This is a genomic window from Serratia sp. GW822-FHT06D09, from assembly GCF_058799515.1.
On sequence record NZ_JBXALO010000002.1, the window covers coordinates 1 to 57,005 of the forward strand.

General features: G+C 57.0%; 52 protein-coding genes, 1 tRNA gene, 1 other RNA gene and 1 riboswitch. Of the genes, 29 read left to right on the forward strand and 25 right to left on the reverse strand.

Annotated elements, in window-relative coordinates:
* Position 1: 1 nt before the first annotated feature.
* From AC1RKG_RS03745 to pnuC, 4 genes are all read left to right on the forward strand, one after another.
* Positions 2-77 (forward strand) — tRNA-Lys (locus AC1RKG_RS03745).
* Positions 78-120: 43 nt separating this feature from the next.
* Positions 121-248, forward strand: a non-coding RNA gene (locus AC1RKG_RS03750) — RtT sRNA.
* A 347-nt stretch (positions 249-595) separates the two neighbouring features.
* A complete protein-coding gene (gene nadA / locus AC1RKG_RS03755) occupies positions 596-1,657 on the forward strand; it encodes a quinolinate synthase NadA (RefSeq protein WP_493182085.1) in 1,062 nt (353 codons plus the stop codon).
* A 21-nt stretch (positions 1,658-1,678) separates the two neighbouring features.
* Positions 1,679-2,404 (forward strand): nicotinamide riboside transporter PnuC, encoded by a 726-nt coding sequence (gene pnuC, locus AC1RKG_RS03760; protein ID WP_261156742.1) that lies wholly within the window; start codon positions 1,679-1,681, stop codon positions 2,402-2,404.
* Positions 2,405-2,442: 38 nt separating this feature from the next.
* Here the strand turns inward: pnuC and zitB are convergent, their stop codons facing one another.
* Genes zitB through AC1RKG_RS03775 form a run of 3 tightly spaced genes read right to left on the reverse strand, consistent with a single transcriptional unit; the run spans position 2,443 to position 7,222 of the window.
* Positions 2,443-3,405, reverse strand: a complete 963-nt coding sequence (zitB, locus tag AC1RKG_RS03765; protein ID WP_046374259.1) for a CDF family zinc transporter ZitB — start codon at positions 3,403-3,405, stop codon at positions 2,443-2,445.
* Entirely contained in the window at positions 3,405-6,620 is a 3,216-nt protein-coding gene (locus AC1RKG_RS03770) for an ATP-binding protein (RefSeq protein WP_493182087.1), read from the reverse strand. Before AC1RKG_RS03770 ends, zitB begins: the two co-directional genes overlap by 1 nt.
* Positions 6,617-7,222 (reverse strand): response regulator, encoded by a 606-nt coding sequence (locus AC1RKG_RS03775; protein ID WP_142815729.1) that lies wholly within the window; start codon positions 7,220-7,222, stop codon positions 6,617-6,619. The genes AC1RKG_RS03770 and AC1RKG_RS03775 overlap by 4 nt, the downstream gene beginning before the upstream one ends.
* A 206-nt stretch (positions 7,223-7,428) precedes the next feature.
* Between AC1RKG_RS03775 and aroG the strand changes: the two genes are divergently transcribed.
* Entirely contained in the window at positions 7,429-8,481 is a 1,053-nt protein-coding gene (gene aroG, locus AC1RKG_RS03780; protein WP_020825692.1) for a 3-deoxy-7-phosphoheptulonate synthase AroG, read from the forward strand.
* Positions 8,482-8,551: 70 nt separating this feature from the next.
* Here aroG and gpmA read toward each other — a convergent pair whose 3' ends face one another.
* From gpmA to modE, 9 genes are all read right to left on the reverse strand, one after another.
* Positions 8,552-9,304, reverse strand: coding sequence for a 2,3-diphosphoglycerate-dependent phosphoglycerate mutase (gene gpmA / locus AC1RKG_RS03785; protein ID WP_004941818.1), 753 nt, complete (start codon positions 9,302-9,304; stop codon positions 8,552-8,554).
* Positions 9,305-9,517: 213 nt separating this feature from the next.
* Positions 9,518-9,856: a PsiF family protein gene (locus AC1RKG_RS03790; RefSeq protein ID WP_020825694.1), complete on the reverse strand. Its 339-nt coding sequence runs from the start codon at positions 9,854-9,856 to the stop codon at positions 9,518-9,520.
* Between the two features lie 196 nt (positions 9,857-10,052).
* The gene (galM, locus tag AC1RKG_RS03795) at positions 10,053-11,096 is read right to left on the reverse strand and encodes a galactose-1-epimerase (protein ID WP_020825695.1); all 1,044 of its coding nucleotides are present in this window, start codon (positions 11,094-11,096) and stop codon (positions 10,053-10,055) included.
* Positions 11,090-12,241: a galactokinase gene (gene galK / locus AC1RKG_RS03800; RefSeq protein ID WP_493182090.1), complete on the reverse strand. Its 1,152-nt coding sequence runs from the start codon at positions 12,239-12,241 to the stop codon at positions 11,090-11,092. The genes galM and galK overlap by 7 nt, the downstream gene beginning before the upstream one ends.
* The gene (galT, locus tag AC1RKG_RS03805; protein WP_020825697.1) at positions 12,238-13,290 is read right to left on the reverse strand and encodes a galactose-1-phosphate uridylyltransferase; all 1,053 of its coding nucleotides are present in this window, start codon (positions 13,288-13,290) and stop codon (positions 12,238-12,240) included. Before galT ends, galK begins: the two co-directional genes overlap by 4 nt.
* Positions 13,291-13,576: 286 nt before the next feature.
* Positions 13,577-14,398, reverse strand: a complete 822-nt coding sequence (locus tag AC1RKG_RS03810; RefSeq protein WP_020825698.1) for a CPBP family intramembrane glutamic endopeptidase — start codon at positions 14,396-14,398, stop codon at positions 13,577-13,579.
* 153 nt (positions 14,399-14,551) lie between these two features.
* Positions 14,552-15,124, reverse strand: a complete 573-nt coding sequence (locus AC1RKG_RS03815) for a cysteine hydrolase family protein (protein WP_020825699.1) — start codon at positions 15,122-15,124, stop codon at positions 14,552-14,554.
* A 131-nt stretch (positions 15,125-15,255) separates the two neighbouring features.
* Complete coding sequence (gene modF, locus AC1RKG_RS03820; RefSeq protein ID WP_493182092.1) at positions 15,256-16,728, reverse strand: molybdate ABC transporter ATP-binding protein ModF; 1,473 nt, start codon at positions 16,726-16,728, stop codon at positions 15,256-15,258.
* 90 nt (positions 16,729-16,818) lie between these two features.
* Complete coding sequence (gene modE / locus AC1RKG_RS03825) at positions 16,819-17,610, reverse strand: molybdenum-dependent transcriptional regulator (RefSeq protein WP_046374251.1); 792 nt, start codon at positions 17,608-17,610, stop codon at positions 16,819-16,821.
* 195 nt (positions 17,611-17,805) lie between these two features.
* Here modE and AC1RKG_RS03830 point away from each other — a divergent pair, with 195 nt between their 5' ends.
* The 9 genes from AC1RKG_RS03830 to modC all read left to right on the forward strand — a co-directional run bounded on the left by AC1RKG_RS03830 (position 17,806) and on the right by modC (position 26,686).
* On the forward strand, positions 17,806-19,971 hold the full coding sequence (locus AC1RKG_RS03830) for a TonB-dependent receptor (protein WP_493182094.1): 2,166 nt from the start codon (positions 17,806-17,808) through the stop codon (positions 19,969-19,971).
* 7 nt (positions 19,972-19,978) lie between these two features.
* A complete protein-coding gene (locus AC1RKG_RS03835; RefSeq protein ID WP_493182096.1) occupies positions 19,979-20,974 on the forward strand; it encodes an ABC transporter substrate-binding protein in 996 nt (331 codons plus the stop codon).
* Position 20,975: 1 nt separating this feature from the next.
* Positions 20,976-21,731, forward strand: coding sequence for a class I SAM-dependent methyltransferase (locus AC1RKG_RS03840; RefSeq protein WP_046374248.1), 756 nt, complete (start codon positions 20,976-20,978; stop codon positions 21,729-21,731).
* 1 nt (position 21,732) lies between these two features.
* Positions 21,733-22,767: a FecCD family ABC transporter permease gene (locus AC1RKG_RS03845; RefSeq protein WP_261103584.1), complete on the forward strand. Its 1,035-nt coding sequence runs from the start codon at positions 21,733-21,735 to the stop codon at positions 22,765-22,767.
* Positions 22,764-23,549 carry an ABC transporter ATP-binding protein gene (locus AC1RKG_RS03850; protein ID WP_116690990.1) on the forward strand — a complete coding sequence of 262 codons (786 nt, stop codon included), beginning with the start codon at positions 22,764-22,766 and terminating at the stop codon, positions 23,547-23,549. The genes AC1RKG_RS03845 and AC1RKG_RS03850 overlap by 4 nt, the downstream gene beginning before the upstream one ends.
* 169 nt (positions 23,550-23,718) lie before the next feature.
* Complete coding sequence (locus tag AC1RKG_RS03855) at positions 23,719-23,868, forward strand: AcrZ family multidrug efflux pump-associated protein (protein WP_020825707.1); 150 nt, start codon at positions 23,719-23,721, stop codon at positions 23,866-23,868.
* A gap of 290 nt (positions 23,869-24,158) precedes the next feature.
* A complete protein-coding gene (gene modA / locus AC1RKG_RS03860; RefSeq protein WP_020825708.1) occupies positions 24,159-24,932 on the forward strand; it encodes a molybdate ABC transporter substrate-binding protein in 774 nt (257 codons plus the stop codon).
* On the forward strand, positions 24,929-25,618 hold the full coding sequence (gene modB, locus AC1RKG_RS03865) for a molybdate ABC transporter permease subunit (RefSeq protein ID WP_259216588.1): 690 nt from the start codon (positions 24,929-24,931) through the stop codon (positions 25,616-25,618). Before modA ends, modB begins: the two co-directional genes overlap by 4 nt.
* Positions 25,619-26,686, forward strand: coding sequence for a molybdenum ABC transporter ATP-binding protein ModC (gene modC / locus AC1RKG_RS03870; protein ID WP_493182100.1), 1,068 nt, complete (start codon positions 25,619-25,621; stop codon positions 26,684-26,686).
* 34 nt (positions 26,687-26,720) lie between these two features.
* On the opposite strand, the gene AC1RKG_RS03875 is transcribed toward modC, so the two are convergent.
* The gene (locus AC1RKG_RS03875) at positions 26,721-27,545 is read right to left on the reverse strand and encodes a pyridoxal phosphatase (protein ID WP_493182102.1); all 825 of its coding nucleotides are present in this window, start codon (positions 27,543-27,545) and stop codon (positions 26,721-26,723) included.
* A 178-nt stretch (positions 27,546-27,723) separates the two neighbouring features.
* Between AC1RKG_RS03875 and pgl the strand changes: the two genes are divergently transcribed.
* Complete coding sequence (pgl, locus tag AC1RKG_RS03880; RefSeq protein ID WP_020825712.1) at positions 27,724-28,719, forward strand: 6-phosphogluconolactonase; 996 nt, start codon at positions 27,724-27,726, stop codon at positions 28,717-28,719.
* A 94-nt stretch (positions 28,720-28,813) separates the two neighbouring features.
* On the opposite strand, the gene AC1RKG_RS03885 is transcribed toward pgl, so the two are convergent.
* Positions 28,814-29,296 (reverse strand): kinase inhibitor, encoded by a 483-nt coding sequence (locus AC1RKG_RS03885; RefSeq protein WP_020825713.1) that lies wholly within the window; start codon positions 29,294-29,296, stop codon positions 28,814-28,816.
* A 165-nt stretch (positions 29,297-29,461) separates the two neighbouring features.
* Between AC1RKG_RS03885 and AC1RKG_RS03890 the strand changes: the two genes are divergently transcribed.
* On the forward strand, positions 29,462-29,863 hold the full coding sequence (locus tag AC1RKG_RS03890) for a YkvA family protein (RefSeq protein ID WP_048761208.1): 402 nt from the start codon (positions 29,462-29,464) through the stop codon (positions 29,861-29,863).
* 4 nt (positions 29,864-29,867) lie between these two features.
* On the opposite strand, the gene bioA is transcribed toward AC1RKG_RS03890, so the two are convergent.
* On the reverse strand, positions 29,868-31,142 hold the full coding sequence (bioA, locus tag AC1RKG_RS03895; RefSeq protein WP_493182104.1) for an adenosylmethionine--8-amino-7-oxononanoate transaminase: 1,275 nt from the start codon (positions 31,140-31,142) through the stop codon (positions 29,868-29,870).
* Between the two features lie 90 nt (positions 31,143-31,232).
* Here bioA and bioB point away from each other — a divergent pair, with 90 nt between their 5' ends.
* The 4 genes from bioB to bioD are packed head-to-tail and all read left to right on the forward strand — an operon-like array spanning position 31,233 to position 34,845.
* A complete protein-coding gene (gene bioB, locus AC1RKG_RS03900) occupies positions 31,233-32,270 on the forward strand; it encodes a biotin synthase BioB (RefSeq protein WP_020825716.1) in 1,038 nt (345 codons plus the stop codon).
* Positions 32,270-33,421 (forward strand): 8-amino-7-oxononanoate synthase, encoded by a 1,152-nt coding sequence (gene bioF / locus AC1RKG_RS03905; protein WP_122077639.1) that lies wholly within the window; start codon positions 32,270-32,272, stop codon positions 33,419-33,421. Before bioB ends, bioF begins: the two co-directional genes overlap by 1 nt.
* On the forward strand, positions 33,405-34,172 hold the full coding sequence (gene bioC / locus AC1RKG_RS03910; protein WP_128863935.1) for a malonyl-ACP O-methyltransferase BioC: 768 nt from the start codon (positions 33,405-33,407) through the stop codon (positions 34,170-34,172). Before bioF ends, bioC begins: the two co-directional genes overlap by 17 nt.
* On the forward strand, positions 34,165-34,845 hold the full coding sequence (bioD, locus tag AC1RKG_RS03915; RefSeq protein WP_493182106.1) for a dethiobiotin synthase: 681 nt from the start codon (positions 34,165-34,167) through the stop codon (positions 34,843-34,845). Before bioC ends, bioD begins: the two co-directional genes overlap by 8 nt.
* A 57-nt stretch (positions 34,846-34,902) precedes the next feature.
* Here bioD and AC1RKG_RS03920 read toward each other — a convergent pair whose 3' ends face one another.
* Positions 34,903-36,579: a hypothetical protein gene (locus AC1RKG_RS03920; protein WP_493182108.1), complete on the reverse strand. Its 1,677-nt coding sequence runs from the start codon at positions 36,577-36,579 to the stop codon at positions 34,903-34,905.
* 169 nt (positions 36,580-36,748) lie between these two features.
* On the reverse strand, positions 36,749-37,459 hold the full coding sequence (locus tag AC1RKG_RS03925) for an ATP-binding cassette domain-containing protein (protein WP_041414306.1): 711 nt from the start codon (positions 37,457-37,459) through the stop codon (positions 36,749-36,751).
* Between the two features lie 1,269 nt (positions 37,460-38,728).
* Here AC1RKG_RS03925 and uvrB point away from each other — a divergent pair.
* On the forward strand, positions 38,729-40,741 hold the full coding sequence (uvrB, locus tag AC1RKG_RS03930) for an excinuclease ABC subunit UvrB (protein ID WP_493182110.1): 2,013 nt from the start codon (positions 38,729-38,731) through the stop codon (positions 40,739-40,741).
* A 108-nt stretch (positions 40,742-40,849) separates the two neighbouring features.
* A complete protein-coding gene (locus AC1RKG_RS03935) occupies positions 40,850-41,107 on the forward strand; it encodes a VF530 family protein (RefSeq protein WP_020825722.1) in 258 nt (85 codons plus the stop codon).
* Positions 41,108-41,111: 4 nt separating this feature from the next.
* On the opposite strand, the gene AC1RKG_RS03940 is transcribed toward AC1RKG_RS03935, so the two are convergent.
* Complete coding sequence (locus tag AC1RKG_RS03940) at positions 41,112-42,029, reverse strand: gluconeogenesis factor YvcK family protein (protein ID WP_020825723.1); 918 nt, start codon at positions 42,027-42,029, stop codon at positions 41,112-41,114.
* A 260-nt stretch (positions 42,030-42,289) separates the two neighbouring features.
* A riboswitch (molybdenum cofactor riboswitch) is annotated at positions 42,290-42,432 on the forward strand.
* Here AC1RKG_RS03940 and moaA point away from each other — a divergent pair.
* The 6 genes from moaA (at position 42,419) to AC1RKG_RS03970 (ending at position 46,630) form a co-directional block, all read left to right on the forward strand.
* Positions 42,419-43,405, forward strand: a complete 987-nt coding sequence (moaA, locus tag AC1RKG_RS03945) for a GTP 3',8-cyclase MoaA (RefSeq protein WP_020825724.1) — start codon at positions 42,419-42,421, stop codon at positions 43,403-43,405. It overlaps the preceding riboswitch by 14 nt.
* Before the next feature lie 149 nt (positions 43,406-43,554).
* Positions 43,555-44,067: a molybdenum cofactor biosynthesis protein B gene (gene moaB / locus AC1RKG_RS03950; RefSeq protein WP_493182112.1), complete on the forward strand. Its 513-nt coding sequence runs from the start codon at positions 43,555-43,557 to the stop codon at positions 44,065-44,067.
* A gap of 5 nt (positions 44,068-44,072) precedes the next feature.
* On the forward strand, positions 44,073-44,552 hold the full coding sequence (gene moaC / locus AC1RKG_RS03955; protein WP_493182114.1) for a cyclic pyranopterin monophosphate synthase MoaC: 480 nt from the start codon (positions 44,073-44,075) through the stop codon (positions 44,550-44,552).
* Entirely contained in the window at positions 44,549-44,794 is a 246-nt protein-coding gene (moaD, locus tag AC1RKG_RS03960) for a molybdopterin synthase sulfur carrier subunit (protein ID WP_012005757.1), read from the forward strand. The genes moaC and moaD overlap by 4 nt, the downstream gene beginning before the upstream one ends.
* A 2-nt stretch (positions 44,795-44,796) precedes the next feature.
* On the forward strand, positions 44,797-45,267 hold the full coding sequence (gene moaE, locus AC1RKG_RS03965; RefSeq protein ID WP_128863937.1) for a molybdopterin synthase catalytic subunit MoaE: 471 nt from the start codon (positions 44,797-44,799) through the stop codon (positions 45,265-45,267).
* A 652-nt stretch (positions 45,268-45,919) separates the two neighbouring features.
* Positions 45,920-46,630, forward strand: a complete 711-nt coding sequence (locus AC1RKG_RS03970; protein ID WP_020825728.1) for a Bax inhibitor-1/YccA family protein — start codon at positions 45,920-45,922, stop codon at positions 46,628-46,630.
* 168 nt (positions 46,631-46,798) lie between these two features.
* Here the strand turns inward: AC1RKG_RS03970 and AC1RKG_RS03975 are convergent, their stop codons facing one another.
* From AC1RKG_RS03975 to AC1RKG_RS03995, 5 genes are read right to left on the reverse strand one after another with little or no spacing between them, the layout of a single operon-like run.
* Positions 46,799-47,905: an ABC transporter permease gene (locus AC1RKG_RS03975; RefSeq protein ID WP_020825729.1), complete on the reverse strand. Its 1,107-nt coding sequence runs from the start codon at positions 47,903-47,905 to the stop codon at positions 46,799-46,801.
* 11 nt (positions 47,906-47,916) lie between these two features.
* Positions 47,917-49,071, reverse strand: coding sequence for an ABC transporter permease (locus tag AC1RKG_RS03980; RefSeq protein ID WP_048761234.1), 1,155 nt, complete (start codon positions 49,069-49,071; stop codon positions 47,917-47,919).
* Entirely contained in the window at positions 49,068-50,798 is a 1,731-nt protein-coding gene (locus AC1RKG_RS03985; RefSeq protein WP_122077653.1) for an ATP-binding cassette domain-containing protein, read from the reverse strand. The genes AC1RKG_RS03980 and AC1RKG_RS03985 overlap by 4 nt, the downstream gene beginning before the upstream one ends.
* 10 nt (positions 50,799-50,808) lie before the next feature.
* Complete coding sequence (gene hlyD, locus AC1RKG_RS03990; RefSeq protein ID WP_048761240.1) at positions 50,809-51,795, reverse strand: secretion protein HlyD; 987 nt, start codon at positions 51,793-51,795, stop codon at positions 50,809-50,811.
* Positions 51,796-51,813: 18 nt separating this feature from the next.
* Positions 51,814-52,503 (reverse strand): transcriptional regulator, encoded by a 690-nt coding sequence (locus AC1RKG_RS03995; RefSeq protein WP_020825733.1) that lies wholly within the window; start codon positions 52,501-52,503, stop codon positions 51,814-51,816.
* Positions 52,504-52,805: 302 nt separating this feature from the next.
* Between AC1RKG_RS03995 and rhlE the strand changes: the two genes are divergently transcribed.
* Positions 52,806-54,167, forward strand: a complete 1,362-nt coding sequence (gene rhlE, locus AC1RKG_RS04000) for an ATP-dependent RNA helicase RhlE (protein ID WP_020825734.1) — start codon at positions 52,806-52,808, stop codon at positions 54,165-54,167.
* A 93-nt stretch (positions 54,168-54,260) separates the two neighbouring features.
* Here rhlE and AC1RKG_RS04005 read toward each other — a convergent pair whose 3' ends face one another.
* Positions 54,261-55,289, reverse strand: coding sequence for an HlyD family secretion protein (locus tag AC1RKG_RS04005; protein WP_493182116.1), 1,029 nt, complete (start codon positions 55,287-55,289; stop codon positions 54,261-54,263).
* Between the two features lie 2 nt (positions 55,290-55,291).
* Positions 55,292-56,896 carry an MFS transporter gene (locus tag AC1RKG_RS04010; protein ID WP_434678853.1) on the reverse strand — a complete coding sequence of 535 codons (1,605 nt, stop codon included), beginning with the start codon at positions 56,894-56,896 and terminating at the stop codon, positions 55,292-55,294.
* Positions 56,897-57,005: the final 109 nt, after the last annotated feature.

Here is a 57,005-nt window from a genome sequence, read left to right on the forward strand (position 1 = left end):
TGGGTCGTTAGCTCAGTTGGTAGAGCAGTTGACTTTTAATCAATTGGTCGCAGGTTCGAATCCTGCACGACCCACCATTCTTAAAGAAATACCCCCCCTTATTAAAAACTCTGAATTGGCATATAGCACGAATCGTGCAGGTGAGAAGCTGCGTTCAGGTTCGACAAAATTGCCTGTCAATTTTGAACAGCGCTTGCGCTGGCCCGCAGGGTGAGGCCAAAGGCCGAATAATCCTGCACGACCCACCATTCTTAAAGAAATACCCCCCTTATTAAAAACTCTGAATTGGCATATAGCACGAATCGTGCAGGTGAGAAGCTGCGTTCAGATTCGTGAAAATCTCCGGTACATCCACCTTCCGCCATTTTTGTTGGCATGCGCACTCCATTCTCTCTATCACGAAAGCACTTTCCCCCTGCAGATCTCTCTCTTTGATCAAAAATTCAATCCATTAAACTTCATCGGCGTGATATTGAAAATATCAGCGGACTTTTCGCTCAATTTTAGGTATTTTGTTTAGTATATAAAACGAAGGGGGGTTGCGATGGGTAATACCCGGGCAGCAGACACCCAGCCTAGCACAGAGATTGCAGCGATGAGTGAAATGTTTGATGTTAATGCGGCGGTGTACCCGTTCCCGCCCAAACCCGTGCCGTTAGACGTCGCGCAGAAGGCGTTTTATCGTGAGAAGATTAAAACCCTGCTCAAGCAGCGCAATGCGGTGATGGTGGCCCATTACTATACCGATCCTGAGATCCAGGCGCTGGCGGAGGAAACCGGCGGCTGTGTGGCGGACTCGCTGGAAATGGCGCGCTTTGGCAGTAATCACCCGGCTTCGACCTTATTGGTCGCCGGCGTGCGCTTTATGGGCGAAACCGCCAAAATCCTCAGCCCGGAAAAACAGGTGCTAATGCCGACGCTGCACGCAGAGTGCTCGCTGGATCTTGGCTGTCCGGAAGAAGAATTCCATGCATTTTGCGACAGCCACCCCGATCGCACCGTGGTGGTCTACGCTAATACCTCGGCGGCGGTAAAAGCTCGCGCGGACTGGGTAGTTACCTCCAGTATCGCCGTTGAACTGATTGAGCACCTCGACAGCCTGGGCGAGAAAATCATCTGGGCCCCGGACCGTCACCTGGGCAACTACGTGCAAAAGCAGACGGGCGCCGACGTATTGTGTTGGCAGGGGGCCTGTATCGTCCATGACGAGTTTAAAACCCAGGCACTGATGCGCATGAAGGCCTTATACCCTGACGCGGCGATACTGGTGCACCCTGAGTCGCCACAGGCGGTGGTTGGCCTGGCCGATGCGGTAGGCTCAACCAGCCAATTGATACAGGCGGCGAAAACTTTGCCTAATCCGCAGCTGATTGTCGCCACCGATCGCGGTATTTTTTATAAGATGCAACAGGCCTGCCCGGACAAGGAGCTTTTTGAAGCGCCGACCGCCGGTGAAGGCGCCACCTGTCGCAGCTGTGCGCACTGCCCATGGATGGCGATGAACGGCCTGAAGGCGATTGCCGACGGGCTGGAGCAGGGCGGTGCACTGCATGAGATCCACGTGGATGCGGCGTTACGTCAAAAGGCGTTAATCCCGCTGAACCGGATGTTGGATTTTGCTGCCCAATTAAAAATGCAGGTAAAAGGGAACGCTTAACCGTTTAATAAGGGTAATAAAATGAGCTTTTTCAGTACCAGCAATATCTTGGTGCATATCCCGCTGGGCGCAGGGGGTTATGATCTGTCATGGATTGAGGCGATCGGCACCCTGTTCGGTTTGTTGTGTATCTGGTATGCCAGCAAAGAGAAAATCATCAATTACCTGTTCGGCCTGATTAACGTCACGCTGTTCGCGGTGATTTTCTTCCAAATCCAGCTTTACGCCAGCCTGCTGCTGCAGCTGTTCTTCTTTGTTGCCAATATCTACGGCTGGTACGCCTGGAGTCGCCAGACGCAGGATAATCAGGCCGAGCTGAAGATTCGTTGGTTACCGCTGCCGAAGGCATTGGGCTGGGCGGCGGTATGCGTGATCGGTATTGCACTGATGACCTTTAATATCGACCGCGTTTTCGCCTGGTTGACGCAGGTTGCGGTGACGGTAATGCAGGGCTTGGGCCTCAGTGTGCAAATGCCTGAGCTGCAACCGGACGCCTTCCCGTTCTGGGATTCGGCGATGATGGTGCTGTCGATCGTCGCGATGATTCTGATGACGCGCAAGTACGTGGAAAACTGGTTGCTGTGGGTGGTGATTGACGTGATTAGCGTGGCGATTTTTGCCTATCAGGGCGTTTACGCCATGGCGCTGGAATACGTGATCCTGACGCTGATTGCGCTGAACGGTTCCTGGCTGTGGGTCAAAAGCGCCGGCAACAACCAATCGCGGCCTTTGTCTTCCGCACCCTAAAATATCGCCGGGGCGCCCTATAAGGCGCCCCGTTTGTTTTAATGATGATGCCCCAGATGGGAATGCGAGCCGGAATGTGAGTGGTCACTCGGCTCGGGAGCCCGATTAATTCCGCAGTCGGGCGTATCACAATGCTGGTATTCCATTTGAATGGTCACGTGGCCAATCCGGTAGTGTTCCAACAGATAGCCCTGAATGCGGCGCAGCAAGCCATCATGGTCATTCGGCGGTATCACCTGCGCATGCAGCGTCATCAGCTTCTGTTCACCAATCTGCCAGACGTGGACGTGGTGGATATTGCGTACTTCCGGAATATTCAGGCACAGGTCTTTTTGCAGTTTGGCGATATCCACTTCCTGTGGCGTACCTTCCAGCAGTTCGTGGAAGCTCTCCTTCAGCAGCCGCCAGGCACTGCGTATCACCAGGCAGGATACCAGTACCGACAATATCGGGTCGATCGGCGTCCAGCCGGTGGTCAAGATCACAATCGCCGCGGCAATGGCACCCACCGACCCCAGTAAATCCCCCAATACGTGCAATGCCGCGGCCCGCACGTTGATGTTCTTCTCTTCGCTGCCGCGGTGCAACAGCCAGAAGGCGAACAGGTTAGCCAGCAACCCCGCTATGGCGATAATCAGCATTGGGGTACCCATCACCGGCTGTGGTTCGAAGAAACGCCGTATCGCCTCCCACAGTATGAATACCACGATCACCAACAGCGCGGCGGCGTTGAGGAAAGCCGCCAGCGTCGTCAAGCGCAGATAACCGAAGGTATGGCGTGCATTGGGCTTACGCTGCGAGAAGTGCACCGCCATCAATGCCACCAGCAGCGCCGCCGCATCGGTGAGCATATGGCCGGCATCGGCCAGCAGCGCCAGGGACCCTGAAATTAACCCACCGATCACTTCGGCGATCATGAATACCGCAGTGACTAAAAAAGCGGTCAGTAGGCGTTTACTATTACTGTCTTTCGGTAGGTGTACGTGCGGGCTATCCGACATTATTCATCCTTATGATGCATAGCAATATACGACTCGTTAGCGCTGACCAGATCATCCAGTTCTATCAGTATCTGTTCCACTAACGTACTTAGTTCAGTATAGGCGTCCTGAAGCAATGTTCCTTCACGACCGCTTTCCACCAATTGTTGGCACAGGCTGGCCGCTGCCGGCAGTTGCAACATCAACAGGCTACCCTTAATGCGATGCGCGGCTTGCCCAAGCTGTAGCCAGTCCTCGCTTTGTGCTGCTAGCGCGAGCCGTTGTCGGTCTTGCTGCAGGGTTGTCAGCAGTGTTGTCGCCAAACGCTGGATCATCGGTCGGTCATTATCGGCCATATCGGCCAGGGACTGCTGAATGTCAGTAAGGACTAACTGCTGCTCCAGCGCCTGGGGTTGCTGTGGCAACGCTTGAGCGAGTGCGTCCAGCGAGATGGGCTTGGTTAAAAAGCGATCTATGGCCACCAGCTCCGGCGGGATACGGGTAAATTCCTGCACGTCCGCCGAGCAGAGGATAATTTGGCAAGCCGGGCGTCGATGGCGCTGCTCGTCGCGGCGTATCAGCCTCGCCAGCGTCAGGCCATCCGGGCGCGGCATATTGTAATCAATGAACAGCAGATCAAACGGCTGCCGACGATGGGCTTTCAGCAGCGGATAACCCTGCTCGAACAGCGTCGGCTGCAGACCGAAGTGGCGCAACTGTCGTTCCATCAGCAGGAGATTGGTGGGGTGATCGTCAATCAGCGCCACGCGCAAACTCGGCGGCGGCAGGTTGAGCGGCTTATCGGTTTGCTGTGTCGCCGAGTCAAGAGCAACCTCGGTGACCGGTACCGACAGGGAAACCTCAGTGCCGACGCCGAGACGCGAGTGCAACTCAATCCGTCCGCCCATTTGTTCGATAATTTCCTTGCAAATAGACAGCCCTAATCCGGTTCCCTGCACGGATACTCGCTGCGCACCGCGCGCGCGGTAAAACGGCTGAAACAGTTTGCCAATCTCATCGGCGGCGATGCCACACCCACTGTCGGTCACCGTCAGCGACAGTTCTCCCTGCTGTGCAGACTGCTCACGCCAGCCGATGCTGACCTGAATACTGCCGCGCGGTGTGAACTTAATCGCATTATTTATCAGATTGTTAGCGACCTGAAGTAAACGCTCACCATCAATAAGAACGGCTGCGGGCAGGTTGTCGGCCGCACTCACGTTTAGCGTCACCGGGCGTTCGCCAATCAGCGGTCGGTACAGGGCGCTAATGTGGGCCACCCAAGGGTGCAGGGCTACGGCCTTGGGCGCTAAGGTTAACGAGCCGGTGGCCAGTCGGGCATGATCTTGCAAGTCATTGAGCAGGTTGAGCAACGATGATGCCGAGCTGTAGATCACCGGCAGCCCCTCGGGCGTTGGCTGACGTTTCAGCTCCAGCTCCAACAGACCAAGAATGGCGTGCATCGGAGTACGCAATTCATGGCTGACGGTAGCCAGGAATTTACTCTTCATTCGGTTTTCGGCTTCCGCATGCCGACGAGCCTGTTCAAGCACTTCCCGTTCGCGCTTATCCCGTCTCTGCAGGATAAACCGGCGCAGGGTCAGCCCCAACAGCAACAGGATCGCCGCAGCCAGCAGCGCCAGCAGCCAGGTGGTTTGCGGCTGCATACGGTTTTCATTCACGGCGTCAATCAGGTTGCTACGATCGACAATCCACTCATCGCGCAGTGATTGCAGCGTTTCCGACGGGATCTGCATCAGGTTTTTATCGAGGATAGCCAACAGTAATGGCTGATCCTGCCGCACGCCGAACGCTACCGGGTAGGCAATATTATTGGCGGCGAACGCCAACTTTATCGCCCCGGAGTAACGAGACAAAGCGACAAAGTTTGCCGAAATCACGTTATCCACCAGCGCATCCAACTGGCCGTTAGCCAGAGCGTCATACATGGCCTTACTGTCGGCAAAACGGATCTGTTCTTCGTTGGCGGGCACCAGGCCTTGTGCCAGATCGCCCTGCAGTACGCCAATGCGTTTACCGGCCAGATCGCTCCAGGTGGAAATCCCGTTGTCGTGTTGGCCAACATACACCCCCCACAGCGAACGGTGGATGGGCATACTTGCGCTGTAGCGCGCTTTAACTCCACGCGCCAATGGTAACGCGGTGCGAAAGCTGGCCTGGCCGGATTGCACCAGTTGATCGGCCTGTTCGGCATTGCGCGCCCACAGCGGAACAAAGCGCAATCCGGTGTTTTGCGCAATGATATTCAAAATGTCGATGGCATAACCGCGCGCTTGCCCACCGGAACCGCGGTAAGCGAAGGGGAAGTTATTCTCGATGGCGGCGTAATAGACGGTGGGGTGAGTCTTCACCCAGCTTTTCTCCATCTGCGTCAGATCGGCGTTGCCGGTATCGAGATAGCTGGGGATCTTTTTACTCCAGCGGCTTTGGATGGCATTCATCAACTCCATCGGGGTGTCGGCGATGGCCACGTTGAGGGTCTCGATCAGCGCCGGGTTGGCGGCGGCAAATACGAACGACAGGTTACCAAGGTTGAGGGTACTTTCGATCTGATAAAGCTGGCCAAGCTGCAGCTGGTCGATAATAAAGCTGGCGCTGGCTTCATCGGCAATAAAGTAGTCGCTGCTGCCATTGAGCAGGGCATACACCGCCTGAAGGTTGTTGTCATAGCGTTGTACGTGGGACGACACCGTCTTTAGCGCATTGCCGGCCTGCATATCGGTCAGGGTGCTGATCGCCACCCGGGCATTGGCGGAATTGAGCATCACTTTGCGATCATTGCTGCGATCGCGCAGTACGCGCAGGTTACTGACGTAATAAGGCTGAGAAATTTTCAGGCCGTGTAGCGCTTCGTTTTGTGGAATGCCGTACACCAGATCGACAGTCCCGTCATGCAACGCTTGCTCAAGTTTCGCCAGATCGGAGAAGCCGTAGATCTGAAAGTGGATGCCGGTGACCTGTTGAACATAGCCCAGGTAGTCGGCATTCAGACCGTACAGGTCGTCATCCACAATAATGTTATAAGGGCTGGTATTTTCACTGATGATACCGATGCGCAGCGTCGCGTCGCGCCAGGGATTTTTCTCGCTGGCGATCAGCAGGTCGGGCGGGATATTCAGGTTGCTGACCAATTGATAACGTACCGGCTGCGCCGCGTGCGCCAGACTGCCGACGCACAGCAACATCGTTACCAGCAGCAAAAGCGCACGCATCATGGCGCCAGCTCTTTAAACACCGCCACCAGCTCCAACAGATTACTGGCGCCGGTCTTACGCAGAATATTCTTCTTGTGGGTACTGACGGTTTTGTTGCTGATGTTCAGCATCTCGGCGATTTGCAGATTGGACAAGCCTTTGCTGAGCAGCCCGAGCACCTGCAGTTCTTTTGGCGTCAGCAGTGTACCTTCTGCCGGTAGCGCCTCCTCGGTCATGGCGGTGGCGGGAAAGCTCAAGCTTCCATCCAGTACGGTTTCAATCGCCAGCACCAGCTCTTCGAGACGGCTGCCCTTGTGCACAAATCCGTTGGCGCCGGCCGAATAGGCCATACGGGCGTAGATATCTTCTTCCTGTGCGGTATAGATCAGGATCGGTTGCTGCGGATAGTGGCGGCGGATTTTTTTCAATAATTGCAAACCGTCCACCTGCGGCAGACCGATATCGAGGATCACCAGCGCAAAGTCGGCCGTGGCCAATTGGGCCATTGCCTGAACATCGTCTTGCACCGCCTGCAGGTGATAGAGGCGGGATGACTTGATTAGCGCCGCTTCCAGTGCGACATGAACCACCGGGTGGTCATCAACTAATAACAAAGAGGGCATGGCTTGGCTCGAGTAACAGTATCCTGGCCGTTAGCATAACGAAAAAGGAGCCACTGCGCTCCCCTGATGAAACAGCACAATCCACTGTTAATTTAGAGGTTCATTCGGCAGGTGGCAAAGGTGATTTACAGCGTTATCCGCACAGGCTAAATTGGTTGGATCTATGCTCTGCGAAATACCGCCTCTCGATACCGAATGGAAAAGTTATGAATTACCAAAACGACGATTTACGCATTAAAGAAATTAAGGAACTCCTGCCACCGGTGGCCCTGTTAGAGAAGTTTCCGGCTACTGAACGTGCAGCAGAGACGGTGTCAAAGGCACGCAGTGCCATTCATCAGATCCTTCGCGGTAGTGACGATCGCCTGCTGGTGGTGATTGGCCCTTGTTCAATCCACGATACCAAAGCGGCGAAAGAGTATGCCGGTCGCCTGCTGTCGCTGCGTCAGGAACTGAGCGGCGAGCTGGAAGTGGTGATGCGGGTTTATTTTGAAAAGCCGCGTACCACCGTGGGCTGGAAAGGATTGATCAACGATCCGCAAATGGATAACAGCTTCCAGATCAACGACGGTCTGCGTCTGGCCCGTAAGCTGCTGCTGGATATTAACGATACCGGTTTGCCGGCGGCGGGCGAATTCCTCGACATGATCACCCCGCAGTATCTGGCAGATCTGATGAGCTGGGGCGCGATCGGCGCACGTACCACTGAATCTCAGGTGCATCGCGAGCTCTCTTCCGGCCTGTCTTGCCCGGTTGGCTTCAAGAACGGTACCGACGGCACCATCAAGGTTGCTATTGACGCCATCAATGCTGCCAGCGCACCGCACTGTTTCCTGTCGGTGACCAAATGGGGCCATTCAGCCATTGTGAACACCAGCGGTAACGGCGATTGCCACATTATTCTGCGCGGCGGCAAAGAGCCGAACTACAGCGCGGCGCATGTGAAAGAAGTCAAAGAAGGCCTGGTCAAAGCGGGTCTGCCGGCGCAGGTGATGATCGATTTCAGCCATGCCAACAGCAGCAAGCAATTCAAAAAGCAGCTGGAAGTGAATGCTGACGTTTGCAAGCAGATTGCCGGCGGCGAAAAGGCGATTATGGGCGTGATGATTGAAAGCCATCTGGTGGAGGGCAACCAAAACCTGGAAAGCGGCGATCCGCTGGTTTATGGCAAGAGCGTCACCGATGCCTGCATCGGTTGGGAAGACACCGAAACCGTGCTGCGCGAGTTGGCAACAGCGGTGAAAGCGCGCCGCGGCTGATAAACCTGCCTGGTTCCAATAAAAAAGCCCCCGGCCAAAACCGGGGGCTTTTTAGATCATGCGGCGAAAATTACTTCGCTTTACCCTGGTTTGCCACGGCGGCCGCTTTAGCAGCGATCTCGTCGGCATTACCCAGGTAGTAACGTTTGATTGGCTTGAAGTTCTCGTCAAATTCATACACCAACGGCACGCCGGTTGGGATGTTCAGCTCGAGGATCTCGTCTTCGCTCAGGTTATCCAGGTATTTCACCAGCGCACGCAGGGAGTTGCCGTGTGCAGCAACGATAACGCGCTCGCCGCTTTTGATGCGTGGCAGAATTTCTTCGTCCCAGTAAGGGATCACGCGATCGATGGTCAGCGCCAGACTCTCGGTCAGCGGCAGCTCTTTCTCGGTCAGCGCGGAATAACGCGGATCGTGGCCCGGGTAACGTTCGTCATCTTTGGTCAGCTCTGGTGGAGTAACGGCGAAGCCGCGACGCCATTGCTTAACCTGCTCGTCACCGTATTTTTCTGCGGTTTCAGCCTTGTTCAGACCCTGCAGCGCGCCGTAGTGGCGTTCGTTCAGTTTCCAGGATTTCTCAGTCGGCAGCCAGGCCTGATCCAGTTCGTCCAGAATGTTCCACAGGGTGTGGATAGCGCGCTTCAGTACGGAGGTGTAAGCAAAGTCAAAAGAGAAACCTTCGTCTTTCAACAGTTTGCCTGCTGCTTTCGCTTCGGTGCGGCCTTTGTCGGACAAATCAACATCATACCAACCGGTGAAGCGGTTTTCGTTGTTCCACTGGCTTTCGCCGTGACGCACCAGAACCAGCTTAGTTACAGCCATAGCTTAACTCCTTAATAATCTGACATTTCAATGATAACGAAAATCATTATATTGCCGCGGCCGGGGGCTCGGCAATCGATAGTGTTTAACCATAGCCAATTTCTTGCCGCAAAGTAAGTGCTGTTCTGAGGAAAAGCTGAATCGATCAGGCTGGTGCAGACAGGGAGTGCGGCACGGCGAAAGGGGATTCAGCCGTGCCGTGGGGAAGGGCAATCAGGCTGCTTTTTTCAGGCAATTGCTCATAAAGGTTTTACGCTCGTCACCCTTCAGGCTTTTGGTCTTGGCGTCGGCGTTACAGGTTTTCATTTTCTGCTGCTGCGGAGTCAGCGTTTTGGTCGCAGCGGTGCCTTCGGATTTCAGGCAGGTGCTCATGAAGGTAGAGCGATCCGCGCCTTTCAGCGTTTTGCTGGTGGCCTGTTGATTACAATCGGTCATGCGTTTCTGCTGCGCGGCCTGTGCCGGTGATGGCGTTTTTGCTGCGGTCTCGGCAGCCATCAGATTGGTGCTCAGCAGTAAACCCGCCAGTAATGGAAGTGCAGTAATCAGACGCATAGGTGTTCCTTCAGCTATTGGCCGGCCGGGGTGGCCGAAAATTGTGACGTTGCACAAGGTGTTGTGCTTATCACCGTAGCCTGATTCTAGTGCGCGCTTTGGAATAAGGAAAGGCAGCCCTCGGCGCGGCAGCGGGGTAAAAAGGTAAGCATTTATAACAAACGGCCCCTCGCCGCGTGGCAAGGGGCGTAGCGGGTCAGATAGGATAAAACTGATAATGGGTGGCGCTCAGGTATTGTTGCCCCGGCTGCAGCCAACAGTTGGGCTGCGGCCATTCCGGGTGGTTCGGGCTGTCTGGCAAAAACTCGCTTTCCAGCGCCACGCCGGCGTAATTGGCATAGCTGCCGCCTTCGCGTGCCGGGGTTCCGCCCAGATAGTTGCCGCTGTAGAGCTGCAACGCCGGCGCACTGGTGAAGACGCTCATTTGTACCTGGCCATCAGCCGACCAAAGATGGGCCGCCGGGCAGTCCAATGCGCCACAGGTACGATGCAGCAAAAAGGCATGATCGTAGCCTTTTACCCGCTGTTGACAGCGATCGCTCAAAAAATCCTGCAGCAGCGTTTTTGGTTGGCGGAAGTCCATGCCGCTGTCTGCCACCGGGGTTAGATCGGCACAGGGGATGCCTTCGCTGTCGACCGGCAGATAGCGGTCGGCAAACAGCTGTAGCCGCTGATGGCGGGCGTCGGTTCCGGCCCCGTCGAGGTTGAAGTAGGCGTGGTTGGTTAAATTGACCGGGCAGGCGCTGTCGGTCCGCGCCTGATAGCTGATTTCCAGTCTATTGTCGGCAGTGAGTCGATAGTTGACCTGAACGTCGAGATTGCCGGGAAAACCCTGGTCACCGTCTGGCGAATGCAAGGCGTAGCTCACCTGCTGCTGATCCTGTTGGGTAATGCGCCAGCGGCGGGCATTAAATCCCTCTGGCCCACCGTGCAGCTGGTGTTCTCCCTGATTGGCGACCAGCGGATGCGGTTTGCCATCAATCTGCAGGCTGGCGTGCGCGATGCGGTTGGCGTAGCGCCCGACGGTAGCGCCCAGGTAGGCCGCTTGATTCAGGTAGTCCGCTGGGGTACGACACCCCAGCAGCAACTCGCGCGTTTTGCCCGATTTCAGCGGCAATACTGCGGAGAGCCAAGTGGCGCCCCAATCCATCAGCGTTACCGTCATTCCGCCAGCGTTTTTCAACTGGGTCAATTGGTAGGGCTGGCCGTCAGGGGCCAACGTTTGACTGTCGCTCAGCATCTGCCGGCCCCCTCTGACGCCTTACAGACGTAAAAGGTTTCTTTCAGCCCATGGGTCTGCTGCGGGTATTCGCGTGCTACTGCCTCGCGGACCGGCTCGACCAGCGCCTGTGGCATCAGCGCCACGATGCAGCCGCCAAAACCGCCGCCGGTCATGCGCACGCCGCCGCTGTCGCCGATAACGGCTTTGACGATCTCCACCAGCCGGTCGATCGGCGGCACGGTAATTTCAAAATCATCGCGCATCGAGGCGTGCGACTCCGCCATCAGTTTGCCCATCAGCTTCATATCACCAGCGGCCAGCGCATCGGCAGCAGCCAGTGTACGATCGTTTTCGCTGATCACATGACGCGCTCGTTTGGCGACGATCGGATCCAGCTCATGCTGGATCGGGAAAAACAGATCCGGGCTGACATCGCGCAGCGCTTTGACACCGAAGAAGCGCGCGGCTTCCTCACACTGCTTGCGGCGGGTGTTGTATTCGCTGTCTACCAGACCGCGTTTCACATTGGAATTGATGATCACCACCGCGATATCTTCCGGCACCGATACTGCGCGGGTTTCCAGCGTTCGGCAGTCGATCAGCAAAGCATGATCCCGTTCGCCGAGCGCGGAAATCAGTTGATCCATAATCCCGCAGTTACAGCCGACAAACTGATTCTCTGCTTCTTGCCCATTGAGGGCCAGCGCTACGCCATCCAGCGGCAGAGCATACAGTGCCTGCATGGCCTGACCAACGGCGACTTCCAAAGAGGCGGAAGAACTGAGGCCGGCACCTTGCGGCACATTACCGGAAATCACCAGGTCCGCACCGCCAAAATCGCTGTTGCGTTGCTGCAGGTGTTTGATCACGCCGCGTACGTAATCGGACCAGCGTTGGGTTGGATGGCTGACGATCGGTTCATCGAGCGAAAACAGATCCTGCTCGGCGTCGTAATCGGCGGCGATCACCCGGATCTGACGGTCGTCGCGTTTGGCGCAGGCGATCACCGTCTGGTAATCGATGGCGCACGGCAGCACAAAACCGTCGTTATAGTCGGTATGCTCGCCGATCAAGTTCACCCGGCCCGGGGCCTGGATAGTCAGTGCGGGCGCGTAGCCAAAACGTTCGGTAAAAAGGGTGTGGGTAAGCTTCTTTAAACTCATTGTTGGGCTCCGGCTTCACGGTAATGAACATCGCTAACGGCACGCAGACGTTCTGCGGCCTGTTCTGCAGTCAAATCGCGCTGGGTTTCTGCCAGCATCTCGTAACCCACCATAAATTTACGCACCGTGGCAGAACGCAGCAGCGGCGGATAGAAGTGGGCGTGTAGTTGCCAATGGCGGTTATCTGCGTCGTTAAACGGGGCGCCGTGCCAGCCCATGGAGTAGGGGAAGGAGCACTGGAACAGGTTGTCGTAACGGCTGGTCAGTTTTTTCAGCGCCACGGCCAGGTCACGGCTCTGTTCGGCGCTGAGATCGGTAATGCGCTGCACGGAACTCTTCGGCAACAGCAGCGTTTCAAACGGCCAGGCCGCCCAGTAGGGCACCACGGCCAGCCAGTGTTCGGTTTCCACCACCGTACGGCTGCCGTCAGCCTGTTCGCGCTGGACGTAATCCGTCAACATCGCGGAGTGGTGCCGTTGGAAATACTCGCGTTGCAGCCGGTCCTCATGCTCGACTTCGTTCGGCAAGAAGCTGTTGGCCCAAACCTGTCCATGCGGATGCGGATTAGAGCAGCCCATCGCGGCGCCTTTGTTTTCAAAAACCTGCACCCACGGATAGCTGCGTCCCAGATCGGCGGTCTGTTCCTGCCAGGTGGCAATCACTCGTTCCAGCGCTTGCAGCGGCAATTCCGGCAGGGTCTTGCTGTGATCGGGCGAGAAACAAATCACCCGGCTGGTGCCACGGGCGCTCTGGCAGCGCATCAGCGGATCCTGACTTTCCGGTGCCAGCGGGGTATCCGTCATCAGCGCGGCAAAGTCGTTGGTGAATACGTAGGTGTCCTGATAGTTCGGGTTTTTATCGCCGGTAACACGGGTGTTGCCCGGGCAGAGGAAACAGTCGGGATCGTGCTGCGGCAACGTTTCCTGCTGTGTGGACTCCTGTTGGCCTTGCCACGGCCGTTTGGCACGGTGTGGCGAGACCAATACCCATTGGCCGGTCAGCGGGTTGTAGCGGCGATGGGGATGATCTACGGGGTTAAAATCCGTCATGGTGGTTCCTTTTTCTCGGGCGATGCGGCGCGGTGTAATCGCTTTCATCTGCCGCTAACCTACCCTTGACTCATACAAATGGATAACTATGAGCAAAAAGATAGCACGTCCCACGGGGGAAAAAGGTGATCCAGAGCGAAAAATGGAATCGTTTACACTGCGTGATGCAAGTGAGAAAACCGCTGGCAGTGTAGGAGGGGGAAAGCTGAAAAAGTTGGTGTCGGGCTGGGAGTGATAGCGTTTTCACACTGGTAACCGGCAGGCGTTCACCTGCCGGTTATGGCGATCAGGAATGCTGGTACAGCGGGTAAGTGAACAGCAGCAGATGGGTCAGATTAAGTCCGAAGTGGAATAAAATCGGCACCCACAAGCGGCCACTCCACATCCATGCCAGGCCGTAAATCAACCCGGCAAGCGTGGCGAAAATGACCATCAGCATGCCACCGGCCAGATGCGCGGCGCCAAAAATCAGCGCGGCAATGATCAATGCCGGCCAAGCCCCCAACCATTGGCTCAGCCGTTGCTGCAGATAACCGCGGAACAGCGCTTCTTCAGCCATGCAGACAAAGAACAGGTTGGCCATGATAAACGGCAGGATCCAGGCTGGGGTATGCAGCTCAATCTTCAGGCCGCCAAGCGCCACCGCCAGCAACAGCAAGGCCGGAACGCTGATAATCAGCGCCGTCCAGGCCGATGTACCTACGCTTTTTTCAGGTTTATCGCGTTTAAACAACGTTGGCAGACAGGCGAACAACAGGAAGGGCACTATCGCCTTGTCAAAGTTGTAATACATGGTGAAGGGTGCGCTTAACGGGCCTGCTTTATCGCCGTCGATCATCAATTGGTTATTGATCCCCGGCACCAGGTGCAGGAATAGCGCCACACAGCTTAAAACCACTAACACTTCAAGTGGGACAGCCAGATTACGCCGTGTCCGAAAATGGTGTCGCAGCCCTGCGAGGGCGGCAATGCCTAATAAGCAAGTCAGGCTGAGCGGGGTGAGTACCGCGTGGTACATGCCCATCCCCGCCGATGCGGCCAGAATCAACCAGGCAATAAGCCGGTTAAATGGCAAAAAGAATAACGAAGAAGCCAGTACGCCCCACATAACTATGTCCCTTTAAAATATGCACACGGTACCCATTACCGAAGGCAATCATTGCTTTATCGGTGTGCGAATGATCGGTGAGTTGGGCACTATGCCGGATAGTAGCACAGCGAAATGACGATAAAGGTCGGTGCAGTGGGTGAAATAGTGCTGTTAACCCTTCATCCAGGCTTGCGAACGGGTGATTTCCGCCAGGTTCTGCAGGATATCCAGACTCTGCTGGTGGATTTCCTGCGTCGGTGCGGCGCATAAGTCCTGCAAGACGGTCACCTGAAAACCGGCGTCGTGCGCCTGTCTTGCGGTGCTTTCGATCGCCAGTGGGGTACTGACCCCGCCTAGCAGCAAATGATGGCAGCGATGCTGCTGCAGCCAGGCTAACAAATTGTTACCGGCAAAGGCGCCAACGCCGTGCTTTTCGAACTGAATATCCGTTGGCAGCACCTGCAAATCCTTATCCCATTGGCAGCCGGGGCTGCTCAGACGCAGTGCGCCAATCTGTTTCAGGTGGCTGAACAGCGGAGAGTGAGCGGGAATGTCGTGATAATCGTCGGCAAAACCGACGCGCACCCAAATCACAGGAATTTTACGTACCCGGGCGTAAGCCGCGGCGGCGTTGGTGTTGGCAATCAGGTTTAGTGCCAACACCTGCTCACGGCAATGATTCGCACGCCCTTTGGGGCCAATCAGATCGTCGATAAGATCGATAATAATCAGTGCGGCGGACATGGTGTCTCCAGAAGCGGATCCTTTACTCCTTATGATAAAAGGCCAAATGTGATGTGTTGCAGAGGAAGTGTTGCCGGATATGTCATCGGATGAGTAGCGGGGCTACCCATCCGCGCGGATTATCGAGGATTTCAGATCAGCGTATCCAACTGATAACGGTAGCCGTCTCCATCAGGGACAAAGCTCAGGCGGTGGGTAATACTTTGCGGCGCGTCTTCCGCATGGTGGGAGACAAACAGCAGTTGGGTCGATCCCTGGCCGATCAATACGTCGACAAAGCGACGGACCAACTGGCGATTGAGCGGATCCAGCCCCTGCAGCGGTTCGTCGAGGATCAACAGCGCCGGGTGTTTGACCAGTGCGCGGGCGATCAGCGCTAACCGTTGCTGGCCCCAGGAAAGGCTGTGGAAGGGGGCCTCGCCGTTTGCACCGCCCAGCCCCAGCAACGCCAGCCATTGGTCAGCCAATTGCCGTTGGCGATCGGATACCGCCTGGTAAATGCCGATCGAATCGAAAAAACCGGACAGGATCACGTTGCGCACGCTGGCGCTGACGCGGTAATCCAGATGCAGACTGCTGCTGACGTAGCCGATATGGCGTTTGATATCCCAGATGGTTTCCCCGCTGCCGCGCCGCCGGCCGAACAGGGTAAGATCGTTACTGTACCCCTGAGGGTGATCGCCGGTGATCAGGCTGAGCAGCGTCGATTTACCGGCACCGTTCGGGCCGACGATCTGCCAGTGTTCGCCGGGATTAACCTGCCAGTCGAGGTGATTGAGAATAGGTCGATCGTTGTAACTGACCCTCCCGTCGCGCAGGATAATTAACGGTTGATCCGCCGGCAGCGTGGTTTTCTGCGCCGGATCTTCGGTTTCCGGCAGCGCCAGGCCATCCAGATTCTCGCTGTGCGCCAGTTGCGCTACCAGCGCTTCCGCCATCACCTGCCGGCGCGTCCCCTGGCTTGCCAGGGTGCAATCGGCCAGCACGCCCACGTTACGGATAAAGTCCGGCACTTCGTCAAAGCGATTGAGCACCAGCACCAGGGTATAGCCATGCCCGGAGAGGTCATTCAACAGCGCAGCCAACTGAGCGCGTGAATTCACGTCCAGCCCGTCGAAGGGTTCATCCAGGATCAGTAAATCGGGTTGTGGCATCAGCGCCCGGCACAGCAGGGTTTTGCGCGTTTCGCCGGTAGAAAGGTATTTAAAGCGACGTGACAACAGCGGGGTAATGCCGAACTGCTCCGCCAGCTGCGCGCAGCGCGTGGGGTCTTTGACCTCTTCCTGAATGATTTCCGCTGCGGTGCGTCCGGTATCTTCCTCGCCTGGGCTAAGCAGGTCGGTATTGTTACGTTGCCATTCGTCGCTGACCAGCTTTTGCAACTGTTCGAAGGAGATGCGTACCGCATGCTTGAAATCGCTGCGGCGCTCGCCGTTGAGCAACACCAGTTCATCGGCCAGCGCGCGTGCCAGGGCGGATTTGCCGCTGCCGTTGGCGCCGACAAAGGCCCAGCTGTCGCCGGCCTGAATCTCCAGCGCTTCCAGCGTCAGGGTACGGGTATCGCTTAAGCGAAATGAACCTTGCGAAATGTGCAACGACGACATCACCTGTTCCTTTTTATGCAATTATTTTGTTTAGAAATAGGCGCATTGCGGAGCGATGTCAATCGGCAAAAATGCAACGTTACGTTGCGTTTAGCACAACGTGGCGACAATCACCCGATCGGCGTTAAACAAGGCGTGAACCTGGCTGCCGGTGCGCAGTTTAAGCTGCTGTAGCTCTGGGTTGGCCACGGTGGCGCACAGGGTTTCACCGCCCGTCAGCGTGACCAGCACCTCGCTGTGATCGGCACCCGGTTGAATGCTGGCGACCACGCCCGCTAATGCGTTGTCCGCTGCCCCGACCAGGGCCGGATCGGTATTCAGTTTCACCCAGGGGGCTTTAATCAGCGCCAGCACTTCCTTGCCGGGGGAGAGCTGCAGCCGATCGGCGCTCTGTTGGGTGATGGCCGCGCTGAGACGGGTTTTGCCGTCGTTAAGCAGAATATCCAGATGCTGCTGCACCTGCTGGTGATCGCGTTCGATCACGGTGCCAAAGAACTGGTTGCGGGCACTGGTTTGCAGCGAGAAACGCGAGATTGCCGCTAACAGGCTATCGAGCGGCAACTCGTCCTGTTGCAGCACGTCGAAGGCTTTTTGTTGGATCTGCCCCAGCAGATCGTAAAGCTGGATCAACCTCTCACCATAGCGAGTCACCTGCGCACCGCCACCGCCTTTGCCGCCGGTGGCACGTTCCACCACCGTCTGCTCCGCCAACTGGTTCATTTCGTTAATCGCGTCCCAGGCACTTTTATAGCTGATGCCCGCCAGTTTGGCGCCCTGGCTGATGGAACCGGTGTGCCGGACCTGTTTAAGCAGCGCGATGCGGCGCGGGTCGGCGAACAGCTTCTGCTGAAGTTTTAGGGTAAGAAGAATTTCGGCCTGCATAACGCGTCCTGTCGGCTGCAAAAGCCTTATTGTCGCCGATTTAGCCGCAAAGCGCCAAAGGATGCGTCGGCTACAGTCAGGGCTCGGTAACAATAAAAACTGGCCTTCAATAATTGAAATGTTATAACATAACAAAAAATATAATGATTGATGCCGGCCACGGCGGGTTTTTATTTCACCAAAGGGATGCTGTAAATGAGTGCTGCACGTCTGGGTTTCGTCACGCCCAAAAAACCACCTTATTACCTGATTACCGCTTTGCTGTTAAGCCTGCCGAACGCCGCGCTGGCCGTCGGCGCTTGCGACAAAACCGAAAAGTCATCACGTTGCGAAGACAGCTTAACCGTGCAGGCATCCAGCCAGCCCCAGAGCACCTATGGCTCGTTGGAGGTCGTCACCCAGTCGGCTTCGCGCCTGGGGCTGACCAATCTGGAAACCCCACGCAGTATTGATGTTATCAGCGCACAGGCTATCCAGCAGCGGGGTGATAAATCGCTCGCCGCCGTTGTCGAGCGAGCTCCCGGCATGTCCGGCGTGGCTTCCCCCACGCTCAGCAATAACTTTTCACTTCGCGGTTTCAGGCCGGTGTCCTGGCTGTATAACGGCGTCGAAACGCCGGGCAGCACCCTTCAGCTAGCGGATCCTTCCCATTACGGCAGTGTAGAAGTGTTGCGCGGCCCCGGATCGGTGCTCAATGGCCTGAGCGCCGCCGGCGGCAGCGTCAATCTGCTTTCGCGCCAGCCGACCTTCAGCCGCCAGCCCATCGAGTTCGACTATGGCCTGTCGAGTTATAACAGCCAGCGCCTGCACCTGGGAGCGGGAGGGACGTTAGTCGACGACGTGGCAGCTTATCGTCTGGACGTCAGCGGCAGCGACAGCGGCACCAATGTGCAATATGAGCGTGACAAACAGAAACGGGTATCCGGCACGCTGCTGTTTAAACTGTCTGATAATGCCCTGCTGACGTTAAGCCTGGATCGCATGCTCAATCGCACCAACAACCCTTACTACGGCACGCCGCTGGTGGAAGGGAACATCGCCCGCGAACTGCGCGATATCAACTACAACAACCTGACCGACAGCCGTATCCAGAGCAACGCCACGTCGTTTCAGGCCAGCCTGGATTGGTTCACCACGCCTGAAATTGAGCTGCATAACCAGTTCTACTATTACAGCGGCTTTCGCGAATGGCGCAATGTGGAACGCTTTCGCATCTCGGCGGCCACCCAGCCCGGCTATGTCAATCGCGATTCGTTCGGGGCGCTGGCCCACGATGACGACCTGATCGGCAACCGCAGTTCACTGGTGTTCGACCGGCCGTTGGGCGGCTTCGATAACCGGTTTATTGTCGGCCTTGATCTGAGTAAACGTCGCTTTCAGTACTACTCCAACGGCTTCCCCGGTTCCGAAGAGGTTCCGCTGCAGGCACCGATCAGAGAAAGTTTTTCACAGGGCACCGCTAGCCAACGTTCTCCGGTTCGCCACGTTACGCAAAACCAGTACGCTGCCTTTCTGGAAGACCGCTTCAGCCTGACTGAACGTTTAACCCTGCTGGGGCAGTTGCGCTACAACCATATGGATATGGATTGGCATTTTCAGGGCCCGCAAGAAGAGCGCTCCGCGCAAACCTACGCCTTCAGCGTCTGGAGCCTTGGCCCCAGCTATGCCTTGACCGATAACATCAATATTTACGCCAACTACACTACCGGCAAGGAGCCGGGCAACGACCTGTTCTTTTTAAGTCCGGCGCAAACCGGTCTGCCGCTCACCCGGGTACGCCAATGGGAAGTCGGCGCCAAGGGGCAGTTTTGGGATAACAAGGGAGAGGCCACGCTGGCGTTGTACGAACTGCGCAAGGACAACCTGTTTGTGCCCAATGCGCAGCAGCCGGATACGCTAAATGCCGTTGGCCGGCAGACCTCGCGCGGCGTGGAATTAAGCCTGATGTTGCGCCCCAGCGATCGCTGGGAGCTGGCCGCCAATGCGGCCTACACCCACGCCCGTTATGATGAGTACCGCGGCGGCAGCCCGTTACGTAGCTATAACGGTAATCGTCCGGCCTACATCCCTGACTGGACCGCCAACCTTACGGCACGTTATATGCCGACGGAACAGTGGGGGCTCACCTCATCGCTGCGCTACGTGGGCAGCAGTTATAACGACGACGCCAACCAGCGTAAAATGCCGTCCTACACCACGCTCGATCTGGCGACGGACTATCAGATCACCCGGACCGTGGGGGTGGGCGTGCGTATCAGAAACGTCACCAACCAGCTGTATGCCTATCAACGTACTTACCCGGATCAGGTGCTGATCGCGCCATCACGCACCTATGAAAGCTTTATTTCGGTGAGGTTCTGATCCTGTTATGCAGCCGATAATCTGCCTGCTGGTGGCGCTGGGCCTGTCGTTTCATGCGCTGGCACAGGCCGGTGCTGTCACCCTCAATAACTGTGACCAGGCGTACCGCTACCCCACGGCGCCTGAGCGGGTGCTGGTTTACGCCAACCCCGCGTTGGAAAACCTGCTGGCGCTGGGACTGGCGCAGCGCATCGTCGGCATTATCGGTTATGACTATGCACGGGATACGGCTCCGTCTCCGACGACGCGGGGCAAAGCCCTGAGCCAGCTGTCGGCCGCCGCACCGCCGGCGGCGGAACCTTTGCTGTTGCTCAATCCGGATTTGGTCTATTCGGCCAGTTACTACTGGTTTAACAGCCCGGAAACGCCCAGCCGCGATCGGCTGACGGAGTGGGGAATCGCTACCTATCTCTCGCCTGACGTCTGCAGTGGCCAACAAAGTACCGTAAGCCGCTCGGCGAGCTTCGAGGGTATTTTTGCCGAACTGCGTGAAATTGCCCGAATTTTTCACGTCACCGGCGTGGCTGAGCGCTTAATTAAAAAGCAGCAGTCACAACTGCGGGAACTGGAGCGTCAGGCGGTGTCCTTGCCCCAACAGCGGCTACTTTGGTGGTATGCCGGTACGCAAACCCCTTATGTGGCGGGGTGCTGCGGCGCACCTGCACTGTTGACCCGTCAGATTGGCAGTCAAAATCTGTTTGGGGATATGTCCGAGCTTTGGCCCACCGTATCCTGGGAAACCATTGCCGCCCGCGATCCCGACGTGATTGTGCTGGGCGATTTACCCCGTGGCGGCCTCGGCGACAGTGCCAAAGATAAGATCCATTTTCTGGAGCATCACCCCCTGACCTCAACCCTGCGCGCCGTGCGCCAAAAACGCTATGTCATTTTGCCCGGCTACGACCTGGATCCCTCGGTACGTACCCTGGCAGCCTTGCAACGTTTAATTCAGGGCCTGCATCAACAGGGCCTAGGATCATCCATTCTTAAAAAGGAACCCTGATATGTCTTCTCTTTCATTCTCCTCACTGTTGACCTCGTGGGATCAGCAACAAGGGGCTTACATCGCCGAGCGAGAAGCGCGTTTTAATGCTCAACTCGAGGTGTTAGCGCTTTCGGTCGGCGAGGATTTTCACGTACTAGATCTGGCTTGTGGGCCGGGTTCGCTAAGCCTGCGCATCCTTCAGCGTTTCCCGCAGGCCAAAGTGACGGCGATGGATCTCGATCCGTTACTGTTGGCTATCGCCCGCGGTGCCCTGGCGGAATATGGCGACAGGATCCGCATTCTTCAGGCCGATCTCGCCGATCCTGAGTGTTTCTCATCGCTCGAGGGGGCAACGCCTGACGCGGTGGTTTCCAGCACGGCGCTGCACTGGTTAATGCCGGAACAGCTGACGGTGCTGTATCGCAACATCGCCGAACGGCTGCCCACGGGGGGCGTATTTTTGAATGCTGACCACCAGCGCTATGACCATCGGCAGCCACGCGTTAAAACGTTGGCTGAACTGCACGATAACCAGACGCAGCAACAGGCCTGGCGCAACGGTGTCGAAGACTGGGAGCAGTGGTTTGACAAGGTGCAGCAGCTGCCGGAGCTGGCGCAATATCGGCAACAGCGGGAAAAGCTGTTCGCCGGGCGTCCTGTCCCTCCGGCGACGGCATTAGATTTCCAACTGGCCAGCCTGACGCAGGCGGGGTTTACCGAAGTAGGGCCGGTCTGGCAGTTGTTGGATGACTACGTGATTGCAGGCTGGAAATAGTATGGACGGATCGGTACGTCGGGGGCCCAGGCGTTCAGGCGGTTGGTTGTGCATGCTGGCGCTGGCGTTGCCGCTATTTTTGCTCGCTGCCTCGTTGTACGGACCGGCGCCAATATCGCTGCATGACGCGTGGCGTATTTTGTCTGCCCCTGGCGCCGCTAACGCCGAGGACGGTAGCGAGATTTATCAACGGATAATCTGGTCATTGAGAATGCCGAGGGCGCTGTTGGCCGCGGTGGCGGGGGCCGGTCTGGCCCTGGCCGGCACCGTCCTGCAGTCGCTGACACGCAACCCGTTGGCCGATCCCTGGGTGCTGGGGATCTCTTCCGGGGCAGGCGTGGGTGCTGTTCTGGTGCTGGTGTTGGGGCTCGGCGGCGGCCTGTTGTCGGTGTCTGGCGGAGCATTTATCGGTGCGGCCGGGGCCTTTGCTCTGGTTTTACTGCTCGCCGGGCGTTCCTTGAACGCCGAGTCATCGCTGTTTATTTTGGCGGGGGTCGCGGTCACGCAACTGCTTTCGGCACTGACCTCGCTGATTACCCTGTGGCAAGCGGACGCTAACGCCACGCGTGGCGTGATGTTCTGGCTATTGGGATCCTTCAGTGACGCCCGCTGGTCGCAGGTGGGGCTTTGCGCTCTGCTGCTGGCGGCGGCACTGGCGGTTTGCTGGATGAAAGCGGGCGAGCTGGACGCACTGGCATTCGGCGGCCTGACCGCGGCGTCGTTGGGAGTGGCGGTGGCGCCGCTGAAGCTGCTGCTGTACGGCATTACCATGGCGCTGACGGCCGTTATCGTCGCATTCAGCGGCGCGGTGGGGTTTATTGGGCTGACGGTGCCGCACGTCGCCAGACTGCTGGTCGGGCCGCGTCACCGGTTGCTGTTGCCGGCCAGCGCGCTGTGCGGCGCGTTGTTTGCCGTCGCGGCGGACACCCTGGCCAGAACCTTGTTTGAACCGCGTGAACTGCCGGTGGGTGTCTTGACCGCGTTGTTGGGTGTCCCGGTATTTCTCGCCCTGCTGTATCGGAAAATAAACGCATGAACATTGAAAGCCGGTTATCGGGGCTGCGTGCCGAAGGGTTGGGGTGGTCAACGGCAGAAAGAGTGGTGCTGAATAACCTCAGTTTTCACGCCCGGCCCGGTGAAATTACCGGCGTGCTCGGCGTCAACGGCAGCGGAAAATCTACGCTGCTCAAGTTACTGGCGGGATTGATTCCCCCCAGCCGTGGCCGGGTGTATTTGCAGCAAACCGATATCGCCTCAATGAAAGGGCGCGAACGAGCCAAATGCATGACTTTCCTCGAACAGTCCGGGCCCGGCGCCTTTGCCATTGCGGTGAAAGACGTGGTGTTGCTCGGGCGTCTGGTTTACGCCAGCCGCTGGGCAGGATTCAGCGCGGTAGATTATCGCATTGCCGGCCAGGCGATGGAGCAGGTCGGCATTTCGCACCTGGCCGAGCGTGAATGGCATCAGCTGTCCGGCGGGGAACAGCAACGCGTTCATCTGGCACGCGCGCTGGCGCAACAAACGCCATGGCTGTTATTGGATGAGCCTGCCAACCATCTTGATATTGCCCATCAGCAGCAGTTTATGGCGTTATTGCGGCGGCTGGGCATCAGCGTAGTGGTTTCGCTGCACGATCTGAATTTGGCGGCCTGCTACTGTGACCGGCTGATGTTGTTAAAGCAGGGCGGTTTACACGCGTTCGGCCCCCCGCAGCAGGTGCTGACATCGGAGACGATAGACAGGGTTTATGGGGTAGAGGCCAGGCTGGCGGCGGTTAGCGATTATGCCGCGCCGCTGATCTATTACCCTGTTCAATAGCGTTCGCCGCAGGTCGATAGACGCCACCGGAGCACAAATGGCACGTTTGGCCGGTTACAAATTCCGCCCAGTCTTTAAAATAACCCCGTTTTAGTCGGTTTTTTGGTTTAAACTAGAATTTACGTGGCGGTGTTCATTACCGCTCAATGGGCAGTTAAGTGAGGCTACCATGTTGGATTTATTGAAAAGTTTGCTGTTCGCTGTGGTCATGGTTCCGGTTGTGATGGCCATCATCCTCGGCCTGATCTACGGTTTGGCGGAAGTGTTCAACATTTTCTCCAAAGTGGGCCGTTCGAAAGAAAATCGTACCCAGCACTGATCGTTACCCATCCCCATTTCAAAGCCTGCCGGCGTCGTTCGGCAGGTAGATATATGCCCTAAATAATTCGAGTGACTTGTAGGCGGCAACGCAGTGAATCCCCAGGAGCTTACTCTGGTAAGTGACCGGGGTGAACGAGGAGAGCCAACACCCAAGCAGCTTGAAGTATGACGGGTATATCAAGATATCTCACACCCTGCCGATAAACCGCATGACAAGCTTCTGCGCGACGTTATATTATTTTTTATATAACGAAGAGTGATAATGCACGTTAACTTGCGGAGAAAACAATGAAACAGCAATGGACTAAGTGGGTCGGCGGTATCGTATTGGCATCCGGTATGGTTATGCAGGCATCGGCAGCGGATAAAATTACCGTTTTTGCGGCCGCCTCGCTGACTAACGCACTGCAGGATATCGCGACCCAATACCAGAAAGGCAAGGATGTGCAGGTGGTTTCCTCATTCGCCTCCTCTTCCACGCTGGCGCGCCAGATTGAGCAGGGCGCCCCGGCCGATCTGTTTATCTCTGCCGATCAGCAGTGGATGGATTACGCCATCGACAAACAGCAAATGGTCAAAGACACCCGTTATACCCTGTTGGGCAACGAACTGGTGCTGATCGCGGCAAAAGACGCCAAACCGGCTAAAATCACGCTCGACAAGCAAACCGACTGGGCAAAACTGCTCAATGGCGGCCGCCTGTCGGTGGGTGATCCGGATCACGTGCCTGCCGGCATTTATGCCAAGGAAGCGCTGCAGAATCTCGGAGCCTGGACCGCGCTGGAACCTAAGTTGGCCCGGGCCAACAACGTACGCAGCGCCATGGCACTGGTAGAACGTGGCGAAGCGCCATTGGGCATTGTTTATGGTTCAGACGCGGTAGCCAGTGATAAAGTCAGCGTGGTGGCCATCTTCCCGGAAGACAGCCACAAACCGGTGGAATACCCGATGGCGATTGTGAAAGGTCATCAAACCCCGGCCGTCAGCGCGTTCTACAGCTACCTGAAGAGCCCGGAAGCGGCTGCTATTTTCAAACATTATGGATTCTCCCCGCGTAAATGATCCTGAGTGATTACGAGTGGCAGGCCGTTGAACTGAGCCTGAAAGTGTCCGCCCTGGCGGTGGTGTGCAGTTTACCCTTTGGCATTCTGATGGCCTGGGTACTGGTACGCTGCCGCTTCCCGGGTAAATCGCTGCTGGACAGTATTATTCACCTGCCGCTGGTACTACCACCGGTGGTGGTCGGCTATTTATTGCTGATCGCCATGGGGCGGCGCGGCGTGATTGGCGAATGGCTGTATGACTGGTTTGGCTTCAGTTTCAGCTTTAGCTGGCGCGGTGCGGCGCTGGCTTCTGCCGTGGTGGCGTTCCCGCTGATGGTGCGCGCCATCCGGTTGGCGCTGGAGGCGGTGGATACCCGGCTGGAGCAGGCTGCCCGCACCCTGGGGGCCAACCCGTGGCGGGTGTTTTTCACCATCACGCTGCCGCTGTCGCTGCCCGGCGTGATTGTCGGTGTGGTATTGGCCTTTGCCCGTTCTCTGGGCGAGTTCGGCGCCACCATTACCTTTGTTTCCAACATTCCCGGCGAGACGCGCACCATACCGCTGGCGATGTATACCCTGATTGAAACGCCGGGGGCTGAAGCCGCCGCCGCGCGCCTGTGCGTGATTGCCATAGTGCTGTCACTGCTTTCACTGATGGTTTCCGAGTGGCTGGCCCGCTGGGGTCGTAAACGGATGGGCGTGTAAATGCTGGAGCTGGATTTCTCCCAACGCCTTGGGGATTTAAACCTTAACGTGCGCGCCGATCTGCCCGCGCAGGGCATCACCGCGATTTTTGGCCTGTCGGGTGCGGGTAAAACTTCCTTAATCAATGCCATTGGCGGCCTGACGCGCCTGCAGCAAGGCCGCATTGTGCTCAATGGCCGTACGCTGGTGGATACCGCCAGCGGCCTGTGCCTGCCACCGGAGAAGCGGCGGATTGGCTACGTGTTTCAGGACGCGCGCCTGTTCCCGCATTATCGGGTACGTGGCAACTTGCAATACGGTATGGCGACCAGTATGCGTGCTCAGTTCGACAACATTGTTGAATTGCTGGGTATCGGACCCTTGCTCAACCGCCTGCCGTTGACGCTGTCCGGCGGTGAAAAACAGCGGGTGGCGATTGGTCGCGCTTTATTGACCGCGCCGGAGTTGCTGCTGATGGATGAACCTCTGGCGTCGCTGGACCTGCCGCGCAAGCGCGAACTGCTGCCGTATCTGGAGCGGTTGGCTCAGGACGTCAATACGCCGATCCTTTATGTCAGCCACAGCATGGATGAAATTCTGCGTTTGGCCGAGCAGGTGATGGTGCTGGATAACGGTCAGGTAAGGGCATTCGGCGGGCTGGAAGAAGTGTGGGCCAGCAGCGCACTGCGGCCATGGTTGCAGCGTGAAGATCAAAGCAGCGTGCTGCGCGTTAGCGTAATTGAACATCATGCGCGCTACGCCATGACGGCCCTGGCGTTGGGCGACCAACGCCTGTGGGTCAGCGGAGTCGATGCCGCGTTGGGCGCTCAACTGCGCATCCGAATTAACGCCGCCGACGTTTCATTGGTGCTGCAGCCGCCGGTCAACAGCAGTATCCGCAACGTACTGCCGGCCAAGGTGAGCGCGTGCCTGGACGTGGATGGGCAGGTGGAGGTGAAACTGGCGGTGGGAGAGAGCGTGCTGTGGGCGCGTATTACGCCGTGGGCGCGTGATGAGTTGGCGATCCGACCGGGTCAATGGTTGTATGCGCAGGTGAAAAGCGTGTCGATCAGCCGCGAGGCGCGTTAAATAGCGCCCTCCCCGCGGGGAGGGCAATCACGAATTACTGACCCAGCACGCGCGTGCGGATCACCTCGGCGATGCCGGGCTGCAGGTGATCGGCGATCACCAAATCGGCGCGTTGCTTGATAGCGTCGTCGGCATTGCCCATCGCCACGCCCAGGCCTACCGCTTCCAGCATGCTGAGGTCATTGTAGTTATCCCCGAACGCCACCACCTGATCCATGCTCAGGCCCTGCGACTCGACCCACTGCTGCAGGCGTTTCCCTTTGCTGTTACCGCCTTTGGCGATATCGACCTGATCGTGCCACGACCATTCGCAGGCCAGCCCCAGCTCTTTTTCCACCGTTTCGGCAAACTGGCGCAGAGCGGGAATATCGGCGTGCGAAGTGGCGAATTTCCAGATGGATTGTGCTTCATCGGCCGCCTGTACCAGGCTGTTGACCTGCAACAGCGTTGGGCGCTGCTCCGGCGGCAGGGTTTCCGCCCAGGCAAGTGAACGGGTGACGTGGCCGCTGGGTTCCTGATACAGCATGGCGTCGTCCACGTACATCAGGCCGTGAATGCCGCTTTGTTTCAGCATTTGCAGCACCAGTTTGGCCTGATCTTTGGCCAGCGGATCGGCGGCCAGCACTTTTTGCTGCTGGAAGTCATACAGATAGGTGCCGTTGCAGCAGATTGCCGGGGTGTCTATCTCCAGCGCCTGATAAAACGGGTGGATCGCCACGTGATGGCGGCCGGTGACGACAATCACTTTGATACCGGCAGCGCGCGCTTGCGCCAGGGCAGCCAGCGACTGCGGTAAAATGCGTTTTTGGTTGTCCAGCAGGGTGCCATCCAGATCGAGGGCAATGACGCGGTAGCTCATAGGGATCTCATTATCGTTAGCAACAAAATTAAACCGATGGTACACCGGATAAGCGATGGATAAAACAGCACAGATTTCCTCAGCAACACAGGGTTGTTATGTCACGGATGTGAGGTAAGCTAGGGGAAACCGAAAAACCTGAAACCGGTTTCTCTCTTACCCTATTCAAGGAGAACACATGAAGCAAATCGTTTATGTCGCCAGCCCGGAAAGCCAACAAATTCACGTCTGGCAGTTAGGCGATGCAGGGGCCCTGGCGCTGCTGCAAACCGTCGAAGTCCCGGGTCAGGTGCAACCGATGGCGATCCACCCGGACCGAACGCACCTGTACGTCGGCGTGCGCCCGGCGTTCGGCATTGTCAGCTACCGCATCGAGGCGGACGGCACGCTGCAACAGGCGGGCATGGCACCGCTGCCGGGCAGCCCGACCCATATCTCCACCGATTTGCAGGGGCGTTATCTGTTCTCCGCCTCCTACAGCGGTAACTGCGCCAGCGTCAGTCCGATCGGCCATGACGGCGTAGTGGGCGCACCTCTTCAGCAGATTGACGGGTTAACTGCGCCGCACTCGGCCAATATCGATCCGACCAATCAGCTGCTGCTGGTGCCTTGCCTGAAAGAAGATCGCATTCGTCTGTTCAATTTGGATCAACAGGGTGAACTGACGCCGCATGCTCAGGAAGCGGTTGCAACCGCCGCCGGTGCTGGCCCGCGCCACATGGCATTCCACCCTAACGACAAATTTGCCTACTGCGTCAACGAACTGGACGGCACGGTAGACGTGCTGGCCATCAGTGAAAACGGCGCTAAATACACCCTGGCGCAAACGCTGGATATCATGCCTGCCGATTTCAACGGCACCCGTTGGGCGGCGGATATTCACCTCACGCCGAATGGCCGCTTCCTCTACACCAGCGACCGCACCGCCAGCATTTTGACCATTTTCAGCGTCTCCGAAGATGGCAGCACCCTGTCGGTCGTTGGCTACCACCCGACTGAAGAGCAGCCACGCGGCTTCAACATCGACCACAGCGGCCGCTTTGTGATCTCGTCCGGCCAGAAGTCCGATCATATCGGGGTATATGAAATCGATCAGGCCAGCGGCAAGCTGACCACTCTGGCACGTTACCCGGTGGGTAAAGGCCCGATGTGGGTAAGCGTATTAGCGAAGTAAATGATACCCGGTTGCCGTAAGGGTGAATGAATAATGAGGGCGCAGCTTGCTGCGCCCCTACAGTCTCTCGGGTTGGGGTTGTTTTTCCCGAAAATCAGCTGTATTTCACCGTCAGCGTGGCGCTGCCAAGGCTATGGAAGTGCACGTTGAAACCGACCAGCGCGCCGCTGGAACCTTCATCCACCTCAATACTTTCTACGTCCAGTGCGTGGACGGTGAAGTGATAGCGGTGGCTTTCTCCCTGCGGTGGCGCCGCGCCGCCATAGCCGGCGGAACCAAAATCGGTGCGGGTCTGCACGGCGCCGGCCGGTAAGCCGCCCTTGCCGGAACCTGCGCCCTGCGGCAGTTCACGCGTGGCAGCCGGGATATTGGCTACCACCCAGTGCCACCAGCCGGAGCCGGTCGGGGCATCGGGATCGTATACCGAAATCACGAAACTCTTGGTGCCTTCCGGCACACCGTCCCAGGCCAGATGCGGCGACAGATTATCGCCATGATAGCCCATGCCGTTGAATACCTGGCGCTCCGGCATTTTCGCGCCGTCCTGCAAATCGTTGCTGTACAAACGAAAGCTCATAATGACTCCATTGGTCGGTAAAAGCTGAATGCCTAAGCTAGACCTTTTTGACGTAATAACACAAGCCTCATTGCGCCTCGCCAGCGGCCTGCTCTATGAGTTATCCTCGTTAACGCCGAAGCTACATACGCGACATCAATAATTCACAGATCGATACAAGCAATCATGATTTCATTAAAAAAACGCACGCCGTGGTTTGGTTGGCTGCGCCGCTGGGCCAAGGGCATCAAGCGCGACATTTATGCTCTTTGGCTGGCCGCCCGTGACCGGCGCACGCCCTGGTATGCCAAATTGATCGCCCTGCTGGTGGCGGGTTATGCGGTATCGCCTATCGATCTGATCCCGGACTTTATTCCGGTGCTGGGCTATCTGGACGACGTGATTATTGTGCCGCTGGGCATAATGCTGGCGGTGCGGTTGATCCCCAAGCCGCTGATGGTGGAGTTCCGCGAGAAGGCGCAAAGGCGTATCGACAATCCTACCGGGCGGATGGCGGCGGTAATGATCATTTTGCTGTGGGTGTTGTGTCTGGTATTGCTGGCCCGTTATCTGGACCAGCATTGGTAATCTGTTATTGGACCGCGGCGGTGACTGCGGCGGTCAATTTGCTGAGCTGTTCAGGCTCGATGATGTAAGGCGGCATTAAATAAATCAGTTTGCCGAACGGGCGGATCCACACGCCGCGCTCGACGAATCCGCGCTGTAGCTGCGCCATATCCACCGGCTCGCGCATTTCCACTACGCCAATCGCCCCCAATACCCGCACGTCCGCTACTTTTGGCTGCATTTTCAGCGGCAATAGCTGCTGTTTCAACTGGGTCTCGATGGCGGCCACCTGCTGTTGCCAGCGATTTTCCGCCAGCAGCGACAGGCTGGCATTCGCCACCGCGCAGGCCAAAGGATTGCCCATAAAGGTAGGACCGTGCATAAAGCAGCCCGCAGCGCCGTTGCTGATGGTTTCCGCCACGTGGCGGGTGGTCAGGGTGGCGGAAAGCGTCATATAGCCGCCGGTCAACGCCTTGCCCAGACACAGAATATCCGGTACTACCTCGGCATGTTCACAGGCGAACAGCTTGCCGGTGCGCCCGAAACCGGTAGCGATCTCGTCGGCAATCAGCAGCACCTGATAGCGGTCACAGAGTTCGCGTACCCGTTTAAGGTAAGTCGGGTGATAGATGCGCATGCCGCCTGCCCCCTGGACTACCGGTTCCAGGATCACCGCCGCCACTTCACCGGCGTGTTGTTCCAGCAGCGCGGCGAACGGGGCGATATCATTTTCATCCCAGGCCTGATTGAAACCGCACTGCGGCGCGGTAGCGAACAGGTGCGGCGCGAGATAGCCCTGATACAGGCTGTGCATCGAGTTGTCCGGATCGCATACCGACATCGCGCCGAAGGTATCGCCGTGATAGCCGTGACGCAGGGTCAGAATGCGCTGCCGCCGTTCCCCGCGCGCTTGCCAGTATTGCAACGCCATCTTCAGCGACACTTCCACCGCCACCGATCCGGAATCCGCCAGGAACACGCATTGCAGCGCTTCCGGCGTCATAGCGACCAACTTGCGACACAGTTCAATCGCAGCGGGGTGGGTAATGCCGCCGAACATCACGTGCGACATCTTTTCCAACTGCTGCGTGGCGGCCAGGTTCAATTGCGGGTGGTTATACCCGTGAATGGCCGCCCACCAGGACGACATACCGTCAATCAGGCGTCGGCCATCGGCCAACTGTAGTTCAACGCCGCTGGCGGCCTCTACCGGATAACAGGGCAGTGGGTGGCTCATCGAGGTGTAAGGGTGCCAGATATGGCGCTGATCGAATTCCAGGTCGGAGTCAGTGACAGACATACTTGTAAACCAAATCATGTGTGTAATGGTTGACAGTATATCCACAATATCTAAACTGACGACACTTTTTTCATTTTTGGAGACGCCGTGATGGCCGATCGCATTCACTGGACAGTGGGTCTCGCCCAGACCCTGTTTGATAAACCCCTGCTTGAGTTATTGTTTGAAGCCCAGACGGTTCACCGCCAGCATTTTGATCCGCGTCAGGTGCAGGTGAGCACGCTGTTATCAATCAAAACCGGCGCCTGTCCCGAAGACTGCAAGTACTGTCCGCAGAGCTCCCGCTACAAAACCGGCCTGGAGTCGGAGCGGTTGATGCAGGTGGAACAGGTGCTGGAATCGGCGCGCAAGGCCAAGGCAAACGGATCGACCCGCTTCTGTATGGGCGCGGCGTGGAAAAACCCGCACGAGCGCGATATGCCTTACCTGCAGCAGATGGTGCAAGGCGTGAAGGCCATGGGGATGGAAACCTGCATGACCCTGGGCACGCTGGATGGCTCACAGGCGGAACGCTTGGCCGAAGCCGGGCTGGATTATTACAACCACAACCTGGATACCTCGCCGGAATTCTACGGCAATATCATCACCACCCGTAGCTATCAGGAACGCCTGGATACGTTGGGCAAGGTGCGTGGTGCGGGTATCAAAGTCTGCTCCGGCGGCATCGTTGGGCTGGGAGAAACGGTGCGTGACCGCGCAGGGCTGCTGGTACAGTTGGCCAATCTGCCCACGCCGCCGGAGAGCGTGCCGATCAACATGCTGGTGAAGGTTAAGGGGACGCCGCTGGCGGACAACGACGACGTCGATCCTTTTGATTTCATTCGCACTATCGCAGTGGCACGCATCATGATGCCGTCTTCTTACGTGCGTCTTTCAGCCGGTCGCGAGCAGATGAACGAACAAACCCAGGCGATGTGCTTTATGGCCGGTGCCAACTCCATCTTCTACGGCTGCAAGCTGCTGACCACGCCAAACCCGGAAGAGGACAAGGATCTGCAATTGTTCCGCAAGCTGGGCCTCAACCCGCAGCAGACCGAAACCGAGCACGGCGACAACCAGCAACAAGAAGTGCTGGCTGCGCGCCTGATGCAGGCCGATACCGCTGAGTTTTACAACGCGGCGCTGTAATGAGCTGGCAACAACGTATTGAACAGGCGCTGGAGGAGCGGCAACAGAGTGCCGCTTACCGCCACCGTTTAGTGAATCAGGGCGGCAATGGCCGCCATCTTCAGCTTAACGACCAACGCTACCTGAATTTTTCCGGCAATGACTATCTGGGCCTGAGCCAGAATGCGCAGGTGATCGCTGCCTGGCAGCAGGGTGCGCAGCAATATGGCGTGGGGTCCGGCGGTTCCGGCCACGTCACCGGTTTTTGTACTGCACATCAGGCGCTGGAACAACAATTGGCGCAGTGGTTGGGCTATCCGCGCGCGCTGCTGTTTATCTCTGGCTATGCCGCCAATCAGGCGCTGCTGGCGGCGCTGATGCAGGACGAGGATCGCATCCTGGCCGATCGGCTTAGCCACGCCTCGCTGCTGGAGGCGGCAGCTCACTCACCGGCCCAACTCCGACGCTTTCGCCATAACCAACCGCAGGCGTTGGCCGATTTGCTGGCAAAACCCTGCGGCGGCCAGACATTGGCGGTCACCGAAGGGGTATTCAGCATGGACGGCGACAGTGCCCCTTTGGCAGAGCTGCATCGTTTGACCCGCGAGGCAGGCGCCTGGCTGATGGTTGACGACGCACATGGCATTGGCGTTCAGGGTGAACAGGGGCGCGGCAGTTGCTGGCAGCAGGGCGTACGGCCCGAGTTGTTGGTGGTCACTTTCGGCAAAGCCTTTGGCCTCAGTGGCGCTGCGGTCCTGTGCGATGAATCTACGGCCGAATACCTGTTGCAGTTTGCCCGCCATCTGATTTACAGCACGGCGATGCCGCCGGCACAGGCCTGTGCGCTGCAGGCAGCGTTGCATTGTATCCAGCAGGGTGACGAATTACGCACGCGGTTGAACACGAATATTCAGCGATTTCGCCAGGGGGCGGCCCAGTTGTCGCTGACGTTGACGGAGTCTCTAACCGCCATTCAGCCGTTGTTGGTGGGGGATAATCAGCGAGCGCTTGATTTGGCGCAGCACCTGCGTGCGCAAGGCCTGTGGGTGAGTGCGATCCGCCCGCCAACGGTACCGCCGGGCGGTGCGCGTTTGCGTATTACCCTGACGGCGGCGCATCAGCCACAGGATATCGATCGTCTGCTGGAGGTATTGCATGACGTCAGCGTTTGAACAGGTTAACAAGCAAGCGGTCGCCTCGGCCTTTAGCCGCGCGGCCGTGAGTTATGACGCGGTGGCGGTATTACAGCGTGATGTGGGTGAGCGCTTACTGGGGATGGCGCAGGATCACCGGGGCGAGCAACTGCTCGATGCCGGCTGTGGCACCGGTTATTTCAGCCGCCGCTGGCGCGAACTGGGCAAGCAGGTGACGGCGCTCGATTTGGCACCGGGTATGCTGGCCTTTGCCCGCCAGCAGCAGGCAGCGGATCATTATCTGCTGGGCGACATCGAAAATGTTCCCTTAGCCGATGCTGCCGTGGATATCAGTTTCAGCAGCCTGGTGGTGCAATGGTGCAGCGATCTGCCGCGGGCGTTGGCAGAGTTGTACCGCGTTACCCGCCCGGGCGGCGTGATTTTATTTTCCACCCTGGCTGAAGGTTCGCTGCATGAATTGGGTGACGCCTGGCAGCAGGTGGACGGTGAGCGCCATGTTAATGATTTTCTGCCGCTGGCGCAGATTGAGGCGGCCTGTGCGGGTTATCGCCATCACCTGCAGGCGGAATGGCAAACCCTGAATTACCCGGACGTAATGGCGTTGATGCGATCCCTCAAGGGGATAGGTGCGACCCATTTGCATCAGGGACGAGAGGCTGGGTTACTGTCCCGACAGCGCCTCGCCGCCTTGCAGGCAGCCTATCCCTGCCGTCGTGGACAATTTCCGCTCAGCTATCATCTGGTTTATGGAGTGATTTATCGTGATTAAGCGTTGGTTTGTCACCGGCACCGATACCGAAGTGGGCAAAACCGTGGCCAGCAGTGCCTTGCTGCAGGCAGCCAATTTGGCGGGTTACCGCACGGCCGGCTACAAGCCGGTAGCTTCAGGCAGCGAGATGACCACGGAAGGGCTACGTAACGGCGATGCGTTGGCATTGCAGGCCAATAGTTCGGTGGCGCTAAGCTATGGCGAAGTAAACCCTTATGTGTTTGCAGAACCGACCTCACCGCACATTGTCAGCGCCGACGAAGGGCGGCCGATCGAACTGGCTCAGCTTTCCACCGGGTTACGTCACCTGGAGCAGCGGGCCGAGTGGCTGTTGGTCGAAGGCGCCGGGGGCTGGTTTACGCCGCTTAGTGAGCAACATACCTTTGCCGACTGGGTGCAGCAGGAACAACTGCCGGTCATTTTGGTGGTGGGAATACGGCTGGGCTGCATCAACCATGCCGTGCTGACCGCACAGGCTATCCGGCAGGCGGGATTGCCGCTGGTCGGTTGGATCGCCAATGACGTCTGCGCACCGGGTCGCCGCCATCAGGAATATATGGCCACGCTGCGGCGCATGTTACCGGCCCCGTTGCTGGGGGAGATCCCCCATCTGCCCGAAGCCGAACGGCAGGCGCTGGGGCAGTATCTGGATTTGAGCGTTTTACCCCTTTAAGCGTTAGATCCTCCGTCCAGGGTATTCGCCATGGACGGAGATCGGCTGGTTGCCTATTTACATGGCGGTGATGCAAGCGTTATCCACGTATAAAACCCCGTTTTTAGCTAAAGCATACAAATTGAATGACAAGATAACGTGAGTTGCCCAAACCGGCACTTTTCGCCTGTTGCTATTAAATCGGTATTCTTTGAATTCGAGATAATCATTGGTGTTTAGCATGCCATCCCAGGCGGCGGCATCCGATTTCGCGATGATCGACACACCATTGCTTTCGGTTTCCTGAATACAGGCATAGTGCAGCGTGGAAAATAAATTGCCGGTGCCGCCATTCAGTGTTTTCAGGGTAAAACAAGCACCTAACTGTTCATATTGCGATACTGGCACAATCAACCTTAGGCCCGCATTGGCGTTGGTATTGCCCAATTTTGTCACTTTTAACGCATTACTGCCGTTAGTGCCTGCACCGGATTCGATGGCGATAGTGATGGCGTCTGAGGTGAAGGGATCGCTGACGCTACCGCCAGAGACTTCCCAACCTATAGGTTTCGTCGTGAATGAAAAACTTCCGTCTTTAATCTTGTTATTATTCATGGTGGTTAAAGTTTGAAGACCTTTGCCTCCGCCGCCACCATCGAGGCGGCTATTACGGATCACGAAGTCACCGGTGCCGCCGAAATAACGTCCTGTCGTGGTTCTCACACCATAAAATTTGACATTTTCGACGATAATTCCACTGCTGCCAGCTTCAGCAAAAAAACAGTATTCTTTGGTCAGGGGGCCTTCCAGCGTAATAATTTCACCCCCCTGAATAAGTAGCGAGGCGTTTTGGTTGGCACTACAGCGGAACGGGAAATCAGTAAGCGGACTATTTTCATTATTGAACTCGATATGGCAACCGTGCAATTCGACGCTCCCCGCTTGCACATTTACAATAGCACCAGCGTAATCTATTGATGTACCGAAAAAACGAAATGCACCGTTCGGATTCTGGTTGCCAATGGCCAGACCTTGCGAGTTACCGAGTGTACCGCCAAAGAAGTTAATCCCTTCGCCAAAGTTTTTAGCACCGGATTCAGCGGATGGCATATGTACACATTCATAACAACGGATGACCTCACAGGCGTAGTGATGTCCAATATAGGCGTTAGCGCCAAAATACATACCGTAATAAAAACCAGAAATATACACGTTATTAACGGAAAAGTTCCCCAGCAGGCCTCCCAGCAGATTTCCTTGTGGATCTTTTTTTTCTGGCGAATCAAACAAGATCCCGTCAATAAAGTTGTATTCGTCTTTTTTTTCATCTGCCATATCAGGTAACGCAGTTTTTTTCTTTGCACCGATCCCTTTGACGCTAAAGTTTTTTAAGATTGGCGCTGGCCGAATGGGGACACCATTATCCAGTGCGAGCGAGGTCGCATAGCAACGCATAAAGTAGTTGTGATCGTTTTCAGTGCCACTTGGAATGTTAGTGGTGATTTTTACACCATTGCCGTCAATATAAACGAAGCCAACGTCGATATCTGTCTTGGGGGCTATCCAGGTCTCAAACGGGGAGGCGAATTTTACGGTTGTCGGTCTTTTTAAGGTGTCTTTAATGAAGGTTTGCGCTTTGACCAGCTCGTCGCGCGACTTGACGTAAATACCCGCCACATCGAGACGCTCTTTTAGCGTCCAGGCTTTACTGTTCAGATCGCTATATTGGATAAATTGTGCATCATTATCAGCCATGATCTAACCCTCGATTCAAGTATATTGGATGTGAAAACCCGTTGAATATGGAGGGAGTGTCTGACCACTTCCAGTCTCTATCGTTCTGTCTGCGTTGGTACAACGGCAGAGGTGTTAATTCAGCATCGGCTAATTAAAAGCAGGGACGCATTATTTGCGTCCCTGCTTATCACACCGCCAGATAGGCATTGATCAAGTCCTCATCCAACTGTTCCAGCGTACCATCCGCCACGCTGCGGCCCTTATCCATCAGGCAAAAGCGATCTGCCACGCGGCGGACAAAGGGCAGTTTGTGCTCCACCAGCAGGATAGTCATGCCCAGTTCCCGGTTAAGTTTGCGGATCACGTTGCCGATATCGGCGGCGATAGACGGTTGAACACCGCTGGTGGGTTCGTCGAGGATCAGCAGCTCTGGTTCCAGTACCAGTGCGCGGCCAATCGCCAGCTGCTGCTGTTCGCCGTCGCCCAAATCGCCGGCCCGACGTCCGCGCATCTCCCTCAGGTTGGGAAACAGGTTATAAATCAACGGCGGGATGCGGCGGGATTTATCACGTCCGGCCATCAGCGCCACCTGCAGGTTTTCCTCAACGCTGAGTTGTGAAAATATCTGTCGCCCCTGGGGAACGTAGCTGATCCCCAGCTCCGTTCGGGTTTCTACCGGCTGCTGCAGCAGATTTTGCGGGGGTTCGTCTGCCAACTGCCAGGTCATGCTGCCGCTGACCACCGGCAAATGACCCATAATGCAGTTGACCAGCGTGGTTTTGCCGACGCCGTTACGGCCGATAAGCACCGTACATTGGCCACGCGGCAGTTCCAGATTGATATCCCACAGGGTATGGTTTTGCCCATAAAACTGATTCACTGACCTTAAACTCAACATCCGGCATTCTCCTCAAAGACCTGTCTTCCACTCGTGGTTGTACGCCCATAGCGGGCGTCGGCGTAACGCGGCGTTAACAGGCCGCGCCGATTTCACCCGCCGGAACCGCAGGGCGGCCGGTGCAGGGAAGGGGGACGAACCCCTTCTTCCTCGCTTAATCCACTCCCTACTGCGATTTCCGCCTTAGCGGTTTCTTTCCCGAGTGTTTCAATGTCTGGGACAAAATGCTGATCTGCTACCTTCAACGAGGTAGTTAAGTTTTGACTTAAGCAAGCAATACATAGGTGAAAATGGCACCTAAAGGCCATTCGTTAGCGCTCTCTCATGTTTATGTCGCCAATGTCAGTTGATTCGCATTGGCGTGACGCTAAACCCCGAGCAGCTCATTCTGCCGTTTCGGGGCGTAGATTTCCCCGAGCCCACTTTCGCCGTCAAAGGGTAATGCAACCCTTGGGCCAACTTTTTGAACGCTGTAAATCAGAGATTGTTATTGCCTTGTTAACGGCCTGGCGCGCCAGACGTGGGCTGGGTGGAATAGCGGAAAATAGCGGGAAAGTTAACACGGACGATTTTTGCACTCTTCCGGTGCTGAGCAGAAGAGTTATGGTGCAAGCTATTTCATCGCTCGCCGCAAGATGCAGCAAAGGAAGGTAACAATGGGACAAATCTGTTTTTGGCAATGGGTCTTTTTAGCATTAATCGGCATAAACAAAGCGATATTTTTGTGAAAAAATAACTAAAAAAGCCATCTTGGCGAGAAGAAACGCCAAAAAGCGTTCTTTCTGCAACTCCCGCCGGGGGCGGGGCGGTGAGAGTTATCCACTATTCCTGTGGATAACCTTGTGCATTAGATTTAGAAAACCGGTTTAAAGCGAGAGCGGACGCGGGTTCTGTTCGCTTTGTCCGCAATCTCGTCTTTTTTATAAAATCATTATTAATCAATAAATTAACTAAAATCAAGCGGCCTCTGTATTGATGAAGTGCCTATGTATGATTTTTCGCCACAGTGCTATCAATAAGTTAATTCGTGGCGGATTTTGGGGATAAAACTGTTATTGACAATAAAAATGTCACGCCGCTGTAACTCTGGCGGTGCATTCAGCCCGGATTGACGCACGCCAAAGCAACGAACCGCTTGAAGCTGGTTTTATATCCAGTATCATAGGCACTGGCGAAAATCGCCGGGGCTTTCCATAATTAGAGGCCATTCACCGAGCAGCAGCTCCATGGCCGCCTGAGCGCGCGCATCTCCACAGGGTAGCCGAGTCAATGAGTAAAACGTTCAAACTGCATTCCGAATTCAAGCCGGCCGGCGACCAGCCGGAAGCCATCCGTAAGCTGGAAGAGGGCCTGGAAGACGGCCTGGCTCACCAAACGCTACTGGGCGTAACCGGCTCGGGCAAGACATTCACCGTCGCTAATGTGATCGCCGATCTCAACCGGCCCACCATGGTGCTGGCGCCCAATAAAACTTTGGCGGCGCAGCTGTATGGTGAGATGAAAGAGTTCTTTCCCGAGAATGCAGTCGAGTATTTCGTTTCTTACTACGACTACTATCAGCCGGAGGCCTACGTCCCCAGCTCCGACACCTTTATCGAAAAAGATGCCTCGGTGAACGAACACATCGAGCAGATGCGCCTTTCTGCGACGAAAGCGCTGTTGGAACGTCGCGATGTGATCGTGGTGGCGTCGGTATCGGCGATCTACGGCCTGGGCGATCCGGATTTGTACCTGAAGATGATGCTGCACCTGACCAAAGGCATGATCATCGATCAGCGGGCGATCCTGCGTCGTTTGGCGGAGCTGCAATATAGCCGCAACGATCAGGCTTTCCAGCGCGCGACCTTCCGCGTGCGGGGTGAAGTGATTGACGTCTTCCCGGCGGAATCGGATGAATTGGCGCTGCGCATCGAGCTGTTTGACGAAGAGGTCGAACGGCTTTCGCTGTTTGATCCCCTGACCGGCCAGATCGAACAAGAGGTGCAGCGTTTTACCATTTACCCCAAATCGCACTATGTGACGCCGCGCGAGCGGATCCTGCAGGCGATGGAAGAGATCAAGGTGGATCTGGCCGAGCGGCGCAAGGTGCTGCTGGCCAATAACAAGCTGCTGGAAGAACAGCGTCTGACGCAGCGCACCCAGTTTGATCTGGAGATGATGAACGAACTGGGCTACTGCTCCGGCATTGAAAACTATTCGCGCTACCTGTCCGGGCGTGGCGAGGGTGAGCCACCGCCAACGCTGTTCGACTATTTGCCGGCAGATGGTCTGCTGGTGGTTGACGAGTCCCACGTGACCATTCCGCAAATCGGCGGTATGTACAAAGGCGACCGTTCACGCAAGGAAACGCTGGTGGAATACGGTTTCCGCCTGCCGTCGGCGCTGGATAACCGCCCGCTGCGCTTTGAAGAGTTCGAAGCGCTGGCGCCACAGACTATCTATGTGTCTGCTACGCCGGGCAAATACGAGCTGGAAAAATCCGGTGGTGACATTATCGATCAGGTGGTGCGCCCAACCGGGCTGCTGGATCCGCAAATCGAAGTGCGGCCGGTGACCACCCAGGTGGACGATCTGCTTTCCGAAATCCGCAAGCGGGTGGCGATCAACGAGCGTGTGCTGGTTACCACGCTGACCAAACGCATGGCGGAAGATCTGACCGAATACCTGGAAGAGCATGGCGAGCGGGTGCGCTACCTGCACTCGGACATCGATACCGTGGAACGGGTCGAAATCATTCGTGACCTGCGCCTGGGCGAGTTTGACGTGCTGGTGGGTATCAACCTGTTGCGTGAAGGGCTGGACATGCCAGAGGTATCGCTGGTGGCGATTTTGGATGCCGATAAAGAGGGCTTCCTGCGTTCCGAACGTTCATTGATCCAGACCATTGGGCGTGCGGCGCGTAACCTCAACGGTAAAGCTATCCTCTACGGTGACAAAATTACCGACTCGATGGCCAGAGCGATCGGCGAGACCGAGCGTCGCCGTGCCAAACAGCAGGCGTTCAACGAAGAAAACGGCATTGTACCGCAGGGCCTGAACAAGAAAATTTCCGATATTTTGCAGTTGGGCAAACCCAGTACCCGCAGCAAAGGCAAAGGGAAGGGGAAAGGTGCGGAAAACGCCGCCCAGTACCAAAATCTTACGCCAAAAGCGCTGGATCAGAAGATTCGCGAGTTGGAAGCGCAAATGTATACCCACGCGCAAAACCTGGAGTTCGAGCAGGCGGCGGGCTTGCGTGACGAAATCCACCAGCTGCGCGAGCAGTTTATTGCCATTTCATAACCCATTGGCGCGCTGCAGACCGCGGCGCCGCCAAAACATAAAATCCTTGTCGCCTCCGCCAAAGCTGATTATGGTGTGCGGCCATTTGACTACTGCGAGCCACCGACCATGACCCAACACCAGTCCAAAGACCCGATGCACGGCATCACTCTGGAACAGCTTCTGAATAAACTGGTGGAAAACTACGGTTGGTCAGGGCTGGCTGAACGCATTCGCATCAACTGCTTCAGCAGCGATCCCAGCATCAAGTCCAGCCTGAAATTTCTGCGTCGCACGCCCTGGGCGCGCAAACAGGTGGAAGATCTTTATCTCGACATGGTTGAGCAGGCCGCCAGCGATAACCCGTGGCTACGTGGCGGCAAATAAACGCTCAGGCGCGGGCACCTAACTCGATCAACGCCTGATCCAGCGCCTGGCGCAGCAACTGACGATCGTGGCGGTAAGGAATATCCTGCGCTTCCAGCGGCTGTTTGATCACCACCCGATCTTGCACTTCACGGGTATCCGCCGTTGGCCCGACAATGACGGCATCAATCATCTGGCGGCCAATTTTCGCCTCCATCAATTCCAGCTTGTTCTTCAGCGTCAAGGCTGCCGCCGCGACGCTTAATTCGCGTCCGAGGTTGTCGATATAAATCATATTGGCGCTACTGCGACGCAGAGCCTGCGTAAGGTCATCGAGCAACAGCAGAGGCATCAGGCTGGTCAGAAAACTGCCCGGTCCTATCAGGATCACGTCGGCCTGCGCGATAGCATCCAGCGCCTCGCGCGTTGCGTTGACGTGAGGTGACAGCATCAGCTCCTGTGGCATGTCGGTCAGTTGATCGACATTCACCTCGCCGTAAACGTGGTTGCCTTCATGATCGTGCGCCATCAGGTCCACCGGCTGTTCGGACATCGGGATCAGCGCCGCGTCCACCTTCAGCAGGCTGCGCACCAGGTTGATCGCTTCCAATGGGCGTACGCTCAGGTGATCCAGGGCTTTCAACATCAGATTGCCGAGGTTGTGCCCAGACAGTTCGCCATTACCGCTGAAGCGGTATTCGAACATCGCGGAAGCCACGCTCGGTTCGGTGATCAACTGATTCAGGCAGTTACGGGTATCGCCCCAGGCAATGCCCCCTTCCGAACGGCGAATACGGCCGGTAGAACCGCCGTTATCGGTGGTGGTGACAATACCGGTTAAACGGGAGCCTAAAGACGACAGGGAAGACATCACGCGACCAAGACCATGACCGCCGCCTAATGCCACTACCCGATCGAGATCGGCCAGGGTTCGATTACGCATAAATTTCCTTACAAGGGGGCTTAACTGCCCGCATAAAGTAGCGGATTTGGCGTAAAAACGCGAAAAAGAGTGTGGTTTGCGTGATTCCGGTCAATTCGTCTCCCTAAAGGCTGTTTATCATGGTTTACCAGATTAGGAATCGCCTAAAATCGCTGTATACACAATTATATAGCGAAATTGCGCGTTGGCTATCGCGTTTGTTTAGCGCTAGAATTCCGATGAAAACCACGGTTTCGTTCCGGCTACTCCGACTGCGGGAACTGAGACCAAAACTCCTAGCCTCTGGGCCTACGTTGTTCCTGCGAACAATATGGCGCTTGGGCCGTGGCGAAGTCAGCCACCAGGGTGCAGAGCGGAAACGTTCGCATCTCCCGACTTTGGAAGGTGTTATGGTGCCGCAACTCATTGATGCTTATGAGCGCAAGTTCTATTACTTGCGCCTATCGATCACCGACGTGTGCAACTTTCGTTGCACCTACTGCTTGCCGGACGGCTACCGCCCGAACGGCAGCCCGAAAACATTCTTGTCGCTTGATGAGATCCGACGCGTCAGTCGCGCATTCGCCGAACTGGGCACCGAAAAAGTGCGCCTGACCGGCGGAGAGCCTTCTCTGCGCCGCGATTTCACCGAGATCATCGCCGCTGTGCGTGAAAACCCGGCCATCCGCCAGCTCGCCGTGACCACCAACGGTTACCGTATGGCGCGCGACGTCGCCGGCTGGCGTGATGCCGGCCTGACGGCGGTCAACGTCAGCGTCGACAGCCTGGATCCCCGCCAATTTCATGCCATTACCGGGCAGGACAAGTTCCGCCAGGTGATGGACGGCATCGACGCCGCCTTTACCGCCGGTTTCAGCAAGGTGAAGGTCAACGCGGTGCTGATGCGTGACGTTAACCACCAACAGCTGGGCGCCTTCCTTAACTGGATCAAAGACCGCCCGATTCAACTGCGCTTTATCGAACTGATGGAAACCGGCGAGGGGGGCGATCTGTTTCGCAAGCACCACGTTTCCGGTGAAGTGATCCGTTTGCAGCTGGAACAGCAGGGCTGGCAGCGTCAGCCGCGCGGCCGCAGCGACGGCCCGGCGCAGGTGTTCAGCCATCCGGATTATCAGGGTGAAGTGGGCTTGATCATGCCGTATGAAAAAGATTTCTGCGCCAGTTGCAACCGGCTGCGTGTTTCCGCTATCGGCAATTTACACCTGTGTCTGTTCGGCGAGCAGGGCATTGGTCTGCGCGATCTGCTGACGAATGATCAGCAGCTTGATGAACTGAAGGACCGCATCCAGGGCGGGCTGCTGAGTAAGAAACAGACTCACTTCCTGCATCAGGGTAACAGTGGCATAACGCAGAACCTGTCGTTTATCGGCGGCTGATCCCCGGCATCTTTCAAGCCGCAGCGTTGTTGGCTGCGGGCGCTCACCCCAGTCACTGACCTGAGTAAGCTCCTGGGGATTTACGGCCTTGCCGCCTAGCTGCAACTTGAAATCTATTGGGTATCCTATGAATAGGAGCAAAGTGAACAATGAGTCATGGCAACAGTGAATTCATTCCGGTACATATCGCTATTTTGACCGTTTCGGACAGCCGTGGCGAAGCGGAAGACACCTCGGGCCAGTACCTGCAAGAAGCGGCGCTTGAAGCCGGACACCGGGTAGTGGATCGCGCCATCGTCAAAGACGACAAATACCTGATCCGCGCACGCGTTTCCACGTGGATTGCAGACGAAACGGTGCAGGCCGTGCTGATCACCGGGGGCACCGGCTTTACCGCCAGAGACTACACCCCGGAAGCGCTGCTGCCGCTGTTCGATCGCGAAGTGGAAGGGTTCGGCGAACTGTTCCGCATGGTGTCTTACGAAGAGATTGGCACCGCCACTGTCCAGTCGCGCGCGCTGGCCGGTATGGCCAACCAGACGGTCATTTTTGCCATGCCGGGGTCAACCCGCGCCTGTCGCACCGCCTGGGAACGCATTATTGAAGAGCAGTTGGACGCGCGTCATCGCCCGTGCAACTTTCTGCCACATCTGAAGAAATAAAAATTATGACGCAGCTAACCCACATTAACGCCGCGGGCGAAGCCCATATGGTTGATGTTTCAGCCAAAGCAGAAACGGTGCGCGAAGCGCGCGCCGAAGCTTTCGTCGAGATGTTGCCGACCACGCTGGCGAGGATTATCGAGGGCAGCCACCACAAGGGCGACGTGTTCGCCACGGCGCGCATCGCCGGTATTCAGGCGACGAAACGCACCTGGGAGCTGATCCCGCTGTGCCATCCGCTGATGCTGAGCAAGGTCGAAGTGCAGTTGGAGGCCCAACCGGAACATAGCCGGGTGCGGATTGAAACCTGTTGCCGACTGACCGGTAAGACCGGTGTTGAAATGGAAGCGTTAACCGCGGCTTCAGTGGCTGCATTGACCATTTACGACATGTGTAAAGCGGTACAGAAAGACATGGTGATCGGCCCGGTGCGGCTGCTGGCGAAAAGCGGCGGCAAATCCGGTGATTTTAAGGTGGAACTATGATTAATATTCTTTTTTTTGCTCAGGTACGCGAACTGGTTGGCACCGGCGATTTATCGATGCCGGCAGATTACCCGACGGTAGAGGCGCTGCGTAAGGCGCTGTGCGAACGTGGCGACCGTTGGGCATTGGCGCTGGAGTCCGGCAAGCTGTTGACCGCGGTGAACCAGTCGCTGGTGGCGGCCGAACATCCGCTGCGCGCCGGCGATGAAGTCGCTTTCTTTCCACCGGTAACCGGAGGTTAAGAGTGGAAAATACCCGTATCCGCGTGGGTGAAGCGCCGTTCAGCGTCGGCGACGAATACCAGTGGTTGGCGCAGTGCGACGATGATGGCGCCGTGGTCACCTTTACCGGCAAGGTACGCAATCATAATCTGGGCGATGACGTCAGTGCGCTGACGCTCGAGCACTACCCTGGCATGACCGAAAAAGCGCTGGCCGAGATCCTGGACGAAGCCCGTAGCCGTTGGCCCTTGCAGCGCGCGACGGTGATCCATCGCGTGGGCGAGCTGTTTCCCGGTGATGAGATTGTCTTCGTTGGCGTGACCAGCGCGCACCGCAGCATGGCGTTCGAGGCCGCCGAGTTCATTATGGATTACCTGAAAACTCGGGCGCCCTTCTGGAAACGCGAAGCCGTCGGGCAGGGAGACCGCTGGGTCGATGCCCGCGACAGCGATCGCCAGGCGGCGGAACGCTGGCATAACACGCGTCATACTTGAAGAAATGCCGATCAGTTAAGGTGCTTTTTGGCAAGTTCGAGGTTATTTTCGGTCGATAAACGAGCAAAGCACCCTGAGGGTCTTAGGCTCCGACCGAGCATGGGGCCGAGGCGCGGCCCCTTGCAACCCGCGCCTTTGCCCTATCAGACGGTTGGCTGCGCCAACGGCTCTCACTTCATCACGCCGCATCACGGCCGACAACGCAGGTGCAGCGAGGGTATCCGTGCAGCGGACAGAGGGTGTTAAGCGAAGGCGCGGGTGGAGGGGCCGCGCCTTCGGCCCCTCCAATTGCCGTTCATTGTGGCGGCAGAGAAATGCCGGATATTGACGGCAATTCTACCTACACTGAACCTACAGGGACCGAATAAAAAAATGCCAGTCAGGCTTAACCGATCAGTATTCCGTCATACTTGAAGCTGCATCTGTGTTGGCCGCCTTTGCTCACCCCAGTCACTTAGTTATCTAAGCTCCTGGGGATTCGCTCAGTTGCCGCCTTGATGCAACTCCAATTATTCAGCGCATAACGCGTAACAGCGGAAACAAATCAATACCTTTGCCGCTTTGCCATCGGGTTTTATGTGGTACGCTTATAGCAGGCCGAGCCCCATAAATGGGGGTCGAAATCTTGTTTCATACGCAAAAGGTAACCGTCATGGACCGATATCCACGCTCTAATGGTTCAATCGTCGAACGTGCCAACAGCGGCATTCAGGCTTATATGGCGCAGGTTTATGGCTGGATGACCTGCGGTATGCTGTTGACGGCGTTTGTTTCCTGGTACGCGGCCAACACGCCTGCGATCCTTAACTTTATCTTCTCCAGCCAGATCACCTTCTTTGGCCTGATCATCGCGCAGTTGGGGCTGGTGTTCGTTATTTCCGGCATGGTCAATCGTCTTAGTGGCACGGTCGCCACCTCGCTGTTTATGCTCTATTCGGCGCTGACCGGGCTGACGCTTTCCAGCATTTTCATCGCTTACACCTACAGCTCGATCGCCAGCACCTTCGTGGTGACCGCCGGCATGTTCGGTGCGATGAGCCTGTACGGCTACACCACCAAGCGTGACCTGAGCGGTTTCGGCAGCATGCTGTTTATGGCGCTTATCGGGATTGTGCTGGCTTCGCTGGTCAATATCTGGCTGAAAAGCACGGCGCTGATGTGGGCAATTACCTATATCGGCGTGGTGGTGTTTGTTGGCCTGACGGCGTACGACACCCAGAAACTGAAGGCCATGGGCGAGCAACTGAATGCCGATGATAAAGACAGCTTCCGCAAATACGCCATTGTTGGCGCGTTGACGCTGTATCTCGATTTCATCAACCTGTTCCTGATGTTGCTGCGCATTTTCGGCAACCGCCGCTAAATCCGTCGTCTTTCAAGCTGCAGCGTTGTTGACTGCGCTCGCCTACCCCAGTTACTTACTTAAGTAAGCTCCTGGGGATACAAGAGCTGGTCGCCTAGCCGCAGCATGAAATCCATAGGATTTACAGCGAAGAGAAAGACTCTGCGATCTCGATCGCAGAGTCTTTTTTTATGCAATTTTACGGCGGAACATGGCATAGGCGGCGCTGCCGGTGGTGGCGGTAATGGCCAACAGCGGCCACAGGCTGTGCCAGATGATGCTGAAACTGGCGTCTTTCAAATAGATCTGTTTGGTGATGTCGGTGAAGTGGCGGATGGGGTTTACCCAGGTGAGGTTTTGCAGCCACACCGGCATATTCTCCACCGGTGAAACATAACCGGAGAGCAGGATGGCCGGCATCATAAACACGAACACGCCGATAAACGCCTGTTGCTGGGTGGCGCACAGCGACGAAATCAGCAGGCCGAACCCCACCAGCGACAGCCCGTAAATCAACATGGTGCCGTAGAACAACAGCAGCGACCCGGCGAACGGGATCTGATAGATAAAGATGCCGATCAGCAACACTATGCTGGCCTGGAAGGTGGCGACGATCAGCGCCGGCACCGCTTTGCCGATAAAAATCTGCCAGGTGGTTAACGGCGACACCAGCAGTTGCTCCAGCGTGCCCTGTTCACGTTCGCGCGCCACCGACAGCGAAGTCACTATCAGCACGCCAATGGTGGTGATCATGGCGATCAGCGACGGCACCACAAACCACTTGTAGTCCAAATTCGGGTTATACCAGTTGCGCACCACCAGTTCGCTGTTGTTAGGCTTGGCACGGTTGCCGATCAGCTCATTTTGGTAGTCCTGCACAATCTGCTGCACATAGTTGGCAGCGATCTGTGCGCTGTTGGAGTTGCGCCCATCGAGCAACAACTGCAGCGGGGCCGTATTGCCGCTGGCGATATCCCGTGAAAATTGTGCCGGGAAACGGATCAGCAGCAGCGCTTTTTGGTTATCGATAACGCTTTGTATCTCTTGGGGGCTGCGCAACAGCAGCACGTGGGAGAAGGCCTTGGCCTTGGCAAAGCGCTGGGTCAGCTCGACCGAGGCATGGCCGCTGTCTTCGCTGTACACCGCAATGGTGGCATTGGTCACTTCCAGCGTGGCGGCGAAGGGAAACAGCAGCACCTGCAGAATAACCGGCAAAATCAGAATGGCGCGGGTCTGCGGGTCGCGCAGCAGTGATTGCATTTCCTTAATGATTAACGTCCAGAGACGGTGAAACATCTTCTTTCCCCTTAATCCAGCCGCCGCTGGGTTTTCCAGGCCGTCAGGCCGATAAATACCACCGCAGAAGCGATCAGGAACAGCAGGTTAATCATCAACACCGTGCCGACGTTGCCCGCCAGGAATAGCGTTTGCAGCGTGCTGACGAAGTAACGCGCCGGGATGATGTAAGTGACGGCGCGTACGATGGCCGGCATGCTGTCGATCTGGAAGATAAAGCCGGACAGCATAATCGACGGCAGAAAGGCGGCATTCAGCGCCACCATCGCCGCGTTGAACTGGTTGCGGGTAATGGTGGAAATCAGCAGCCCCATGCCGAGGGTACTGGCGAGGAACAGGCTGCTGATGACGAACAGAATCAGCAGAGAGCCGCGATAGGGCACCCCGAGCACCCACACCGAAACCACCATGCACAGCACCATGGCGATCATGCCGAGGAAGTAGTAAGGCACCAGCTTCGACAGCAGCAGTTCGGTTCGCGTCACCTGAGTGGAAAGCAGCGCTTCCATGGTGCCGCGCTCCCATTCGCGGGCGATCACCAACGAGGTGAGGATAGCGCCGATGACCGTCATGATAATGGTGATGGCGCCGGGAATGATGTAATGCCGGCTGATGGCCGCCGGGTTAAACCAGTAGCGCATTTGCACGTCGATCAGCGGTTTTTCTTCGCGCCCGCTGTCGGTGGCGCGCTGCTGTTGCCAGATTTGCCACACTCCCTGGGTATAGCCCTGAACGAAGTTGGCGGTATTGGGTTCACTGCCGTCGGTAATGATTTGCAAGGGGGCGCTGTCGTGCGGTCGCGCCATGCGTTGGGCAAAATCATTGGGGATCACCACCAGCCCGCGGATGCGCCCGGCTTGCATCAGCTGGATCAGCTGCTGGCGATTGTCGCTGATGGTGGGTTCGATATAGGGCGAACCGGTAAAAGCGTTAGCCAGATCGCGTGCCTCTTCGCTTTGTTGTTCCATCAAAATCCCCAGCCGCAGCTTGCTGGAATCCAGGTTGATGCCGTAGCCAAAAATAAACAGCAGCATCAGCGGAATGACGAAGGCGATCAGCCCGCTGCTCGGATCGCGCATAATTTGCCGCGTCTCTTTCAGGCACAGCGCGCGCAGCCGCCGCCAGGAGAAACCGCTGTCGTCGGTGCTGGCCGTTTCGCTATTCATGCTTTTTCCTCCTGATCATAACCCTGCACCAGTTCGATAAATGCCTGCTCCATCGAAGGGTTGGGGTTCTCGCTGCTGGCCACCTGATGCTTGAGATCGTCCGGGGTCCCGGCGGCGATGATTTTGCCGCGATACACCAGCCCGATGCGGTCGCAATATTCCGCCTCGTCCATAAAGTGGGTGGTGACCATGACGGTGACGCCCTTGTCTACCATACCGTTGATATGCAGCCAGAATTCACGCCGGGTGAGGGGATCGACACCGGAGGTGGGTTCGTCGAGAAACAGAATATCCGGTTCGTGCATCAGCGCGCAGGCCAACGCCAGCCGTTGTTTGAAGCCAAGCGGCAGGGAATCTGGCGTCTGGTTAATGATGGGGTCGAAGTTGAAGGCGCGGGACATCTCACTGATTTTTTCGCGCTGCGCCTTGCCGCTCAGGCCATACACGCCGGAGAAAAATTTCAGGTTTTGCGCCACCGTCAGGTTGCCGTACAGCGAGAATTTTTGCGCCATGTAGCCCAAATGCTGGCGCGCCTTGCCCGAGCTGGTTTTCAGGTCCATTCCCAGCACCAACGCCTTGCCTTCGGTTGGCACCAGCAGCCCGCACATCATTTTGAAAGTGGTGGACTTACCGGCCCCGTTGGGGCCCAGCAGGCCAAAAATCTCGCCGCGCTGCACTTTAAAATCCACGTGGTCGGTGGCGGCAAAGTCACCGAATTTCTTCGTCAGTCCCTGCGCTTCGATCACGGTTTCGGTGCTTTCCCCTTCGACGGTTGGCATGATTTCCGCCAGCGCCGACTTGCTGTTCGGCCCGCCGCCGAGCAAATCGATAAATGCATCCTCAAAGCGCGGTTCCGCTTCGCTCAGCTCGGCGTCCGGCAGATCCAACGCCTGCAACACCTGGCGGTGATCTTCGCCTTCTTTCAGGATCAGGCGCAGGTATTTGCCCTGGATCACGCCGTCGGTGACCGCAGGCAGGCAGATCGCCCGTTGCAGCAAGGCACGGTGGCTGCCGGCTGGTGGTGCTATCAACACCGTGCGCCCGGCCATGCGCTGGGTGAGATCTTTAGGTGCGCCGCTGAACAACAGTTCCCCTTCATTGAGCAGCAGCACTTCACGGCATTGTTCCGCTTCGTCCAGATAGGAAGTGCTCCACAGGATCAGCATGCCGTCGTTGGCCAGCTCATGCACCATGCGCCACAGCTCGCGGCGCGAGATCGGATCGACGCCGACGCCGGGCTCATCGAGCAACAGCACCTGCGGTTGCCCGACCAGCGTACAAGCCAACCCAAGCTTCTGCTTCATGCCCCCCGACAGTTTGCCCGCCAGCCGGGTGGTGAAGCGGGTGAGATCGGTAAATGTCAGCAGCCGATCAAAAGTCTGTTTACGCAGATCGCCAGTGACGCCGCGCAGATCGGCATACAGCGTCAGGTTCTCCATCACCGTCAGATCTTCGTACAGGCCAAACTTTTGCGGCATATAACCGAGGATCGCATGCAACTGGCGATCCTGAGCGATCGGATCCAGCCCGGCGACGCGTAACGTTCCGCTGCTGGGTTTGAGCAAACCGGCCAGCATGCGCAGCAGGGTGGTTTTTCCGGCGCCGTCCGGGCCAACCAGCCCGGTAACCGCGCCGCTGGTCAGCCGGGTGGTCAGGCTGGCGACCGCCGGTTTTTGCAGCGACGGAAAACGTTTCTCCAGCGCTTCCAGCTCAATCACCTGTTCCATCACCGTCCCCTCAAGGTTTGGCAAAGTGAACGGTAACCGGCATCCCCTGGCGCAGCGCGTCATCGGCATCGGTGACGATCACCCGCAAGCGGTACACCAGATCGGTTCGCAGGTCCGGGGTTTCGACGCTTTTCGGCGTGAATTCAGCGGTCGGTGAGACAAAACCAATTTTGCCGTGATAGGGCTTGTCCGGTCGGCTGTCGGTATAAATTTCCAGTTCGGTGCCCGGCGTTGCTTTACCCAGGTTGGCTTCATTCACGTAGGCACGTACCCAGACCGGACGGGTCAGCGACAGAGTAAACACCGTGCCGCCGGCATTGAGCATGGTGCCTGGCTCAACGGCCCGAGTCAGTACGGTGCCGGCCGACGGGGAAACCAGAGTGGTGTCGTGTAAATTAAGCTGTGCCTGAGCCAGTGCGGCTTCGCTCTGCGCCAGATTGGCTTTGGCTTCTTCAATCTCCTGCGGCCGGTTGCCTTTCAGGTATTGCGCCAGCTTGTCCTTTGACGCCTGCAGGTTGGCCTGCGCCTGATTGCGTGCGGTACGGGCATCTTCCAGCGCGTCGGCAGAAGTGGCGTTTTTCGCCCACAGTCCCTGTTGTCGCTTCAGGTAGCTGTCGGCGTAACTGAACGCGGACAGGCGCTGCGCCATTTCTGAACGCACCTGGGCGATTTCCTCGGTGCGGTAACCGGCCAGCAGCAGCGCCAGTTTGGCTTTGGCACTGCCGACGTTAGCCTGCGCCTGCTGCAGGGCGTTGATGTAAGGCGCGTCGTCCAGTTTCCCGAGCAATTGCCCCGGCTGAAGGGCATCGCCTTCATCCACCGTCAGCGACGCCAGCCGCCCATCGACGCGGAAGCCCAAATTCACCGTGCGGATATCCACGTTGCCATACAGCGTCAGCGGTTTGTCCTGCTGCTGCTGGTAATACCAAACCCCGTAAACGGCCGCGGCGATCAGCACAATAGCCGCCACAATGAGGGCACTGCGTTTCTTGTTCATAACACTCCCTGCCTGAATTTACGCGCCATAGCGTTGGCGCAGCCCATTAACCAGAATCTCGATATGTTCAGCCAGCACCTCGCTGATTTGTTCCGCCTCGGCCGCGCCGATCTGCTGCCAGCCGGCCTGACGCCGAACGGTTTCCCGCGCCACGCGAAACGACAGCACTTCGCCGATCAGCGCGTGGGTATGCAGCACGATTTTGGTCGAATTCCCATCCAGGCCGGTGTAGGCCGCCAGCAGGCGACAAAGTTTGTCATGCAGCGGTGCGACCACCTGCTGGTGGATCAGCGGGTAGGCATCGGTGGGGGAAAGCTGCTCGCGCGACATGATTTTGCTCAGGTTCAGCGTCTGCGGTTGCGTCATCAGATCGCTGAACGCCAGCAGGCCGCGCTTCAGGTGGTCGAGGTAGTGCTCCGGCAGGCGTTCGGTGGCCGGCAACTGCCAGAAGCGATCAATCTCGTCGGCCAGGGGGCGAAACGCCTGCTGGATAAAATCGGCAATCCACTGTGCAACGGCCAGATACAGGCCTTCTTTGGAATTGAAGTAGTAGGTGATGGCGGCGATGTTGTGCCCGGCGCGCTGGGCGATATCGCGGGTGGTGGCACCCTGAATGCCATATTCGCCGAACATCTCGATGGCGGCGGCGATCAGCTGCTGTCGCGCCTGCTCACCCCGTGCCCGGCTGGCGGTCTGATTATTTGGCATTGATGGCACTCGCTAAAGTTAATCAATCATATGATTAACTTTATGCCAGCTTGGGTAAAATGCAACCAGTAGGCATCGTTTATTTAAGGTTATTTTTTCGGACTAGGCTGAATTCCCGGCATATTGTGCTTTGAGCCAGTAAAATTGCGTTTTCTTGTTCGAGTTCTGCTACAATCGCCCGCTTGGTGCACTGCAGTTTGTGCCAATCCCTCGTGGTCATGCTTAATGTCCCGTCTGATAATCCTCCCAGGAAACTGCACCGAACACTGTTAGGTTAGGGGGGATCTGGAGTTTTTCTCTTTATGTCATTTGAAACCCTCGGCTTAAGTGCTGAAATTCTGCGCGCTGTTGAAGAACAGGGCTATCGCGAACCTACGCCAATTCAACGCCAGGCGATTCCTGTCGTATTGGAAGGTCGTGACCTGATGGCCAGCGCCCAGACCGGTACCGGTAAAACCGCTGGCTTTACCCTGCCGCTGTTGCAGCTGCTGAGTAAGCATGACCATCCGGTCAAAGGCCGCCGTCCGGTACGCGCGTTGATCCTGACGCCAACCCGTGAGCTGGCAGCGCAGATCGGCGAAAACGTCGAAGCCTACAGCAAATATCTGCGCCTGCGTTCGCTGGTGGTATTTGGTGGTGTGAGCATCAACCCGCAGATGATGAAACTGCGCGGCGGCGTCGACATTCTGGTGGCAACACCGGGTCGCCTGCTGGATCTGGAACATCAACGCGCCGTTGACCTGTCCAAAGTTGAAATTCTGGTGCTGGACGAAGCCGATCGCATGCTGGATATGGGCTTTATCCATGATATCCGCCGCGTGCTGGCCAAGCTGCCCGCCAAGCGTCAGAACCTGCTGTTCTCTGCGACCTTCTCCGACGATATCAAAGGGCTGGCCAACAAGCTGTTGCACAACCCGGCATCGGTTGAAGTGGCGCGCCGCAATACCGCGTCCGAGCAGATCGAACAAAGCGTGCACTTCGTAGACAAGAAGCGTAAGCGGGAATTGCTGTCCCAGATGATCGGTGAAGGTGACTGGAAGCAGGTGCTGGTGTTCAACCGCACCAAGCACGGTGCTAACCACCTGGCCGAACAGTTGAATAAAGATGGCATCACGGCCGCTGCGATCCACGGCAATAAAAGCCAGGGCGCTCGTACCCGTGCGTTGGCCGATTTTAAAGACGGTAAAATTCGCGTATTGGTTGCTACCGACATCGCGGCGCGTGGTCTGGACATCGACCAGTTGCCACACGTGGTGAACTACGAACTGCCTAACGTACCGGAAGACTACGTACACCGTATCGGTCGTACCGGTCGTGCAGAACGTACCGGCGAGGCTATCTCGCTGGTGTGCGTGGATGAACACAAGCTGCTGCGCGATATCGAGCGCCTGCTCAAGCGTGAAATCCCACGTATCGCATTGCCAGGCTACGAGCCGGATCCAAGCATCAAGGCGGAGCCGATCATTAACGGCCGTCAGGGTGGTGGACGTGGTGCGCCGCGCGGCAACGGCGGTGGTCAACGCGCCGGTAACGGTGGCGGCCAGCGCAGTGGCAACGGCGGCCAGCGTGAGAACCGCGGTGGCGGCAGCGCCCGCCCACAGGGTGATGGCAAACCGCGTTCAGGCGCACCTTCGCGTCGTCCGCGCAGCCGTCCGGCCGAGTAAGCTGATACCCTGATGATAAAAAAGCCACCGTTTACGGTGGCTTTTTTTTACGTGAAACCCAGATGATCGCGTCAAAGCGAGGGGCAAAAACTCTCAGTGCATTTCGAGTTCCGGCACCACCGACATACCGACCCGCAACCGTGCCAGGTCAGCCTGGTTCGGCTCCAGCAGAATTTTCACCGGCAGGCGTTGCACCACTTTGGTGTAGTTGCCGGTGGCATTATCGGCGCTGATGGCGGCAAAGGTGGCGCCGGTGGCTGGCGCTATGCTGTCGACATGACCGCGCAGCGTTACGCCGGGCAGAGCATCTACGCGGATCGATACCGGTTGGCCGGCGGAGACATTGGCCAACTGGGTTTCCAGGAAGTTGGCGACGACATAGCTCTGCTGCAGTGGCACTACCGCCAGTAACCTCGTCCCGGCAGAGACCCAGGCCCCTTCGCGTACCGCTCGCTGGCCCACGGTGCCGGCAATGGGCGCGATGATTTGTGTATAAGAAAGATTGAGGCGTGCCTGGTCAACGCTGGCCTGTGAGGCGGCAATGTTGGCTTCGGCCTGTTTCCTGCTGGCCTGTAATACCCCGACTTCTTTGCGTGCAGAGACCACGCCAGCCTGGTTTTGCTTCAGCTGTGCCGCGGCGGTTTGCATCGCGGAGGCGGACTTTTGCTGTTCATCGGCGGTTGCGGTGCCGGTTTTTAGCAGTCGGCGATAGCGGTCGGCATTTTGCCCCGCGTAGTTGAGCGTGGCCTGGCTGGCGCTGACGCCGGCTTCCTGTTGGGCAATATTGGCCTGTTGTTGATCCAGCTGCGCTTGAATACTGGCCAGCTTGGCCTGGCTAATTTGCAGATTGGCCTCCGCCGTTTCCAGCGCCACGCGATAGTCGCGGTCGTCGATAGTGGCCAATACTTCGCCGGGTTTAACCTGCTGGTTATCGGTCACGTTAACGCTGCGGATATAGCCGGAAACCTTGGGCGCCACCAGTGTGTAATCGGCCGTCACCACCGCGTCGTCGGTACGAAAATGGTGGCGGGTAAGCGATGAATAGACAAAGAAAGCGATGGCCAGCAGGATGACCAGCAGCAGCGCCAGAGTTAAGGTTCGTTTTGCAGGAGTGAAGCTCATGGTTATGATCCTGATGTTTTTGGAACTAAAGGTAAAAGGGTTTGCGGCGGGTAGACGCGGGTCGGTAGCCAGGCAGTCAACAGCACCAGCAGCAGGGCACAGCAGATAATCAGCAGATAGGCATCACTGATGCTGAGGATCATCGCCTGATGTTTTACCAACGTTGAAAAATGCCCGAGGTTTTCCGCAGAACTGACCGATCCGTCCGGCAATAACGGCATGGCGCCGCTAGCTTGTTCTGAGTTCTCAGCGGTCATTAGCCATGGGCTATTGCCCAGTCGATCCACCAGCACCTGAGAGTGGAACTTCTCCCGGTGACTCATGAAATTCTCCACCAGACTCCCCGCCGCCACGGTCGAGAAGCCGCGTACGGTGTTAAACATCGCCGAGGCGAAAGGCCCCTCGGGTGCCAGCACGACGCTGGTGGAGGTCATCAGGACCGGCAAAATCATCATCGGTTGACCAAACGCCAGCAGGCTCTGGATCAGCCAGAAGTTTTGCCGTGCCCAATCATCGGTTAATTGCATACCCAGCAAGCAAGCGCTGACGATGAGGCCCGCGCCGGCGGCGAGCATCCAGCGACAGTCAATCCAACGGAAATTCAGCAGGGTAGCCACGAGCGGTGCTATCACTAACTGCGGTAAGCCAATGGTCAGCGCCAGTGGCGCGAATTGTGCGGTGCGAAAACCTTCAACCTGCGAGAAATAGAATGAAGGAAGCAGTGAGCCGGACAGCCCCAGTATCAGTACGCCTGCCAGCGTCAGCAGACTATGAGACAGGTTTATCCGCTTCAGCATTTGCAGCTTGAACAGGGGGAGCGGGTGATACCATTCGTTGATTAAAAACGTTACCAGCAATGCGATGGAAACCGGCAGCATCAGGCTAATCAACGGCGAATTAAACCAGTCGAGCCGCTCTCCCTGCGTCAGCGACAGGATCAACAATGCAATGCCACTGCAACCGGTCAGCATGCCGAACAGATCGATCTGGTGTAAACGTTCAAGGCGTAATGGATCCTGCGGTAACCCCCATCCCATCAATAAAGAAGCGATAACACACAGTGGGATAGCCTGCCAGAAGACAAACTGCCAGCCCAGATGATCGGTCCACAGCGCCGCCAGCGGCGCCGCGACGTTGGGACCAAAGGTGGCGGTGAGCGCGTAGGCGGCCAAACCATAAAGTTTGATACCCGGCGGCAGAAAACGCAGCGCGACCGTCATCAGCAGCGGCGGCAGGGCACCGCCAAACAGCCCTTGAACGATTCGTAGCGCAATAAACAGCGTGGGATCAGAGATTAAGGGTTGGAGTACGCCGACCGCAGCAAATCCGCTGACCATCACCAGGGCAAAGCGCCGCAGTGAGAACGTCACGGCAAACCAGGGCGCGACCATCATCGCTGCCACCTCCGCAGCCTGATAAGACGAGGTGATCCAACTGGCTTCGTCATAGCCAATGCCGATAGCCGCACGAATATCCGCCAACGCCAGATCGCTTAACCGGTCATTCAGCCCCGAAGTCAGGGCAGCAATCAGTACCCCCACCAGGCCTAATGCCAGGCGCAGGGTGAAAGGATGCGGTGCAGCGGCAGGCGCAGGCTGAACATTCATAGTGTGACTCCGGTAACGAAACTAACGATGCACTGTATTGCATGGTGGTACAATGTGATGCATGCTACATTGTGGTTCGCTGTATTGCAATGTGGTACATCGTGTCTGG

Bases quoted from the DNA above. Each gene is read 5' to 3' on its own strand.
- AC1RKG_RS03980 (WP_048761234.1), bottom strand. From the start codon at position 49,071: ATGAATAGCGAAACGGCCAGCACCGACGACAGCGGTTTCTCCTGGCGG.
- rhlE (WP_020825734.1), top strand. From the start codon at position 52,806: ATGTCATTTGAAACCCTCGGCTTAAGTGCTGAAATTCTGCGCGCTGTT.
- bioF (WP_122077639.1), top strand. From the start codon at position 32,270: ATGAGCTGGCAACAACGTATTGAACAGGCGCTGGAGGAGCGGCAACAG.
- hlyD (WP_048761240.1), bottom strand. From the start codon at position 51,795: ATGAACAAGAAACGCAGTGCCCTCATTGTGGCGGCTATTGTGCTGATC.
- AC1RKG_RS03815 (WP_020825699.1), bottom strand. From the start codon at position 15,124: ATGTCCGCCGCACTGATTATTATCGATCTTATCGACGATCTGATTGGC.
- moaC (WP_493182114.1), top strand. From the start codon at position 44,073: ATGACGCAGCTAACCCACATTAACGCCGCGGGCGAAGCCCATATGGTT.
- AC1RKG_RS03985 (WP_122077653.1), bottom strand. From the start codon at position 50,798: ATGGAACAGGTGATTGAGCTGGAAGCGCTGGAGAAACGTTTTCCGTCG.
- moaA (WP_020825724.1), top strand. From the start codon at position 42,419: ATGGTGCCGCAACTCATTGATGCTTATGAGCGCAAGTTCTATTACTTG.
- AC1RKG_RS03885 (WP_020825713.1), bottom strand. From the start codon at position 29,296: ATGAGCTTTCGTTTGTACAGCAACGATTTGCAGGACGGCGCGAAAATG.
- modF (WP_493182092.1), bottom strand. From the start codon at position 16,728: ATGTCGTCGTTGCACATTTCGCAAGGTTCATTTCGCTTAAGCGATACC.
- AC1RKG_RS03845 (WP_261103584.1), top strand. From the start codon at position 21,733: ATGGACGGATCGGTACGTCGGGGGCCCAGGCGTTCAGGCGGTTGGTTG.
- uvrB (WP_493182110.1), top strand. From the start codon at position 38,729: ATGAGTAAAACGTTCAAACTGCATTCCGAATTCAAGCCGGCCGGCGAC.
- gpmA (WP_004941818.1), bottom strand. From the start codon at position 9,304: ATGGCTGTAACTAAGCTGGTTCTGGTGCGTCACGGCGAAAGCCAGTGG.
- pgl (WP_020825712.1), top strand. From the start codon at position 27,724: ATGAAGCAAATCGTTTATGTCGCCAGCCCGGAAAGCCAACAAATTCAC.
- galK (WP_493182090.1), bottom strand. From the start codon at position 12,241: ATGAGTTTAAAGAAGCTTACCCACACCCTTTTTACCGAACGTTTTGGC.
- AC1RKG_RS03810 (WP_020825698.1), bottom strand. From the start codon at position 14,398: ATGTGGGGCGTACTGGCTTCTTCGTTATTCTTTTTGCCATTTAACCGG.
- AC1RKG_RS03775 (WP_142815729.1), bottom strand. From the start codon at position 7,222: ATGCCCTCTTTGTTATTAGTTGATGACCACCCGGTGGTTCATGTCGCA.
- AC1RKG_RS03935 (WP_020825722.1), top strand. From the start codon at position 40,850: ATGACCCAACACCAGTCCAAAGACCCGATGCACGGCATCACTCTGGAA.
- AC1RKG_RS03855 (WP_020825707.1), top strand. From the start codon at position 23,719: ATGTTGGATTTATTGAAAAGTTTGCTGTTCGCTGTGGTCATGGTTCCG.
- moaB (WP_493182112.1), top strand. From the start codon at position 43,555: ATGAGTCATGGCAACAGTGAATTCATTCCGGTACATATCGCTATTTTG.
- AC1RKG_RS03835 (WP_493182096.1), top strand. From the start codon at position 19,979: ATGCAGCCGATAATCTGCCTGCTGGTGGCGCTGGGCCTGTCGTTTCAT.
- galM (WP_020825695.1), bottom strand. From the start codon at position 11,096: ATGCTGAGCGACAGTCAAACGTTGGCCCCTGACGGCCAGCCCTACCAA.
- galT (WP_020825697.1), bottom strand. From the start codon at position 13,290: ATGACGGATTTTAACCCCGTAGATCATCCCCATCGCCGCTACAACCCG.
- AC1RKG_RS03875 (WP_493182102.1), bottom strand. From the start codon at position 27,545: ATGAGCTACCGCGTCATTGCCCTCGATCTGGATGGCACCCTGCTGGAC.
- AC1RKG_RS03770 (WP_493182087.1), bottom strand. From the start codon at position 6,620: ATGATGCGTGCGCTTTTGCTGCTGGTAACGATGTTGCTGTGCGTCGGC.
- AC1RKG_RS03840 (WP_046374248.1), top strand. From the start codon at position 20,976: ATGTCTTCTCTTTCATTCTCCTCACTGTTGACCTCGTGGGATCAGCAA.
- AC1RKG_RS03830 (WP_493182094.1), top strand. From the start codon at position 17,806: ATGAGTGCTGCACGTCTGGGTTTCGTCACGCCCAAAAAACCACCTTAT.
- modE (WP_046374251.1), bottom strand. From the start codon at position 17,610: ATGCAGGCCGAAATTCTTCTTACCCTAAAACTTCAGCAGAAGCTGTTC.
- nadA (WP_493182085.1), top strand. From the start codon at position 596: ATGAGTGAAATGTTTGATGTTAATGCGGCGGTGTACCCGTTCCCGCCC.
- AC1RKG_RS03975 (WP_020825729.1), bottom strand. From the start codon at position 47,905: ATGTTTCACCGTCTCTGGACGTTAATCATTAAGGAAATGCAATCACTG.
- AC1RKG_RS03925 (WP_041414306.1), bottom strand. From the start codon at position 37,459: ATGTTGAGTTTAAGGTCAGTGAATCAGTTTTATGGGCAAAACCATACC.
- AC1RKG_RS03970 (WP_020825728.1), top strand. From the start codon at position 45,920: ATGGACCGATATCCACGCTCTAATGGTTCAATCGTCGAACGTGCCAAC.
- bioC (WP_128863935.1), top strand. From the start codon at position 33,405: ATGACGTCAGCGTTTGAACAGGTTAACAAGCAAGCGGTCGCCTCGGCC.
- pnuC (WP_261156742.1), top strand. From the start codon at position 1,679: ATGAGCTTTTTCAGTACCAGCAATATCTTGGTGCATATCCCGCTGGGC.
- modB (WP_259216588.1), top strand. From the start codon at position 24,929: ATGATCCTGAGTGATTACGAGTGGCAGGCCGTTGAACTGAGCCTGAAA.
- AC1RKG_RS03890 (WP_048761208.1), top strand. From the start codon at position 29,462: ATGATTTCATTAAAAAAACGCACGCCGTGGTTTGGTTGGCTGCGCCGC.
- AC1RKG_RS03850 (WP_116690990.1), top strand. From the start codon at position 22,764: ATGAACATTGAAAGCCGGTTATCGGGGCTGCGTGCCGAAGGGTTGGGG.
- moaD (WP_012005757.1), top strand. From the start codon at position 44,549: ATGATTAATATTCTTTTTTTTGCTCAGGTACGCGAACTGGTTGGCACC.
- zitB (WP_046374259.1), bottom strand. From the start codon at position 3,405: ATGTCGGATAGCCCGCACGTACACCTACCGAAAGACAGTAATAGTAAA.
- modA (WP_020825708.1), top strand. From the start codon at position 24,159: ATGAAACAGCAATGGACTAAGTGGGTCGGCGGTATCGTATTGGCATCC.
- AC1RKG_RS03790 (WP_020825694.1), bottom strand. From the start codon at position 9,856: ATGCGTCTGATTACTGCACTTCCATTACTGGCGGGTTTACTGCTGAGC.
- bioB (WP_020825716.1), top strand. From the start codon at position 31,233: ATGGCCGATCGCATTCACTGGACAGTGGGTCTCGCCCAGACCCTGTTT.
- AC1RKG_RS04005 (WP_493182116.1), bottom strand. From the start codon at position 55,289: ATGAGCTTCACTCCTGCAAAACGAACCTTAACTCTGGCGCTGCTGCTG.
- AC1RKG_RS04010 (WP_434678853.1), bottom strand. From the start codon at position 56,896: ATGAATGTTCAGCCTGCGCCTGCCGCTGCACCGCATCCTTTCACCCTG.
- AC1RKG_RS03995 (WP_020825733.1), bottom strand. From the start codon at position 52,503: ATGCCAAATAATCAGACCGCCAGCCGGGCACGGGGTGAGCAGGCGCGA.
- AC1RKG_RS03940 (WP_020825723.1), bottom strand. From the start codon at position 42,029: ATGCGTAATCGAACCCTGGCCGATCTCGATCGGGTAGTGGCATTAGGC.
- aroG (WP_020825692.1), top strand. From the start codon at position 7,429: ATGAATTACCAAAACGACGATTTACGCATTAAAGAAATTAAGGAACTC.
- modC (WP_493182100.1), top strand. From the start codon at position 25,619: ATGCTGGAGCTGGATTTCTCCCAACGCCTTGGGGATTTAAACCTTAAC.
- AC1RKG_RS03920 (WP_493182108.1), bottom strand. From the start codon at position 36,579: ATGGCTGATAATGATGCACAATTTATCCAATATAGCGATCTGAACAGT.
- bioA (WP_493182104.1), bottom strand. From the start codon at position 31,142: ATGTCTGTCACTGACTCCGACCTGGAATTCGATCAGCGCCATATCTGG.